Origin of the sequence: Pseudoduganella lutea (assembly GCF_004209755.1) — a bacterium.
GTDB lineage: Bacteria > Pseudomonadota > Gammaproteobacteria > Burkholderiales > Burkholderiaceae_D > Rugamonas > Rugamonas lutea.
In genome coordinates, this window is sequence record NZ_CP035913.1 from 1,320,307 (window position 1) to 1,377,977 (window position 57,671).

General features: G+C 59.9%; 42 protein-coding genes, 1 tRNA gene and 1 pseudogene (2 of these 44 only partly in view). 7 read left to right on the forward strand and 37 right to left on the reverse strand.

All coding sequences use genetic code 11. The annotated features are described in order from the left end of the window. From EWM63_RS05595 to EWM63_RS05625, 7 genes are all read right to left on the reverse strand, one after another. On the reverse strand, positions 1–172 hold the 5' portion of the coding sequence (locus EWM63_RS05595; protein ID WP_130185645.1) for a serine O-acetyltransferase. 254 nt of this gene lie to the left of the window's left edge; the window shows 172 of its 426 coding nt (coding positions 1–172); the start codon lies at positions 170–172; the stop codon falls past the left edge of the window. A gap of 150 nt (positions 173–322) precedes the next feature. Beyond that, positions 323–1,741, reverse strand: a complete 1,419-nt coding sequence (locus EWM63_RS05600; protein ID WP_130185646.1) for a mannose-1-phosphate guanylyltransferase/mannose-6-phosphate isomerase — start codon at positions 1,739–1,741, stop codon at positions 323–325. After that, on the reverse strand, positions 1,738–2,904 hold the full coding sequence (locus EWM63_RS05605) for a nucleotidyltransferase family protein (protein ID WP_130185647.1): 1,167 nt from the start codon (positions 2,902–2,904) through the stop codon (positions 1,738–1,740). Before EWM63_RS05605 ends, EWM63_RS05600 begins: the two co-directional genes overlap by 4 nt. Positions 2,905–2,922: 18 nt before the next feature. Beyond that, the gene (gene galE / locus EWM63_RS05610) at positions 2,923–3,921 is read right to left on the reverse strand and encodes a UDP-glucose 4-epimerase GalE (protein ID WP_130185648.1); all 999 of its coding nucleotides are present in this window, start codon (positions 3,919–3,921) and stop codon (positions 2,923–2,925) included. Further along, a complete protein-coding gene (locus EWM63_RS05615) occupies positions 3,918–5,174 on the reverse strand; it encodes a glycosyltransferase family 4 protein (protein WP_229487744.1) in 1,257 nt (418 codons plus the stop codon). The genes galE and EWM63_RS05615 overlap by 4 nt, the downstream gene beginning before the upstream one ends. After that, entirely contained in the window at positions 5,158–6,468 is a 1,311-nt protein-coding gene (locus EWM63_RS05620) for a nucleotide sugar dehydrogenase (protein WP_130185649.1), read from the reverse strand. The genes EWM63_RS05615 and EWM63_RS05620 overlap by 17 nt, the downstream gene beginning before the upstream one ends. Before the next feature lie 11 nt (positions 6,469–6,479). Next, positions 6,480–8,504, reverse strand: coding sequence for a heparinase II/III family protein (locus EWM63_RS05625; RefSeq protein WP_130185650.1), 2,025 nt, complete (start codon positions 8,502–8,504; stop codon positions 6,480–6,482). 178 nt (positions 8,505–8,682) lie between these two features. Between EWM63_RS05625 and EWM63_RS05630 the strand changes: the two genes are divergently transcribed. The 3 genes from EWM63_RS05630 to EWM63_RS05640 are packed head-to-tail and all read left to right on the forward strand — an operon-like array spanning position 8,683 to position 12,187. After that, a complete protein-coding gene (locus EWM63_RS05630; protein WP_130185651.1) occupies positions 8,683–10,044 on the forward strand; it encodes a phenylacetate--CoA ligase family protein in 1,362 nt (453 codons plus the stop codon). Further along, on the forward strand, positions 10,041–11,111 hold the full coding sequence (locus tag EWM63_RS05635) for a glycosyltransferase family 4 protein (RefSeq protein WP_165390755.1): 1,071 nt from the start codon (positions 10,041–10,043) through the stop codon (positions 11,109–11,111). The genes EWM63_RS05630 and EWM63_RS05635 overlap by 4 nt, the downstream gene beginning before the upstream one ends. Continuing rightward, positions 11,108–12,187 carry a CapA family protein gene (locus EWM63_RS05640; RefSeq protein WP_165390756.1) on the forward strand — a complete coding sequence of 360 codons (1,080 nt, stop codon included), beginning with the start codon at positions 11,108–11,110 and terminating at the stop codon, positions 12,185–12,187. The genes EWM63_RS05635 and EWM63_RS05640 overlap by 4 nt, the downstream gene beginning before the upstream one ends. Positions 12,188–12,192: 5 nt before the next feature. Here EWM63_RS05640 and EWM63_RS05645 read toward each other — a convergent pair whose 3' ends face one another. The 3 genes from EWM63_RS05645 to EWM63_RS05655 form a co-directional block, all read right to left on the reverse strand. After that, the gene (locus EWM63_RS05645; RefSeq protein ID WP_130185654.1) at positions 12,193–13,401 is read right to left on the reverse strand and encodes a glycosyltransferase; all 1,209 of its coding nucleotides are present in this window, start codon (positions 13,399–13,401) and stop codon (positions 12,193–12,195) included. 104 nt (positions 13,402–13,505) lie between these two features. Then, positions 13,506–14,930 (reverse strand): DUF1501 domain-containing protein, encoded by a 1,425-nt coding sequence (locus tag EWM63_RS05650; RefSeq protein WP_130185655.1) that lies wholly within the window; start codon positions 14,928–14,930, stop codon positions 13,506–13,508. 9 nt (positions 14,931–14,939) lie between these two features. Further along, positions 14,940–16,583, reverse strand: coding sequence for a DUF1800 domain-containing protein (locus EWM63_RS05655; protein ID WP_229487745.1), 1,644 nt, complete (start codon positions 16,581–16,583; stop codon positions 14,940–14,942). Between the two features lie 1,422 nt (positions 16,584–18,005). Here EWM63_RS05655 and EWM63_RS05660 point away from each other — a divergent pair. Then, positions 18,006–18,977, forward strand: a complete 972-nt coding sequence (locus EWM63_RS05660) for a beta-1,6-N-acetylglucosaminyltransferase (protein WP_130185657.1) — start codon at positions 18,006–18,008, stop codon at positions 18,975–18,977. A 443-nt stretch (positions 18,978–19,420) separates the two neighbouring features. Here the strand turns inward: EWM63_RS05660 and EWM63_RS05665 are convergent, their stop codons facing one another. From EWM63_RS05665 to EWM63_RS05735, 15 genes are all read right to left on the reverse strand, one after another. After that, complete coding sequence (locus tag EWM63_RS05665) at positions 19,421–21,655, reverse strand: heparinase II/III domain-containing protein (RefSeq protein WP_229487746.1); 2,235 nt, start codon at positions 21,653–21,655, stop codon at positions 19,421–19,423. Positions 21,656–22,722: 1,067 nt separating this feature from the next. After that, the gene (locus EWM63_RS33045) at positions 22,723–22,887 is read right to left on the reverse strand and encodes a helix-turn-helix domain-containing protein (protein WP_130185658.1); all 165 of its coding nucleotides are present in this window, start codon (positions 22,885–22,887) and stop codon (positions 22,723–22,725) included. 119 nt (positions 22,888–23,006) lie between these two features. Beyond that, positions 23,007–23,720: a glycosyltransferase family 32 protein gene (locus EWM63_RS05675; protein WP_130185659.1), complete on the reverse strand. Its 714-nt coding sequence runs from the start codon at positions 23,718–23,720 to the stop codon at positions 23,007–23,009. After that, positions 23,717–24,937: a lipopolysaccharide biosynthesis protein gene (locus EWM63_RS05680; protein WP_130185660.1), complete on the reverse strand. Its 1,221-nt coding sequence runs from the start codon at positions 24,935–24,937 to the stop codon at positions 23,717–23,719. Before EWM63_RS05680 ends, EWM63_RS05675 begins: the two co-directional genes overlap by 4 nt. A 44-nt stretch (positions 24,938–24,981) precedes the next feature. Beyond that, positions 24,982–26,556, reverse strand: a complete 1,575-nt coding sequence (locus tag EWM63_RS05685; RefSeq protein WP_130185661.1) for a hypothetical protein — start codon at positions 26,554–26,556, stop codon at positions 24,982–24,984. Positions 26,557–26,567: 11 nt separating this feature from the next. Further along, positions 26,568–27,254 (reverse strand): exosortase-associated protein EpsI, B-type, encoded by a 687-nt coding sequence (gene epsI / locus EWM63_RS05690; RefSeq protein WP_130185662.1) that lies wholly within the window; start codon positions 27,252–27,254, stop codon positions 26,568–26,570. Next, positions 27,251–28,141 (reverse strand): exosortase B, encoded by an 891-nt coding sequence (xrtB, locus tag EWM63_RS05695; RefSeq protein WP_130185663.1) that lies wholly within the window; start codon positions 28,139–28,141, stop codon positions 27,251–27,253. Before xrtB ends, epsI begins: the two co-directional genes overlap by 4 nt. After that, positions 28,141–29,016 carry a chain length determinant protein tyrosine kinase EpsG gene (gene epsG / locus EWM63_RS05700; protein ID WP_229487747.1) on the reverse strand — a complete coding sequence of 292 codons (876 nt, stop codon included), beginning with the start codon at positions 29,014–29,016 and terminating at the stop codon, positions 28,141–28,143. Before epsG ends, xrtB begins: the two co-directional genes overlap by 1 nt. A gap of 13 nt (positions 29,017–29,029) precedes the next feature. Beyond that, on the reverse strand, positions 29,030–30,436 hold the full coding sequence (gene epsF / locus EWM63_RS05705) for a chain length determinant protein EpsF (RefSeq protein WP_130185665.1): 1,407 nt from the start codon (positions 30,434–30,436) through the stop codon (positions 29,030–29,032). A 31-nt stretch (positions 30,437–30,467) separates the two neighbouring features. Continuing rightward, entirely contained in the window at positions 30,468–31,253 is a 786-nt protein-coding gene (gene epsE, locus EWM63_RS05710) for a polysaccharide export protein EpsE (protein WP_371861235.1), read from the reverse strand. A 27-nt stretch (positions 31,254–31,280) separates the two neighbouring features. After that, a complete protein-coding gene (locus EWM63_RS05715) occupies positions 31,281–32,225 on the reverse strand; it encodes an EpsD family peptidyl-prolyl cis-trans isomerase (protein WP_229487748.1) in 945 nt (314 codons plus the stop codon). 207 nt (positions 32,226–32,432) lie between these two features. Further along, positions 32,433–33,815: an undecaprenyl-phosphate glucose phosphotransferase gene (locus EWM63_RS05720; RefSeq protein WP_130185667.1), complete on the reverse strand. Its 1,383-nt coding sequence runs from the start codon at positions 33,813–33,815 to the stop codon at positions 32,433–32,435. A gap of 10 nt (positions 33,816–33,825) precedes the next feature. Then, on the reverse strand, positions 33,826–35,028 hold the full coding sequence (epsL, locus tag EWM63_RS05725) for an XrtB/PEP-CTERM-associated polysaccharide biosynthesis outer membrane protein EpsL (protein WP_130185668.1): 1,203 nt from the start codon (positions 35,026–35,028) through the stop codon (positions 33,826–33,828). Between the two features lie 33 nt (positions 35,029–35,061). After that, the gene (locus tag EWM63_RS05730) at positions 35,062–35,802 is read right to left on the reverse strand and encodes a CAAX prenyl protease-related protein (RefSeq protein ID WP_130185669.1); all 741 of its coding nucleotides are present in this window, start codon (positions 35,800–35,802) and stop codon (positions 35,062–35,064) included. A 130-nt stretch (positions 35,803–35,932) separates the two neighbouring features. Beyond that, complete coding sequence (locus tag EWM63_RS05735) at positions 35,933–37,828, reverse strand: ATP-binding cassette domain-containing protein (protein ID WP_130185670.1); 1,896 nt, start codon at positions 37,826–37,828, stop codon at positions 35,933–35,935. 98 nt (positions 37,829–37,926) lie between these two features. Between EWM63_RS05735 and EWM63_RS05740 the strand changes: the two genes are divergently transcribed. Further along, positions 37,927–38,001 (forward strand) — tRNA-Arg (locus EWM63_RS05740). A gap of 19 nt (positions 38,002–38,020) precedes the next feature. Here the strand turns inward: EWM63_RS05740 and EWM63_RS05745 are convergent. The 4 genes from EWM63_RS05745 to EWM63_RS05760 form a co-directional block, all read right to left on the reverse strand. Further along, positions 38,021–38,791 carry a PEP-CTERM sorting domain-containing protein gene (locus tag EWM63_RS05745; RefSeq protein ID WP_130185671.1) on the reverse strand — a complete coding sequence of 257 codons (771 nt, stop codon included), beginning with the start codon at positions 38,789–38,791 and terminating at the stop codon, positions 38,021–38,023. Between the two features lie 233 nt (positions 38,792–39,024). After that, entirely contained in the window at positions 39,025–39,996 is a 972-nt protein-coding gene (locus EWM63_RS05750; RefSeq protein WP_165390757.1) for an alginate O-acetyltransferase AlgX-related protein, read from the reverse strand. Between the two features lie 34 nt (positions 39,997–40,030). Beyond that, positions 40,031–41,503 (reverse strand): MBOAT family O-acyltransferase, encoded by a 1,473-nt coding sequence (locus tag EWM63_RS05755; protein WP_130185673.1) that lies wholly within the window; start codon positions 41,501–41,503, stop codon positions 40,031–40,033. A 240-nt stretch (positions 41,504–41,743) separates the two neighbouring features. Beyond that, positions 41,744–43,609, reverse strand: a complete 1,866-nt coding sequence (locus EWM63_RS05760; RefSeq protein WP_130185674.1) for a hypothetical protein — start codon at positions 43,607–43,609, stop codon at positions 41,744–41,746. 268 nt (positions 43,610–43,877) lie between these two features. Between EWM63_RS05760 and EWM63_RS05765 the strand changes: the two genes are divergently transcribed. Together EWM63_RS05765 and EWM63_RS05770 are read left to right on the forward strand one after the other, a co-directional pair. Further along, the gene (locus tag EWM63_RS05765) at positions 43,878–44,588 is read left to right on the forward strand and encodes a PEP_CTERM-anchored TLD domain-containing protein (RefSeq protein ID WP_130185675.1); all 711 of its coding nucleotides are present in this window, start codon (positions 43,878–43,880) and stop codon (positions 44,586–44,588) included. Continuing rightward, a complete protein-coding gene (locus EWM63_RS05770) occupies positions 44,552–45,754 on the forward strand; it encodes an acyltransferase family protein (RefSeq protein WP_130185676.1) in 1,203 nt (400 codons plus the stop codon). Before EWM63_RS05765 ends, EWM63_RS05770 begins: the two co-directional genes overlap by 37 nt. 1 nt (position 45,755) lies before the next feature. Here the strand turns inward: EWM63_RS05770 and EWM63_RS05775 are convergent, their stop codons facing one another. The 8 genes and pseudogenes from EWM63_RS05775 to EWM63_RS05810 all read right to left on the reverse strand — a co-directional run. Further along, positions 45,756–46,157, reverse strand: a complete 402-nt coding sequence (locus EWM63_RS05775) for a RidA family protein (RefSeq protein WP_130185677.1) — start codon at positions 46,155–46,157, stop codon at positions 45,756–45,758. 2 nt (positions 46,158–46,159) lie between these two features. Beyond that, positions 46,160–47,332, reverse strand: coding sequence for an acyl-CoA dehydrogenase family protein (locus EWM63_RS05780; RefSeq protein ID WP_130185678.1), 1,173 nt, complete (start codon positions 47,330–47,332; stop codon positions 46,160–46,162). A 1-nt stretch (position 47,333) separates the two neighbouring features. Continuing rightward, the gene (locus tag EWM63_RS05785; protein ID WP_130185679.1) at positions 47,334–48,188 is read right to left on the reverse strand and encodes an enoyl-CoA hydratase family protein; all 855 of its coding nucleotides are present in this window, start codon (positions 48,186–48,188) and stop codon (positions 47,334–47,336) included. Positions 48,189–48,243: 55 nt separating this feature from the next. Further along, complete coding sequence (locus EWM63_RS05790) at positions 48,244–50,589, reverse strand: bifunctional salicylyl-CoA 5-hydroxylase/oxidoreductase (protein ID WP_130185680.1); 2,346 nt, start codon at positions 50,587–50,589, stop codon at positions 48,244–48,246. Then, positions 50,586–52,247, reverse strand: coding sequence for an AMP-binding protein (locus tag EWM63_RS05795; protein ID WP_130185681.1), 1,662 nt, complete (start codon positions 52,245–52,247; stop codon positions 50,586–50,588). Before EWM63_RS05795 ends, EWM63_RS05790 begins: the two co-directional genes overlap by 4 nt. Positions 52,248–52,339: 92 nt before the next feature. Then, positions 52,340–53,017: a response regulator gene (locus tag EWM63_RS05800; RefSeq protein WP_130185682.1), complete on the reverse strand. Its 678-nt coding sequence runs from the start codon at positions 53,015–53,017 to the stop codon at positions 52,340–52,342. Between the two features lie 73 nt (positions 53,018–53,090). Continuing rightward, on the reverse strand, positions 53,091–57,305 hold the full coding sequence (locus EWM63_RS05805) for a two-component regulator propeller domain-containing protein (RefSeq protein ID WP_130185683.1): 4,215 nt from the start codon (positions 57,303–57,305) through the stop codon (positions 53,091–53,093). 8 nt (positions 57,306–57,313) lie between these two features. Continuing rightward, positions 57,314–57,671, reverse strand: a pseudogene (locus tag EWM63_RS05810) (patatin-like phospholipase family protein); it runs 811 nt beyond the window's last position.

The following is a 57,671-nucleotide window of genomic DNA, read 5'->3' on the forward strand; positions in this document are numbered from 1 at the left end:
CGTGGATCACCGTGCCAAGCCCGCTATAGGCGAACAGGACGTTTTTGCCAACGACGACGCTGGGTGGCAGGACCACGGCAAAGACGACCCGGTTGAGGCCATATAGCAGTCGCGGCAGCAGGGGGATACGGTGCCGGTGCAACCATGCAGCCAGACGAAAGATTTTTATCATTGCCAATCCAAACGGGAATATCGAGCTTGCCGGGACGATGCAATCCGCAGGTAGCGTCACGGATCACCGGAAGTCGACGCAAAAGTAACCGATCAATATGAGAATGCCACGCGGCGCGTACACGCTACGTGGCATTCGGGAAATGCGCGATCAGGTACGCTGGTAGACGTCTTCGAACCGCACGATGTCGTCTTCGCCCAGATAGCTACCAGACTGCACTTCGATCAGGTGCAGTGGCAGCTTGCCGGGGTTTTCCAGGCGATGGTTCATGCCGATCGGGATGTACGTGGACTCGTTTTCCGTCAGCAGTTCCACCTTGTCGCCGCACGTGACCTTGGCGGTGCCGGACACAACGATCCAGTGCTCGGCGCGGTGGTGGTGCATCTGCAGCGACAGCTTGCCACCCGGGTTGACGGTGATACGCTTGACCTGGAAGCGTTCGCCGATGTCGATGCCTTCGTAGCATCCCCAAGGACGGTAGACCTTCGTGTGGTGCAGGTGCTCGGTGCGGTCCTGGCATTTCAGGTGATCGACCACCTGCTTGACACGCTGGACCTGTGACTTGTGCGCGACCAGCACGGCATCGTTGGTTTCAACCACCACCACGTCATCCACGCCGATCACCGCCACGCAACGGCTTTCCGCGCGCACCAGCGAATTCTTCACGCCGTCCAGATACACGTCGCCACGGCAGACGTTGCCATTCTCGTCATGCTGCTGCACTTCCCATAACGCAGACCAGGAGCCAACGTCATTCCAGCCAATCGACGCCGGCACGACAACAGCATGGCGGGTGCGTTCCATCACTGCATAGTCGATCGAGTCGGACGGGCTGGCGGCGAACGCTTCCTCGTTCAGGCGGCAGAAGTCGAGGTCGCGATAACCCTTCGACACGGCATCGGCCGTGGCGTTGGCGATTTCGGGTTGGAACTGCTGCAACTCCTTCAGGTAACCGTCGGCGCGGAACAGGAACATGCCACTGTTCCAGAAGTAATTGCCGGCCTTGACGAACTCCTCGGCCGTGCCGCGGTCGGGCTTCTCGACGAAACGCTCGACCTTGAAGCAATTGTCACCGACCGGCAGGGGCTCGCCGCTCTTGATGTAGCCATATCCCGTCTCCGGTGCCGTGGGCACGATACCGAACGTGGCCAGCGCACCATGCTCGACTAGCGCAGCGGCACGCAGGATCGCTGCATAGAATGCCTCGGTGTCGCTGATCACATGATCCGCCGGCAGTACCAGCATGACTGCCTGGTCGTCGATTGCCTTCAGATAATGCGCAGCAGCAGCCACGGCCGGTGCCGTGTTGCGTCCTTCCGGCTCGAGCAGAATGCCGAGCGGCTTGACATTGATTTCACGCAACTGTTCAGCAACGAGGAACCGGTGCTCGTTGCCGCACACGATCAGCGGTTGCATCAGTTCAGCGCGACCGTTCAGGCGCAGCGCCGTGTCCTGCAGCATCGTCTTGTCGGCAACCACCGGCAGCAACTGTTTCGGCAGCGCCGCACGCGATAATGGCCACAGGCGGGTGCCGGCGCCGCCGGACAGGATGACGGGATAAATTTTCATGCTTTCTTCTGTTCTAAATGAGGAAGGTCTGGTTCGTTTTCCCGGCGGCGGGCTGCGCGGCGGTCGCGTGCGTTGGCCCACTCATCGGATTCATATTGCGAAACGTGCTTCATTTCGCCGGCACGGTCGACACTATAGTCTTTAAAGACAATCAGTTCGTTCAGCGTAACATCCGGTAACACGCGCGTATATTCAAACAGCACGCTGCGAACCACCTTTGCGCCGGAGCAGATATGGCTGCCGTGGCCGATCCAGGTCGGGCCGACAATGTGAGCACCGGCATCGACCTTCACGCCCGAGCCGATGTACACGGGTCCTTCGATCGTCGTACCCTCGCTCCAGTCGATGTTCGTGTTCAAGCCAACCCACAGGCCTTCATCGACCTGGATGCCGGGTACCGCCATATTGGCGACTTCGCCCAGCAACACGCCTTGCAGCACTTCCCAATAATCCTTCACGCTGCCGATATCGATCCAGTTGAATTTGCGCGTCTGGTTATAGAACGGCAAGCCCTTCTCGGCCAGCAGCGGGAACAGCTCGGAACCGATGTCGAAGGCGCGGTCCGTCGGGATCAGGTCGATTACTTCGGGTTCGAAGATGTAGATGCCGGTACTGGCACAATTCGATTTCGCATGCGCCGGATCCGGCTTTTCCTGGAATTCGCGGATGCGGCCGTCTTCATCGCTGACGACGACGCCGTAGCTGGACACCTTGTCCCACGGGACTTCCCGCGTGATGACGGTGGCCAATGCTCCTTTGCGGCGATGCTCGAACAAGGCCGATTTCAGGTCGAGGTCGATCAATGCATCGCCGCACAGCACGATCGTGGTTTCGTCGAAGAATCCGCCGAACTCCTGGATTTTCTTGATGCCGCCGGCCGAACCGAGCGGCTCGGGCACGACCTCGCCGTCATCATTGGTGTAGCCTTCGAACGAATAGCCGATCTGCACGCCAAACTGGTGGCCTTCGCCAAAATACTCTTCGATCTTTTCGTGCAGGTAGCTGACGTTGACCATGATCTCCGTGATGCCATACCGGGCCAGGTGTTCGACCAGGTATGCCATCACGGGCTTGCCGAGGATTGGAATCATCGGCTTCGGTAATTCGTACGTCAATGGCCGCACGCGCGTGCCTTTGCCGGCCGCGAGTATCATTGCTTTCATGTGAAGCCCCCTGGAAAATTATTTCGATGAAGATTGCCAGCGCCATGTGTCATCACACATGCGGGCAATGTCGAACTGTGCTTTCCAGCCGAGCTCTCGCTCGGCCTTTGCCGTATCCGCGTAGCAGGCGGCGATATCTCCGGGTCGTCGATCGACGATCTTGTACGGAACTTGCCGGCCGCTTGCAGCTTCAAACGCACGTACCATTTCAAGCACGCTGTTACCGCGACCGGTCCCTAGATTGTAGGTATATACACCCGGACCTGTCGCCAGCTTGTCCAGGGTCTTCACGTGCCCGATCGCGAGATCGACCACGTGGATGTAATCGCGCACGCCCGTGCCGTCCGGCGTTGGATAATCGCCACCGAAAACGGACAGCGATTCGCGCTTGCCGTGTGCCACCTGGGCCACATACGGCATCAGGTTGTTCGGGATGCCGCTCGGTTCTTCGCCGATCAGGCCACTTTCGTGCGCGCCCACCGGGTTGAAGTAGCGCAGCAGGGCGATGCGCCAGCTGTCATCGGATTTGTGCAGGTCGCGCATGATCTCTTCGATCATCAGCTTGCTGCGGCCGTACGGGTTCGTTGCCGACAGCGGGAAATCCTCGGTAATCGGCACCGTGGCCGGATCGCCATAAACGGTTGCCGACGAGCTGAAGACGATCGACTTGACATTGAACTTCGCCATCGTTTCCAGCAGCGCAACGCTGCCGGACACGTTGTTGTCGTAATAGCGCAGCGGCTGCGCGACCGATTCGCCGACGGCTTTCAGTCCGGCGAAGTGGATCACCGAATCGAACTGCCGGGTCGCGAATGCACGCTCCAGCGCGGCACGATCGCGGATGTCCGCTTCGACGAATTCAAAGGGCTTGCCTGTGATGCGCTGCACGCGCTCCTGCACCGCACGGTCAGCGTTGGCCAGGTTATCCACCACGACGACATCGTGGCCAGCGTTGATCAGCTCGACCACGGTGTGCGACCCGATGTAACCCATGCCGCCGGTAACGAGAATGTTCATTCAGCTTCCTTTGTATGATGGGGGAACCGCGCCAGGCAGTGGAGCATTGGCTGAATACAACCGCTCGTACGCCGCCAGCAGTTTCGGTGCTTCGTATTGCCATTCCAGTTCATTGACCACGCGGTGGCGGCCATATGCCCCATGCGCGCTCGGCGCTCGGGGTCATCCAGCAGTTCGGCGATCTTCCTCGCCATGTCCACCGGATCATTCTTGTTCGCGTACAGCGATGCTTCCTGCGCCGAGACCTTGCCTTCGACCAGGTCGAACTGGACGATCGGCTTGCCGAGCGCCATGTACTCCATGATCTTGTTCATCGTGGACTTGTCGTTCATGTCGTTCGCCACGTCAGGATTCACGCACACGTCCGCCGTGTTCAGCATTTCCAGCAGGTCCTGGTCGGGCACGCGGCCAGTGAACGTGACGTAGTCGGCGATGCCCATTTTCACGGCCAGCGCCTTCATCTGGTCGAGCGACGTGCCACCACCGACGAGGCCGAAATGCACATCCTTGCGGCCCATGTCGACGATCAGATGGCGGGCGGCCTCGAGCAGCAAGTCGATGCCCTCCTGCGCGCCCATCACGCCGACATAGCCGACCAGGTAACGCTTGCCCTTCTTCAGTGCTTCGACAGGCGGCAGCACGCGCAGCCGGTCCAGTTTCGGGCCACTGCGCACGACGTAGCAGCGGTCCGGATCCATGCCGCCGCGTTCGACCGCGATGCGCTTGTAGGATTCGTTGGTGGCGATCGATACGTCGGACGTCTTGAACGACCAACGCTCGAACAGCACCATGAGCTTGTAGAAGAAATCACGACGCCCGAACTTTGCTTCATACAGTTCCGGGTTGATGTCGTGGTGATCGAACAGGAACTTCTTGCCCATCGTGAGCTTGAAGAAACCACCGATCAGGAACAGCAGGTCAGGCGGATTGCATGCGTGGATCACATCGAAGCCACGCTTGAAAAGCACCTTCCACGCCAGGCGGAAGGTATGGAACAGCGCAGCCGAATACTCGATCGCGTAGCCCTTCGCACCTTCCGCTTCCAGCGGCAATTTGTAGCGGTAGATGTGAATGCCGTCGATCTCCTCGTACCGGCCTTCATACCCCTTGCCGGTTGGACAGATGATCGATACTTCATAGCCGTTCGCATGCAGCGTGGTCGCTTCCTGCCACACGCGCCGGTCGAACGGCGATGGCAGGTTCTCGACCAGGATCAGGACGCGACGCTGCTTGCCCTTACCAGCAAATGCCATCGTACTGGCCTCCGCTTTGCTCCTTGCTGATACGTACAAGGTCGACGATCGTCTGACCGTCCTTCAGCATGCCAGGCACCTGCTTGAACTCGGACGCGCCGTTACCGATCACCACCGTGTCGGCAAATGCCAGCACTTCCTCCATCGAATTCACCATCAGCTTCGAGATGTGTGGAATGTGGTTCAGGATGTAATCCTGGTTGGCCCCGGTCAGGGCGGCGAGATTCACGTTCTTGTCGTACAGTTTCAGCTCATAGCCCTTGCCCAGCAGCGTTTCGATCACGTCGACCAGCGGCGATTCGCGCAAGTCATCAGTGCCAGCCTTGAACGAGAAACCCAGGATGCCGATCTTGCGCGTACCCTTGTCGACGATCATCTTGACGCCCTTTTCCACCTGCTTGCGGTTCGACGGCAAGATCGAATCGAGCAGCGGCAGTTCCAGGTCCAGCGAACGGGCCTTGTAGGTCAGCGCGCGCACGTCTTTAGGCAGGCAGGAGCCGCCAAAGGCAAAGCCCGGCTTCATGTAATAAGGCGACAGGTTCAGCTTGGTATCCTGGCAGAAGATCTCCATTACCTTGTGGCCGTCGATACCAACCGCCTTGCAGATATTGCCGATTTCGTTGGCAAATGCCACCTTGACGGCATGCCATGTGTTGTCCGTGTACTTGACCATTTCAGCCGTCGCAACATCGGTACGCACCAGCGGCGCTTCCATGTTCTCGTACAGCTTGACAAGCATCTCGCCAGCACGTTCGTCGGATTCGCCGATGACCGTCTTGGGTGGATGATAATAATCGTAGACAGCGGTGCCTTCGCGCAGGAATTCCGGGTTGTTGCACACGCCGAAGTCGACGCCGGCCTTCTTGCCGGAAGCTTGTTCGAGCGAGGGGATCACGACGGATGTCATCGAGCCCGGCAGCATCGTGCTGCGCGCGACAACCACATGGAAGCCTTCTTTGTCCTTGATTGCGGCACCGATTTGCTCGCAGACCTTGCGCACGTGCGACAGGTCCAGGTTGCCGTTCAGCTGCGAAGGCGTACCCACGCAGATCAGCGACATGTCACTGTTCAGCACGGCATCGCGCACGTCGGTCGTGGCACGCAATTGCCCACCCTCGACAGTCTTGGCGATCATTTCGCCAATATCTTTCTCGATGATCGGCGTGGTGCCTTTGTTGATCAGGTCGACTTTCGTCTGGTTCGGATCGACGCCGATCACTTCGTGTCCGTCGGCTGCCAGACAGCCGGCAGATACCGCGCCCACGTAGCCAAGGCCAAAGATGCTGATTTTCAAGATACTGCTCCTTAAATGTTTAATTTACCGCTTGCGATAACGCCTGCGACTTCGAGGGTGATCCGGGTTTCCATGCTCGTCGTGCCCTGGATCCTGCCGCGCCAGACTGCGGTCGTGATCGCTGACTTCTCGTCGAAGCGGCGGGACACCCAGCCACCAATCGGCGTCTCGCTGCAACGCAACAATTCGGGTCCTTCGCGCCCGTCGTTCAATGTACAACTCATGCGCAACCCGCTACGCTGGCCGGCTGCCACGAGGTCTTTCCCGTCCACTTCCACCCGGCAGTTCTCCGCGAAGTGCCAATGCAGGGCGATATCATGATCGCCCCGGCATTCTAATATATCTTTTACAACAAGGGCGTTACAATTTGCATCAAAATGTACTGTGCGGCGGTGCAAAACGGGGTCTGTCAGCCTGCAGTATCCGTCGTGCTCTCCGGAAAATTGTTGCAAATTTGAAACAGCATCATGCACCAGCAGTTTGGCATTGGCTTTCGCCAGCCACATGAAATTGCCGCCGATCTCGGATTGGTCCAGGCCGTCGACCTGTACCGTATTGTGTGCTGCCGTACTGCGGAAATAGTCCCGCCATGCCTTCTGGGTGTGATAGGCGTACGTCCCTGGATCAATCAGCAGCTCCTCGCCGCCTGCCGACAGTGTGAATGACAGCGCATCCGCATGACCATGAGCGGCTATCGACAGATAGCCGAGCGGGGCACAATCGATCACGATGCGGACTTCGTCAACCGCACCGAAGTTTTTCCCCAGCAGGTAATAACCGCCTTCATGGAATGCAAGAACGGGCTGCTCCGGCGCCTCTGCCAGTTCGTTCCACTGTTCTATACCGGCAGCACCGAACAGCCAGCGATTCCTGTCATCGAGCACACCGGCCTTGCGCTTGAAATCACCGCGTTTGAACAGCAGCGCGCAACTGGCGAGCAGCGAGCGGTACGGACTCCAGTCCGCTTCGTATGACAACCGGACCATTTGGGCATCGTCCGCATCCCCTGTCATCGGCACGTTGCCGCCGACGTCCATCAGCGCGGAAACGAACTCGGCCAGCCGCTCGATACGCTCCAGGTAGGCGTCGGAAAAGCCTTTGCCGTTCGCGACACCGATGCGATGGCACAGCAGCATCATGTCCATGACTTCATGCTGGTAGTAGATGGCCTGTTCCTTGTTGACGCCATCCGCCGTGTTCTGCTTCAGCGCCTCGGTTTCGAGACCTTTGCGAGCCAGGGCTTCCCAACCCGCGCTCTCCGGCCAGCACGGCCACTGCAGGCTTGCGACGAACAAACCCATGTATTCACCGAACAGGTGATTGTTCGCCGACGAGTGACGCGAGAAGTAACCACGGATGAAATGGCAGTGCTGGTAGATATTGTCCAGCCAGCGACGCTGGAAGCGCATACCCTCTTCACCCGTGAACAGCGCACTTTCTGCGCCGCCCAGCAACTGCCAGGCAAACGACCAGTTCAACAGGCGTACCGCCAGCTCCAGTGAACTGGTCCAGTGCACGCCTGTCGGATAGGGACATTGGTCGAACCAGGATTCCAGCAAGAGGCGGGCACCTGCCGCGTAGCGCTGCTCGCCGGTTGCGCGCCATGCCAGCGCCAACGTCACCAGCTCCAGGTGCCGGCTCGGCTCCCAAAGATATTTGATGTCGCCGACGACGGATTCCCGGCGATAATCGATCGCCTTCCCCAGCTTCATTGGCGCGACGGTGCCGGTCTTCGGATCACGGTTCCACTGCGGCGGAAAACCAAGATTCAGGCCACGCATCGCAAACACATTCCAGCGACCGGCCAGCACGGCATCGGCTGCACTGCGCAAGGCGGGCACGTTCAGCCCTTCCGGGGCTGCCGATCGTGGCAGGAAAGGGGCACCGAAGCGAGCGAGACTCGGCGCAGCGGGACTGGCAACAAGCCCGACACCGATCTTGCTCGCCTTCTTCTGCGCCATCTGGCGCACCCGCCACAAGATCTCGGCAGGTCCCATCAATTTCAGTCGATTAAATTTCCATGCGAGCGTGGACATGCTGGCGCGCTCTCCTGTTATGGTTGATATCTAATCAACTATGGTAACATATCTGACACTCCATCATCCATCCCGGCACTGGAATTGACGCACTGCAGTATGTACCGCTATAGTGTGCAGCCGTTAGCATTTAACCAACCACTCCTCCGCTTTTTCGCCTGCGGATGCGAAGAACAACATGCCGCTCACCATTGTAAAAAGTCTTTCGCTGCTCACGCGGCACCTGGTACGCCGGAATCCATTCGCGCTGGCCCGCGCAAAGACGCTCATCGACCGGGAATCATTGCCAGAGGAAGCATTGCTCGCCCGCCAGCAATGGTTGCTACGCAAGACCCTGACCACCGCGCGCGCGCGCTTGCCCGCCTATTCCAGCCTGCCGGACTGCCCGCCCGACGCGAATCCGTATGACTGGCTACGCCAGCATTATCCAGTGATCAGCAAGCCTGATCTGGTGGCAAATCGCCAGCTCTACTATCCGAACGGTGGCAAGCGCAGGCCATGGTGGCCGCTCGGCAAGACCAGCGGCACGTCCGGTACGCCACTGGAAGTATTCCGGAGTATCGACTCGGTCATTTGGGAAGAAGCCTTCCACCTGCAATTCTGGGCATGGGCTGGCCATCGCAACGGTGCCCCGCAAGCCATCCTGCGTGGCGACCAGGTCGTTCCATCCGGACAGGCTACGCCGCCATTCTGGCTGTGGGACAAATATGGCAAGCAGTTATTCATGTCGACCCGCCACTTGAAGCTGCAAACGGCCGGGGCGATGCTGGACCGCATAGCGACGCAGGGCGCTGCGCAATTGCGCGCCTACCCCTCCTCTTCATATGAACTGGCGCGGGCCGCGGAGCAGTTGAACCATCCGCTGCGCCTGCGCGCGGTAGTGACTGGCTCCGAACCGGTGTACCCGGCACAGCGTGAGCAGATCGAGCGCGCCTTCAACTGCCGCGTGTTCGATTTTTACGGGATGGCCGAGCGTACGGCATTCGCCGCGCAGTGCGAGCATGGCTACTATCACCTGAATCCGGAATACTCGTATGTCGAAATCCTGGATGAGCGTAATGAGCCGACCACTGACTTTGGCTATGTCGTCGGTACCACGCTGCACAATCACGTAATGCCCCTGGTGCGTTACCGCATCTCGGACAAGGCGCGCTGGGTTTCCGGCCCTTGCCCTTGCGGCCGCCACTATCCGCGCATCGAACTGTCCTCGGGCAAGGTTGAAGACCAGCTGTACGACGCCGATAACAATCCGGTCAGCGCGTCGATCATCACATTCGCCCTGAAAGGCCTTGAGCGCATCAGCAAGACGCAGGTGGCGCAAGTCGGACCTGGCGAGTGGGAGGTGCGAATCGTGCCCGACCAGGGATTTTCCAAGGCTGATGAAGAAAAAATGCTGAACAATATCCGCGACCTCGTCACTGACAGGCTTCAGGTACGCATTCGCCTGCTGGATGACATTCCCCTGCAGGCCAGCGGCAAGTTCAAATGGGTGTCGCAGGAATGGCCTGGTGCCAAGAGCCTGCGATCGGGGCAACAATGAAGATTCTGTTTTGCGGCCCCATCCCGCTGGCCGGCGCCACACCTCACGGTGGCTATGAAGCCTGCAACCGGCGCACCATTGACGCCCTGCGCGCAAGCGGCGTGGATGTCAGCGAGCAATATTACCCGCAGCCGAAAGGTGGTGCGCTGGCCAAGTTGCGCGGCTACGTGAATGGTTTCGCCAGCCTGCTGCGCCAGATTCCAGCCAATGATGGCGACGTTTATCATCTGACCGGCCTGTACAAGCACTTCATCCTGGCCGAGTGGCTGCTGTTGCGCAAGGCGCGCCGCCAGCGGCTGAAAGTGATCTACGACGTGCGCGCGGGCTCGATGTACAAGCACTATAAGCGGCTCGGCCCCATGTATCGCTGGCTGTTCCGCCGCGCGCTGCGCGCCGCCGACCTCGTCATGGTGGAAGGAACCGATTATGACCCGTTCGTGCGTGAAGTCACCGGCCGGCCGTCCTTCTATCTGCCGAACCACATTCCCGTGTCAGCGATGCCGCAGCGCACCGCCGGTTCTGTTAGCACGCTTGAGCTCGTCTACATTGGCCGGGTCAACGTGGAAAAAGGCGTCGAGACGGCATTGCAGACCTATCTGGCGCTTAAAGCGTCGGGCATCGACTGCAGCCTGACGGTCGCCGGCCCTGGTAGCCCGGAACTCGTCGCGCGCCTGCAGCAGCAGTATCCTGGCGCCCACTGGCCTGGCCCCATACCGTCCGACCAGGTGCTCGCGCTGCTTGGCCGCTCGCACATCTTTCTCTTCCCGACGCGCCACCCGGGCGAGGGACACTCGAATGCATTGACGGAAGCAATGGCGATGGGTTGCGTGCCCGTCGCGACCGACAATGGTTTCAACAAATCGGTGATCGGAACAGCAGGCATCGTGCTGCCGTTCGATGCGCCAGCGCGTGACTACGCGGATGCGATCGCGTCACTATGGGCGAACGGACGCTGGGAGCAGCTGTCCGCTGCGGCCGCGGAACGTACCCGGCAACACTTCTCCACGGAAAAGGCGGTCGCCAGGCTGGCGTCTGCGTACACGAACCTTTTGGATGTCCGACCATGAATCTGCTTTTCGCCGGCGACCTTGCCTGGCCCGATACCGACATCATCGATCTCTCCGCTCTCGGCGACTTGACCGCCCATGGCCCCCTGCTCGTCAACCTGGAAGGTGGCATCATCGATGGCCCGGCCGAACAGAGCGCGGTTGCCAACGAATACAAGTTCAACCTGTTCTCGCATGCGTCGGTGGTCGACGTGCTGAAGCGCCTGAACGTGGTGGCGTGCGGATTGGCCAACAATCACGTGTCCGACTATGTCGGCGCTGTCGATATCAGCAAGACGCTGCTGGCGCAACAGGACATCGCAGTCTGCGGCACGCGCGATGTGCCCTGGTGCGAGTTCACGGTTGGCGACACGCAGTTCGTCGTGTTCGCCGCATGCTCGCGCTTGCCAGAGCCACGCGTGGACAGCACGGCCGATCATGCCTTGATCTTCGAGCCAGCCGCGGCACTGGCGACGCTGCGCAGCCTGCGCGCCCGCTTCCCGCAGGCGACACTGGTGGCCTTCATGCATTGGGGTTACGAATTGGCCCGCTACCCTCAGCCTGCCGACCGCGAATGGGCCCGCGAGGCGGTCGACGCCGGCGTCAACCTCGTCATTGGGCACCACCCGCACATCGTGCAGGGGGTGGAGCAATACAAGGCCGGCGTGATCGCCTACTCACTGGGCAATTTCCTGTTGCCGCAGGTTCCGTATCGCGGCCGCAAGCTGCACTACAAGACACCTGCCGTCTGCGAACAGCTGATCCTGGAAGCCGCGCCAAGTGGCTTGCGCGCGCACTGGCTGCAATACGATCCCGCGTCGCAAACGGTCACCTATGACCACAGCGGCCCGGTACTGGACGATGACCGCATACGCCAGCGCACGCCATTCGCCGGCATGACAGACAGCGAATATCGCAGCTGGTTTTCCAAGGAAGGCCGCTTTGGAACCGAGGGCAAGCTGCCCGGTACCGTGTTCTGGGGCTACCGGGGCTGGCGTGGCGCGGAGTCGACGCTCAAACTGGCTTACCTTTCGGCGCGCCGCTCGGTGCGCAAGCTGGCCATCAGCACGGGCGTGCACAAGCCCTACAACTGGTAGGCAGCCTAGCGCTCTTGCAACTGCTGGTAGCGGCCGGCTACTTTCTCGGCAAGGACCTGGTAACTGCGCTCCTGCTCGATGAACGCCGGTCCTACGGCAGCACGGGCACGCGCCGCCGACGGGTCGCCGAGAATCGCCAGCAATGCCTCGGCCATCGCTTCCGGCGTGCTTGCCGTGAGCCAGCCGGCCTGGCTGCGCTGGAGCACATAGTCCTGGTCCGGCGTGTCATTGCCAACCGCCGGTATGCCAAGCGCCAGGTATTCCAGTAATTTTGTCGGCGAGCTGACATCGTACAGCTGGCCGCGCGGTATATAGGAAACCGCGACATCGGATGCCGCCAACAGTTGCCAGGCCTCCGTCGATGGCAACCAGCCGGTAATCCGGATGGCCTCGCCATCCAGGCCCTTCCCGGCTGCGTACGCCAACAGCCTCGTCTCGTCGTCCGGCAGCGGCGAATTTCCGATCAGAAGCAGGCGCGCGGCCGGCAATGTCTTGCGCACGATGCACATGGCATCGACTACGCGTTCCAGATTGCGCGCTCCGTCCAGTGTCCCCAGATAGCCGACGACCGGCACGCCTTCCCAGCCCGGCAACCTGGAGGGACAGATGACACGGTTGCGCAGCGTCTCCATGTCGACCCCCATGGGAACCGACGTCATGCGATGCGCCGGAACGCCTTTCGCTTCCATGTAGCCCAGCATGGCATCGCTTTGTACGAATACGTGGTCGGCAGCGGGCAGCACGACCTTGTACAGCAGTACTCGCTCTACTTTGCCTTTCAACAAGACGAGGTGATTGCGCAGTGACTTCCGCCTTGCCAGACTGGCCCGGGCGTTTTCGATCCGGCCCTCGCACATCAGATAGGATACCCAGTAATAAAAAGGGATTTTCTTCCAGCGGGAAACTGCCAGCCCGAGCAGGCCGATCGTTACCATGTCGCGCACCTGGACCGCCGCATGCTCTTCACGACTGGCACTCAGCATGGCGCGCACGCACAGCAAAACATACTGCAATTCCCGCTGTGCGCGGCTGCCGCGCCACTGCGGCCGCCGCGCCCTTGCAAACCCCTGGACGGCTTCGGGTTCACGGGAAGGCTTGCCAACGATGTCGCAGACGACCCCATGGCGGGGCATGTACTTGCCAAAAAGCGTTGCCACGTCGGCACGGAAAGTCGGAAGGGACTCGGGAACGAACTGAAGAATCTTCAAAGTCATATGAATCAAACTGGCGGATTGGTCTGCCAAGGCAGACGGCCCGCGGAATATAACACGAAAATCAAGAGTTATTATGGTTCAGATAACATGACGCGCGGCCATGCTCATCGCATGAATCCCAGGTCGCGTTGGCTGAAGTTCACCAGACTGGGGAATACATCGATCAGTTCGCTATCCGACAAGCCGAGCCACCGACCCAGTGTGGCGCCATACTGGTCAACCGCCACAGACGGCAGCAAGGCACCCTGGCCGATGTCGTTTGCATGCCCCAGACCTATCGTTGGAAAATCTCCGTAGATATCGCTGCCGCGGACAGCCCCACCCGCGACGAAGTGGTGGGAGCCCCAACCATGATCGGTGCCATCGCCATTGCTGGTCAGTGTACGGCCGAAGTCTGAAGCAGTGAAAAGCGTCACCTGCTGCCGTACGTTTGCACCCATCAGATTCGCCATCGTGGTATCGAAGTACGACAATGCATGATCAAGCCGGGCCATCAGGGCGGCATGCCGCCTGCTCTGACCGTCATGGGTATCAAAACCTCCCATGCTGACAAAGAACACTTGCCGCTTCATCCCGAGCGCTTCGCGTGCAGCGATCATTCGCGCAACGATCTGCAACTGCGATGCAAGCGGATTGACCGCCGCAGTACCCGTCATCGGGTTGACGTAGCCCTTTGGATTAGGCACCCCGCCCGGACCTGCAGCCACCATTGCGCTGGCCAGTTGCGCCTGGAGATCGATGGATCGACTGACCACTGAAGCATGGGCGGCTTCCAATTTGTTTGTATGCGAACCCGCAATTAAAGAACGCAACTGGAAGTTCGCACCAAGGACGCGTCCGCTGATGCCTTCGATCGGTACCGCGCCTGCTGGTGCGATCTGGAATTGCTGCATTTGGCGTCCGCTCAGGAACACGGTATTGCCTGCGGCGGAAATGCAGGTGAACGAGGAATTGCCGTTGGCCGAATTGATCAGGTCGGCCATCCGGCCACCCCATCCGACCGTGCTGCCCTCGGCCCGGTCCGACAGCCACACAGCCTGCTGGTCATTGTGGGAAAAGAGCTTTGGTGGCAATGGGACGCTGTTCGCCAGGTACTGCTCCCTGGTTGTCGGCTGGACCAGCGTACCGACATTGGACACCACTGCGGCGCGACCTGAATTGTACAGCTGCCGTAGACCCGCCAATTGAGGATGGAATGCAAAGGTCCGGCCTGGCTGCACTGTAGCTGTCCCTACAGGCAGAACACCTCCAAATGAGCCGTCCTTGGGCAAGGCAATCGATTGTGCGTCATTCGTATCGCGCAGTCGTTCATATTCGGTCCATGATGTGCGATCGGTTGCGAGGAAAGTATTGTAATGATCATTTCCTCCCATCATATACAAACAGATAAGAGCCTTATAGTCGCTCGCCCCGGCAGCGGCTGCCGTGCCAGCGGCCGCCAGATTCAGTGCCAGCGGTGCGGCAGCCACACCAGTTGCGGATGCGATGCTTCTCAGGAAATCCCTGCGCGAAAAATGTTGATGTGTCATGGGTCGTCCTTATTTTTGCACCAGGTATTCCGGCGATGCCATCGTCAGGAATACCGCGACATAGAGCCGATGTTTGCGCTGAAAATCAGCCGCTACGGCGTTCGCTGTAGGAGGCAAAAGATTGATGGAATTGATTGCTTCCAGCAGTTGCTGCCGTAACGCTTCGGACATTTGTCCATGCAGCATCGTAATATTCAACCGTTCCACCAAAGCGTCCGGACGCCCAACCAACTCGAGCTCCCGGTCATAATGGGGCAAGATATCGCGGTTCTTTCCGGTACCGACTTGGACGATGCTCTGCATCACATTCAAGTAGCCGACGACCGAAGATTCCGTCGTGATCTGCATTTCCGGAGACACCATGCCAGCATCGGCCAGATCGGTTTGCGGTGGTACGTATTCAGGGCGATAGAAATTGAACACAGAAGCCGCGCGCATTGGCGTCTGCGCGAGACCTTCCAATGCGTCGTCCATATGCCACATGCGGTACTTCCCGGACGTTGATGAAGCATAGAAGGCGCGCATCCAGTGCGACAGGCGCAGCACCGGTTCGCGGAGCCTGCCAGCATACTGTGAAGTCGGCACCTGTCGTGCTTCACGATCCATGAGAATGGCGCGAATGACAGCTTTCATATCGCCGCGAACACCCGCCCCGTTGTTGTTGAAAGCGGCTGCCACGCGGCTGACATAGGCGGGGCTGGGGTTGCTGGTAACCAGGCGCTGGATGAGTTGCCGGCCAATGAACGGACCGACGTTCGGATGGTTGAAGAGGCGATCCAATGCAGCATCGAGCTCCTCTTCCGCCGACCCATTGGGCAGGCTGGTACCCAGTACTTGCTTTGTCGAGGTGGAATGGAAATTCGGGTAGTTTTGCAGAGGCTTCCAGTCGCGGTTTGGGTGGGCAACGGAACCGTAGAAACGTGCGTCGCTCTTGTCAGGCCCACTCCAGCTCCAGCCAGTGAATACCTTTGCAAGACCAGCCACATCTTCGTGCGTGTACGTTTCGACGGGTTTCCCGTTCACCTGCTTGATCGTGCCGTCCTGGTTCAGGTGATAGGGTCCGATCGTCATCAACTGCATAAGTTCCCTGGCGAAATTTTCGTCAGGTACGCGAGTCTCTGATTCCTTTTTGTTACGCAGGAACGTGAGATAGATCGCCATCGCGGGATGGGTGGACACGTCCTGAAGCAGGTCGCGGAAATTGCCAAAGGCATGCTTGCCAAGTACATCATAAAAACTGGCTACACTGCGGCCATTGCTTGGCAATGATTCATCTTGGAACGATACGACAAAAATCTGCGACAGACCGAAAGCAACGCGTTGACGTAGCTGGTCAGTCCCACGAGCGGTTTGTTTCCAGAAAGACTCAAAGAATTGGTCTTCACTACCCAGGCTACCCAACGGCATACTTGCCATAGCCGCAGTAACGTGCTCACGATGCAACACCTGTTTCATCGAAAATTGTTCATTCAGCCATTTTTCGTAGCCCTTGCTGGCCAACTGGTCGATATCGTACATGCTCGGCCCCATCGTGGCCTGCGACAAGAACCGTGATGCATCCGCAAGCGTCAGCCCGGTACTGTAGGACAAGCTCGCTTCAGAACCAATCGCAGCAGCAGTTGTGGCTGTAGGAATCCCGCGCACTGCCATCATTGGACTTGCCTGGAACGTTGTGCCTTGCGCTTCCACGAACGTAGTGCCTTGGGCTCCCACGTCGGAGGCCCTGGAAGACGCGGTATCAGCTTGTTCTCCTCCGCATCCAGTTACTGACAACACGAGCAAAAGACCGGCCCAACTTCGGCATCCACTTTTAAACATAAGTGCCTTTCAAAGGAAATGACCCGGATTCTAATGCTGAACAGGAGATTTTTGCCTAGAAACAACTGTATTATCTAGGGCAATATTTCATTAATGAAGGAAAATTAGACGAAGTTTGAGGAATTTTACGTGATCTTAAAAGAAGATTCTTTCTAGAAATAACTGTTACTTCTGTTATTTTTTTTAGGTTTTTCATTTAGTTGCAAAAAGACGACATTCTTGATTTTATCTTCGTATTACCCTTCCGATTTGAGTCTTTTTATGAATCACAGAACCATTGAAGTAGCGCTTATGCAGTGAGAGGCGATTGCGGAGGGAAAAGAGGATTATGAATTTTCCCTATGACAACACAGTTGCACAGGAAAACTTTATGTTACCCCTGCTGTTACGCGAACTACATGTTGACCGGTACTCATGCATAAACCACAGCAAGATCGATCACTTCACTTGAATGTGCAGCCCATCTCGTTCGTGCATTGATTCTGGTGTGTCTGTAAATCGAAATAACAGGCTGCCTGATATCATCGCGCGTATTTGTGCTACTGATACGTCATGGCTAGCGTGGGGCAATCATGCGTCTACACAACAGGCTCACCAGCCGCCGTATGTCGCATGCACGATAAGCTGGCATACAGACCCCTCTAAAAGTTTCTTTAAAGAAATTTATTTCGATTGAGGGAAAATGTCGGGCTACTACGTATTTTCTATTGCCGAGGATACGGGGGTGCGGAAGAGTTAATAAGCGATAGAAACGGTGAAATTGTAGATCAGGCAAGCACTACAATGTACGGCCACCGGCAAGTCAACTGCATGCTATGTTATCAATTCATCAAAACTTCGCCTGCTCCATTTCGGTCGTTGACGAAACTGCAATTTACACTATATCATTGCCTTAGTTTCAGTAGTAGGGTCGCGCTTTCTGTACAAGACCGAGCCGGCATCAGGTTCCGCACAGGACAACAGTCTGTGCCCATTCACACATCAATGGCTGTCGAGTTCGCGAGTCCCGAGGCTGGGAAATCTTGCTGATCAAGTAGACGTGATTACTCTTAGTACACATATCGTGCTCGACGCTACCGCGACAGACTCTACATGTCACCCAACCAATATGGCCGAGTAAGCGCCCTCCCAGGAGGGGTTCTCACCCTGTGCATGCTGTTGCCACGATCTCACCGCGTGGTATTGACCGCGCTTCCGAGCCGTGTTGGCATTTTCTTGTTTAACTTACTGATACCCTGATTAAATAGGGAAAAATGAATGCGTATTGCATATTTAGTATTGGCGCATGACCAGCCGGAACTGTTTGGGCGCCTGGTGGGTGCAGTGCATGCCGAAAGCACGGCGATCTACGCGCATATTGACGCCAAGGTCGACATTACACCATTTTCCAGCGCTTGCTCCGGCGTACCCGTCACTTTTGTATCCAATCCTGTTCAGGTGAGCTGGGGTGGATATTCTCAAGTCGTAGCGATGCTGAGATTGCTGGAAAAAGCAGTAGAGGCTGGCGAGCACGACTATTATATCTTCCTCAGCGGCCGTGATTACCCTCTGCATTCCCACAGCCATTTGCTTGAATTACTCGATCGTCATCCAGACCGGAGCTACATGAACTTCTATGCGCTGGCAGACGGTACCGATTTGGTCAATAATATTCGCCGGCACTGCTTCTTCGACGCCTATGCGAAATTGCCGACACGATTCCTGCAACGCGCGGCAGGCAGAGTTGTGAAGGAAATCAGCTCCCGGCTTCCAGACCGGAAGTTCATTGATGGGATGCAGCCCTACCGCGGTTCCACGTCCTGGTGCCTCTCGAGCGATATTGTCAAATATACTGTCAACTTCGTGCATGACCCGCGCAACAGGGACTTCATCAAGTTTTTCCACAGTGTCTCGTGTTGTGACGAGATTTTTTTCCAGACAATTGTCTTGAATTCCAGTTATGCTCCAACGCTGAACCTGTTTGACGTGGATGGACATCGCCCACCCGGAGAAATGAAAAACGAGAATAAGGCGTCGCTGCATTACATTGACTGGAATCCCGCACGCGATAACCCTGCGATTCTTTGCGACAGCGACTTCGATGTCATGTATGCATCAGGCAAGATGTTTGCCCGAAAATTCGACCAACGGCGTTCTGCAGGTGTTCTGGACAGGATCGACGCAGTAAGACAGACCCAGGAGAAGGAGAGCCGCTTACTTAAAGCACATGGCGGCGCACGAATAGCTTAGTCATTTCGCGCATCAACCCGGCAACTCATAAGCATAGTTTCTGCTTGCGCCCATATGCTAGCGCTACATCGCTGGGAAAGAGGATGGGTTGGCGGTTGTCCTGAAAAGGCGCACACCATGCAAGCAGGATTACACCAGGAAGTCGCTTATATCGAGGCCGAATGCCGCCGACATTACCATAGCCAGTCCAGTAGATAACTGGCTTGCGGCAAGGTCAGTCCGGCCTCGTTTGTGTGACGTCATTGTGGCAGGAGACAGGCTATGCAGCCTGTCTCCTCGACTCAGCGGGCAGGGGCGCTCATCTGCCCCTGCTCCCTCGCCACTGCCGCCCGACGAAGGTCAAGTATGACCGGATACAGCACAATGGACGCCTGCAATACCACGCAATGGTAGAGCGCCATCGGGATGGCCATGAGCGCGCGGAGAGCTCGGCAAAAGAAAAATTACTTCGGCAACGTGATGGAAGTAGTGCCGACTTTCAAAACACGGCCGCTGGACGTGTTGCTGATCGAAACAGGCGCTCGCTTGCAGTTCACATCCAACACGACCAGGAATTCCGCCGAGGTCGCTGCAGCAGGCTTGATGAACACGCCATGATCCTCGACCTTGCCTGGATTTGCCGGCCCCGTACGCCTTTCCCATCTCGTCCCATCGGTGGACAGCGATCGAATGCAAAGCGACCGGTCCACGTTTGTGACTTTCACACTTGAGGCAGTTTCCTGCGTATAAGGCGCGACTGCGTGCATATTCCATTCGAAGGTTTGTGCAGTCGATGAAGCCATTTTATCCAGAACGACAACAACATCCTGGTTGCGCAGATACCATACTTTCCGAATGGCGGACGTGATTGGTTGGCTATACGCCAACGTTGCATCGCCTTCTGCGTAATCTACTGCCGCAGTTGTACTGAACGCCGTGATCTTGCCCTTATATTTCAGGTTATTACTACCTTCAGTCGTCACCTGCCCGATACCGCCACCATACGTTATCGCGTTGTGAGACTTCGTCTGGCGATACCACGACACCCCCAGCGGCGAGTAGTAGTAATCCTGATAACCGGCTTCGGTCAGCAACCGACGGCCACCGCTGTCGATGACCAGGCTATTCTGGTCACCATGGCTGTGATTGTATGAACCATACGGGCTGGACTTGAAGAAAACGGACGTACGTGCGCGGTCAGCAAGATTACTGTGCATGGCAACCCAGCCGATACTCGGGAATACAGCAGCGTTAGGTGGCGGCGCCGCAATCGCTACCGTGTCGACAGGCAATGGAAACGGTGCTTGCAGCAGCGTAATCGGCGATTCGGAAGTTTTCACGTTTTGTACATACCATGCAGCAGCCGGTGTCGCGATACGCGACATGTAAGCCTTCAGCTGTGGCAAGTACAGATATTCCTCATGCGCGTCGCCAAATGTATTGCCAGGTGCGCCCGGTGGCAAGAACTGCGCGAAGTAGTTTGCAAAGCCGGTCGACCATGGCTTTTTATAGATATCAACCCCTGTCGCCGCGCCGATCGGCTGCCATAGCTGCATTGCATAATCGGCCGCAAACATGCCATAAGCCGTGCCATTGCCGAAGCCTCCTTCAGGGCCGCTCCACACCATTACCGAGTTGATATAACGGCGGATGGAGAAATCAAACCAGGTCTGAGCTTCTGGGATGTCCCCCAGCGTTAGCGAAGCAATCGCGGCCACATAGCCGACAGCTACCGTTGAGTGCGAGTCAAACGGACGCTCGTCCAGTCGGTAATTATTCGAAATCAGGTCGGTGTACATTGGGGTGACGCGCGCTTTAACCGAAGCCATCCAGTTCGCTTTGCGAGTCGCGTCGAGGTCCCCGTTCAGGATGTCAGCGCCCTTGGCCAGGGAAACCATGATGGAGCGGGTTGCAATGTCATGGTTGACGTAACTGGTCATTCCGGACGGATTCAACGCGGCCAACGCATCGCCGCGGCGCAGCGCTTCATTGAGATAGACCGCTTCGCCAGTCAGACGGAACAGCAATGCAGACGCTTCCAGCTGCCGGACATTTTGGCCGATAACCCGAGTGATATCGTTAATGTAGAGTTGCCGGGCCGCACTAGGCGTCGTCGACGTGACTGGCCACGACGCATCGTTTGCAAGCACAAACGTAGTAGCCTGCGCCAAGGTGTCTTTTTTGAGCAGGGCCAGCGCCGTACCCCGTGCGTTGACCAGCTCTGGACTCCACGATTTCACAGGCTTGAAATCGGCCGGCAGCATGCGAGGATGCGGCTTCGCGAGTACCGCAGCACGCAAAGCATCATTTTCGGGGACTTCAAACACCTTCGACGCTGCGCTGATGACGAAGCTGCGGGGTGTCGACCATTCGGTTCCCGTGTTCGGCAAGACACGCCAAGTGTAGGTTCCGGCTGGGAATTGCTTGCTCGGCAAGTAGACATTCCAGGGAGTCGTAATGGTCTGATACACCACCCCACCCTTTGTGATCTCCAGCTTATAGCTCGTTGGCGGCGTCCTGCTGATAAATTTCGCCCAAGAGAAGGCAGGCGGGTTCTGTGCCTGCACTTCGAGGTTCGCTGGCAATGGCCGGATGACCTCGGCATACTGGGAATCCGCCCAATCTGCCCAGCTCGGGCTGGCGATGACTGACATCGCCAACACTACTGCTGCGTGCAGAGATTGCTTCGCTAATTTCATTGTTGCTCCTGATGAAAGATAGTTTGCGTGGGCTAACGCGATACCATGCTAGTAACAGCAATTTGACGCGCCGGTGTTAGATGCTTGTATTGCCCAAAAACAATAATATACACTGCCACCGCCAAGAATGCGTTGCCATAAGGAAATGTAATGCGGTTTTTTTTTCGTGTTGTGGGAAATTTGCTGCACTCATATCGATGAAGGGCGAAAACCACAATGTTGCCGCAAGAGCATGATAGTCGAGATAGCATTCAGTACTGCCATTACGCCTTCATGAACAGGGCAGTTTGACAATCCGGGGACCGTTCGTGGAATCGTATCGGATATCCCGCATTGATGGTGCGAGTCATGAGCAGTGAGGGTTATGACTGATCCATTATGCAAGTCCTGCACAACGCCTCTTTCCAACGCAGCTGACATTAAATCTCGACCATCGCGGGGTTCTCAAGCGTTGGGTCCATGGCGATGAATTCACTCTAGTCCAGCAATCCATGCTGCGGCTACATAGCGAAGATCACCTGGTGTAACAGCAAGTAGAGCTGGATTGGATGAGCCAAACGAATCAGGGAACCAGTATCGGAAGTGCCAATGCATGGTTGGCTGTTGAATGTCTTCGGCATGCGACGGATGACTTACCTGAGCTTGTTGAACACTGGGACGATATTGCAATGCCAGGCGAATTCATCTCTTGTTGGCAACCCTACAATCCACTGGCGAATTTCGGCTGATTTTCGATGAACGAAATGCCCCATTCTCCCGTCGCATTCCAGAATCCCTGGCAACAAGGTATGCTGGGCTGTTTCAAGAACCCACTGCAATAGCGAGTCAATGAACAGTGATCACCGGGTTGTTTGGTTAACCGTGTGAGCAGTATAAATTTCCAGAGGGGCTGCGAAGCGAACGCGAGCAGGTGGTCGCTGGTTGAGTTCCGGCGCAATGACGTCGGGTGCTTCCCTGGAGTAGATCGACTGGTTAAACGGCTTTGAGCCTGCCAGTCATTTGCTGGGGCGACCAGCCTAAATTGAGGAAATGCCGCACCATCATGAACATCACGCTATGCACAGGCATCAAGGGCATCTTATGAGCCTTGACACGTTGTGCCAGGGCTTTCGTTTGTGACGGATTGGCATCCTACATACCGTGGCAGCAGCGCGCTTGAGTTCACGGCTGATCGTACTGGCAGCACGGCCAAGGCGTTCAGCAATGGACCGGATGCTGCATGGTCGCCTCACATGAGCATGACGACCGCACGGTCCAGTGGGCTCAGATGACTATACTTTCTCGGCATGGCAACACCTTACAGCAAGAAAGATGTTGCACCTGATTCTTGAGAATGCCCCGGATGCCGGCATCAAGCCCGATCGAACGGTTTGAAAGAGATATCCCATCGCCGCGGCAGACGGGCCTTTCTCCTCACTTTCAACCAGAGGCTGCGCAACCCGAAGTCGCCCCACGAAACGATCGGATTGTAATGGTGGATGCCGATCGTTCGAGGAGTGATATCACTGAACATCAGTTGCTTGGCATTGTCCGCACGATGGTTGTCCCATGGATTGAACGGATAAAATGTCTCGGATTCAAGCACCGTTGAAGGCTTATCTGAAGATAATGCCAACGCTTGCATGACGATAATTGGCGATGTGGCGAAAACACAGCGCGATGTCAGATCTTCAAGCATGAGCCGGCAGGCGTTTTGCATAACTGGATCGCCTGCTTCGCAGGCGATAAATCCGGTCGCCACACTTTCCTTTGATTCACGGGCGAGAACACAGCCGCTCATGGCAGCAATTTCGTCCAGCGAGCGCAATAACTCGACGTCCGTATCCAGATAGATTCCGCCATGACGTGCGAGCACGTCGAACCGTACCCAGTCGGCGACGAATGCCCATTTGCGCTGCTTGATCGCTTCCCGGCAGTAATCGTTATCAATATTGGAGTTCGATTCATTCCACAAAACAAACTCATAATCAGGGCAATAGCGTTTCCAGGTGGCGATGCACCGCTTGTGCAGAACGCTCATTTCGCCATTGCCGAACCAGCAGTAATGAATGGTTTTGGGAATCATATATTAGTTTTTTTAACTCGTTTCAACAAAATAATTTTCAGGCCAGCCACCAGGAGCACATGCACCAGAAAGGCCAATACGGATCCCGTGAGTCCCCCCAGCCACGTAAAGGCTGCCAAGACGAGCAGGTAGCAGGCGTTGGAACCAACAGCGATAATGGTCGTCTGGCGCAGGTGACCCAAGGCCCAGTACAGCGAATGCGTCGTGATAAAGGTGCCGGCGGCGACAGCAGTCACGAGAACAATGATGAATTCAATGTTATACGGCTGAAGGACGGGGAACACGAGGGGCATCCAGATACCCTTGGATACGATACACGCCAAAGCTACGACGGCCGTGACCGAGAATAACATCTTCATCGTTCGCCGCCAAAGTTCGAAGGCCCCCTTGATATCGCCTGCGTTTGCCTTGGCGGCGAACTCGGGAATCGACGTCGAATAGAACGGCGATGTTGCCATATTTACCAGCGAGTAAATTCTCTTCAGAATCGCGAACACCCCGAGACTGGCACCCGGAAGGGTGAAGCCGATGATGATGCGATCGACCTGGTTGACCGGCAAATCCGCAATCGCCTGGAGCGTGCTCCAGCGGCCGGCGCGGCGGACTTTTACGCGATCAATCGTGCCGCCGTCGAGAGTACCTTCGATGCCATCGTTCCAGCGATAGATGAGGTAAAAAAGAAGTGCGCAGCGTACGAACTCAGGTATGGAAAATGCCAATACCATATTCGTCACCGTGGGAGCGTAATGCGAAACGCCAACCAGACAAAGCAGCTTTAGCAAGTTGGCCGTAAATCCAGCCAGCATCAGGACATTGTAACGATTTACCAGCCGAAAGTAGGCGGTGTGGGTTCCAATGACCGGGAATACGGCTGACAGTGCCAGCAGCAGCAGTTGCAAGGTGTCGAATTCGGCGGTTTGAGGCAGTCCTATTGCGCCCAATACAATCGCCCCCAGTACCACGATGCTGATTCCCAACAGTTCGTAGCGCAGGCTTGTCCAAACCGACCGCTTCAACACTGCCGCTTCAATCTTGTGGCCAGGCAACGCGACCAGCATTCCCTGCCAGTATTGAAAGCTGCAAATAGTGAATGCCGTCAGTGCAAGGGACTGGACAAGAATGAGATGCCCGTAAGCTTGCACGCCTGCAATCGCCAGCATGATGGGAATGGTGATGACACTGACCCCGGCACCTGCCAGGTTCAATCCGAACATCATGGAGCTGTTCTTGACGAGGTTTGCGAAACCAGAACTCGAACGCGTCATGTGGCAACTTGCATGGAAGTGGCAGGAACAGGGGTTGGACCGTACAGCGGCTTTGCTTTCCACTTGGGCATGTCAAAGCGCCAATAGTGCCCGATGCAACCGAGGCAGAAGAAGCATAGCAACTGCGATGTTGGCTCATCCAGGACGGTGCGGTTATAGACCAGCGTACTGCAGAGCAAGATCAAAACAGCTGTGCTGGTATCCACGATTGCGCTAGCCTCCTGGTGTTGCGACACTTTCGTGTAACGCAAACCCGCCACGATGCCGGAGCCAAGCATGAGGATGAATGCTGACATGCCAAGCAACCCGACGTCCCACAGCAGTGTCGACACTGCCGTGGATCCGACTGCCAGACCGCGATACCGTGCAGCAATCTTACCCATGCCTGTTGTGGCGCTGATCGACGTGGAACCTGGTCCATAGCCGATGAAACGCTCAACGCCGCCTGTCAAAGGATCGCGCGCCCACAAGGCGAGAGAGGCCACGCGGCTGATCTCGCCGGTCTGGTCATTCACGCCGTCGGGATCGAACGCATAACCGACAACGGAGTCGAGCTTCTCGCTAAGCGTTCCACCGGTTTTTTCCACTTCGCCCCAATACATGACTTTGTATGCGGCGTACGTGCCGACAAAGAACACGCTGGCCAAGCAAATAAACGCCACCAGGTTCAAGACATTGCGTAACAATTTGCGTCGCAGGACGAATGCCACGCCAACCGGAAGCCAGACCAGTACGATCTTCACTTCACCCAAGAGGATGATTGCCATGCCGACAATGAATGCTGCGGCAACCTGCCAACCGGGGATCAGATTTCGCGTCCACCTGGAAAGGGTGTACAGCATTGCAGCCAGCACGAATACGATCAGTACGGGACTCAATCCATGGCCAAACGAGCCGACCACGCCATCCCATCCGTGCGTCGCCATCATGAAGAAATGCTGGTAGGTTACCAGCGGAAGTTGCACGATAGCGATTGCGATGAGCAGCAACCACAAGCGTTGCAATTGCTTGTCTTCCCAGCGAAAACAATAGAAGGCAAGCAGTACGCCAAAAATCGGGATCGAGAAGCGAAGCGTGGAAATGCGCTGCGTGGTCGACGCGTCCCCCAGCGCAAGGCTGAACAGGTAGACGAGCAGATACAGCCCTGCGAACAGGACAATGCCATACGGAGGCGGCCCGGCTATAGCGGCCTTTGACTTGGGGCCTGACATGAAAATTTCCACCACCGACCGAACCAGCAACATCGCGATCAAGCCGCTGGCCAGCCATGTTGCTGCGCGCAGGCCGAAGAAGAACTGCAGGGACCCCTGGACCAGAAAAACGATAACGAACAACGTTGGCAACAGTTTGCGCGTATCGATCAATAACAACATTGGCGGCGCCAGCAGCATTCCCGCCACGATCACCGTCAGTGTCATCGACCCCAGAGCCGTGACCATGCCCATGAAAACCGCTGCCATTGCCGCGACCAGCGCCCCGGCCAGCCAGCCGATACCAGGGCCGGTCCAGCGCCGCCGCACACGGACGGCCCCGGTCGCGCTGGCCAGGGCTTTACGACCAAAATACTTCATGCGCACTCCGATCAGCCGCCCACGCCAGCGAAGTGGTTACGCAGCGCCACAGGCATCGCTGCCAGCATTTCGTTGATAAATTGCTGCTGCAATTGGTAGCCGCCATCCCGATCAGCCGTGATGTTGGAGACCCGCATCAGTGTGGCATCCGGAATCAAGCCCTTGAACGCATATTGCAGCTTGATTTTCTTGACTTCCCAGGAGTTGGGAACCGAGCGCTCGCCTACGACGACCCAGTATGTGATGGGCTCGATCCGGCTATTGAGCTTGGCCTCGGTCCGGGACACATTGATTTTTCCGGCCACCGTGGGAAGCTCGCCTGCCACCGTCTGGGCGACCGCAAAACCCTGGCCGCCATAGCAGCCCTCCGGGAAGTGGACTGCCAGGTCGTCGCGTTGATTGGAGCCGTAGGCAATTGACAGCATGATGCGTTCACCGCGCTGATTGACATACGTGCGGGACAGCGTTTCCGCATAAATCTTGTCGAGCTCGGCCTGCGTGGTCGGATTGATCACTGCAGCAACCTGTGACCGGTCTTCTTCCCATTCGCCAAATTTCGCGGGGATGGATTCGGCAAGCCTGATTTGCGGCCGGGTGTCCGCAATGCGGACAGTCGGCGTAATGGCATGGGTAGCCCATGCAGCGCCCAGCATACCAACGCAAATGGCAAGGCTCACAGCGTTCAACCGCTTGATCATGACTGGCCCCTCTTTCTTTTTACAATCATTTGAAGCATCGTATCGACACTCAAAATAAGCACAAGCGCGGAGACGAACAGCACCATGCCGGCGAATCCGTGCAGGAAGCCCTGCCCGGCGGCATCGCCAAGGTGATAAGTAACCAGCGTCAGCACAATGACGCGGATGACGTTTGCCGTGAACGAAATGGGAATGATCATCAGTGCCAGGCAAATATTACGGAACCCGGATGTATGCCGCACCACGTTCAGGTAGAACAGGCCAAGCGCTTCCAGCGTGAGCAGTGTCTGGAGCCCGGCGCATGCATCGGCCACGAGCAGCTGGTATTGTCCGATCTGAAGGATGACACCACTGCGGGCGATCGGGTAGCCGGCCCAATACAAGATATGTTCGCTGACATAGGAGACAGCCATCTTCATCGGCAACGTCAGCGCGCTGACGACAGCACTCGGCAACGGCACCATGAACAGCATGAAGAAGAACGGGAACCATACGGTGCGCAGTGACTTCGCACCCAGCTTGACCCAAATAATGCCCGCGGTGACGAAAATCATCGAGCTGATCTCGAATGCCAGGATCTGTTGCGAACGGCCGAATGTGTAGAGCAACAGTCCCACCACAAGCGTCAGCCATCCACCTGCTCGGCTGCCGGAAGAGGACGCGGCCGCAAGCATCTCGTCGCGCTGGCGCCAGATCAGCCAGACCGACAGGGCGAGAATGATCGGGCCATGCGCCTGTTCTTCGGAAGCCCACACTCCCGTGAACAGGGAGTAAAGACTCGGTACGTACAGCACCAGCATGCCGAGAAGGATCGGCATCCATTGCATCAGCGATTCACGACCGGACTGCGCGATCGAGTAACCGTCTTGGCGGGCGATGGGCATCATCAGAAATCTACCAGGACGGAGCCAACGATTTGGGTACCACATTGGGCCAGTTGTTCAGCCATTGCGCCCACATCAGCGATACTCGTTTGGTTCTTGCGCGTGACAAGCAGTACGCCGCCCACGCGCGCTGCCAGCGCCAACGCATCTGCGCCCAGCGAAAAAGCGGAGGCATCGTAGAGCACGATATCGTGGTGCGCTTCCAGGTCCTTGCCCAGTGCGCCGAAACTGGACCGGCTGAGCAGTTCCTGTGGATTTGGCGGCAGCGTGCCCGCAACCAGTACCGAAAGGTCGACAAACGATTCGACGCGCTGGACCGCATCCCGGCTGGCGCGGCCCGCGATCGCATCGGACAGCCCCTGGCGTCCGGGCAGGTTGAATATCTCGTGCTGCTTGGGGCTCCGCAGGTTCGCGTCTACCAGCAGGGTCTGCTCGCCAAGTTGCGAGAATACGATAGCCAGGTTCGCCGCCAGGAAGGAGACCCCTTCTCCTGGCGCGACGCTCGCCACCATCAGCGACTTGTGGCCACGCGCGAACCAGCGCAGCATCAGCTGGCTGCGCAGCGCCCTCAGCCGCTCGACCTGGGGACTGAACGGCTGGTAGGCAGCGACGAGTTTGTCGGAAAACTTGCCCGTACCCGGCTGCAGGTAGGGATAGTCGAATTGGCGCGCCAATACCTGCTGGATATCGTTTTCGGTAACCAGACCCAGTCGCTGCGCGGCTTCACCGAAGCGAATGCCCAGCTCTTTCTGCATGCGCAGGACGCGCTCGGCATTCTCCGGGGTGATCTTGCCCGATTCCAGCAAAAGGCCGCCTATGCTGGAGTCGGTGGCGCGAGCGGTCGAGTTGGTATTAATCGATTGCAATGCGGGGTTCATGATCTTGTCCATATCAGTTGAGGCGCAGCTTCCGCTGGGTAAAGAACTTTGCCGGGCCCAGTCGGCGCTGTGATGCGCCCTTCCATTCGATGCTTCCAAGCACGGGAATCTGCAGCATGTCGGTCAGGTCGGCTTCACTGCGCACACGGCGGTCGAGCATTTCGGCAAGCAGGGTCAGGCCAGTACCGAGCAACGTTCCGAGGAACAATGCCAGTACCGTATTGAGCAAGACCTTCGGGCCCGACGGCTTGATCGGTGCGACTGCCGGATTGAGCAGCGCCACGTCCGACTGTTCGGACTGACCTTCGATGCGGGTTTGTGCCAGGCGCTGCGACGTCACGTCATAAGCGCGCTGCGCGCTTTCCACGTCTTTCTGCAGCACGTTCATTTCATCGCGAGTGCGATTAATCTGCAGCAACTTGGTTTTCTGCTCATCGAGCGCCTGTTTCAGCGCAGCCTCGCGCTGTGCCAGGATACCGGCGTTGTTGCCAACCGACTTCGACGTGGACCGGGTCTGCGCAGCCAGCTCAGCACGCAGGCGCTCTGCTTCGGCGCGCGCACTCAGGTATTGTGGATGGTTGGTACCGAGACGCTGCCGCAATTCCGCCAGCTTGCTTTCGGCAGTCGCCAGGCTCATACGCAGGTTCTGGACAATGGGGGAATTTGCGACATCCGGTGCGTCGCCCGCAGCGCCTTGCGCCATCGTCCGGCGCGAGACAGCTTCCATGGTCTGCGCTTGCGCCGCAACCAGCTGGACGGACAAATCATTCAAACGCTGGGTTTCCACATCCAGGCGGTTGTCGACGCTGACGATGCCGTGCTCCTGCTGGTACTTCGACAGGCGGCTCTGCGCCACTTCGAGGCGGTCGCGCAATTGCCGGGTCTGCTCATCGAAATAACCGGTTGCTTTCTTCATCGGGTCCACTTTCAGCTGGACCGTTGCGTTCTGATACTCTTCGGCGAAAGCATTGGCGATCGCTGCGACGAACTGCGGGTCGCTCCCCGAGAAACTGATATTGACCACACTGCTTTCGCGCGATGGCACGACTTCCAGCTTTGCCAGCAGCAAGTCGCTGAGCCAGTCACGCACGTTGCCCTGGCCCTTGGCAGCTTCATTGAACTGTGCGATCACGGCAGGGCTTTCCGCCAGTTTCAGCTTCTCCACGACGCGCAAAGCCACATTCTTGCTGCCGATGATATCGATTTGCGTTGCCATGTAACCTGGCAGCAATTGGCTCGGCAGGGACAAGCCGGTGACGGGATCGACGCCCTTGTAGTTCATCAGTACCGATGCCGTACCCTGGTAGGTTTTCGGCAGCAGCAGGCTGACAACAAACGTGGCACCCGCCGTGAGGACCAGCGTGGTGATGAGAATCCATCGGCGCGCGAGCAGGATAAGGAAAAACTGGTGGAAATTCATAAAGCACTCTCTAAATGTTTAAGCTAGGCAATCAGAACCAGCTTTCCTTCACATACACGACATCGTCGGGCAAGACCAGGTCATCATGCTTGGCATCGACCAGCTGGAGCTTGCCTCCAGCATCGCGGCGTTTAATCATGATGCCACGTTCGGTACCGCGCGGGGTCAGGCCGCCCCCCACCGACAGTGCCTGCAATACCGTCATCGAACGTTCGATGCGGAACGCACCCGGACGCTGCACTTCGCCATAAATATAGAAGCGCGGGGCACGCTCCACGTAGAGGATATCGTTGGGGTTGAGTTCCATATCCTTCGACAGCTGACCGCTGCTGATCATGCCGATGATATCGATCGTTTCCTTGGTCGTATCGGTCCCGTTCTTGCGGATCAGGCTGACCGAGTCGCCCCCATCCGGACCAATGCCGCCGGCTACGGCCAGCAGGTCCATCAGCGTACGCTTGCCTTCCAGCGGATAACGGCCTGGTCGGTTGACGTTCCCCAATACCGAAACCAGACCGCTCTGCGCACCGGTGACGATGATGTTGACCTGCGCCTTGCGAACGAATCCACCGCTCTCGAGCAGCGCGCCCAGCTTCTTCTCCGCTTCGGGAACGGCCAGGCCGCCCACCTTCACTTGTCCAACAAGGGGGAACGTGATGTCGCCACTGTTCGTGACCCGGGTTTCCAGGCCCAGGTCCGGGCTGCCATAGACGGAGATCCGGATGACGTCGCCAGCACCCAGGATTGTCTGCGCAGTAGCCACCCCTGCCGCCCCGGCAAGCATCACTGCCGCCATCCAGAAAAAGAATCGTTTGATCATCTGGTTTCCTTTCTGTTTATTGAATTACTTTAAACCTGCGACACCGCGCTCGTTGACATCCTGCGCTGGTGCGGCAGCATTCCCGGTCACTGCTGCGGCGGGGTCGGACGGCTTGTTGCCAGCCGGTGCATCGGCCTTGTTCAGATACTCGATTTTCGCGGTGGCACGCAGGCGCTTGACCTCGGCTTCCGCGGCTTCCTTGTTTTTCTTGTTAACCAGGAATTGTTCGATCTGTGGCGTTGCCTGCTCGATCGATACCGGCGCGTCCTTGATATCATTGACCGTCATCAGCAGACTGCGTTCCCCTTCACGAATGATGAACAGCTGGCCTTTCGGCATGGTCGACAGCTTGCTGGTCAACTCAGGCGGCAATTCCTGGCTGGAGCGTGCCAGCTGCCCACGGCCATATTTCACCTTGTGCTCGTCCAGCCATGCCGCCACGACATCCATCGACTTCGACGAATCGATCACACCCTTGAGTTCGTCGGTCAGCGCACTCGTCGGCAATACCAACTGTCGCATGTCAAACAATTTGCGGTTCGCGAAGAATTGCGGGTTCTGGTTGAAATATTGCTCCACCTCGGTCTTGCTCGGCCGCGTTGGCGTTCCGATGCGCTTTTGCAGGTAAGCCTGCGCCACGATCGTCGACTTGGCACGTTCGATCGTCTGCATCACCTTGGGGTCGCGGTCGAGCTTTTCCTTCAGGGCTTCCGCTTCCAGCAGTTGCCGATCGATCAGCGCCTCCAGCACCCGCTTGCGCGCTGTTTCCTGCTGGGCAGCAGGGACGTTGGCACGAGACAGTTCCTCGTTCAGCTGCAGCACGGTAATTTCCTGACCGTTGACATTCACCATCGCCTGGCCTGGCTTCTTCTCGGCTTTATCACCGCACGCGGCAAGCGATGCCGCAGCCAGCACCATAGCCGCGCACAGCAGCTTACGTTGAAAAAGGGGCTTCGTATGAACTATCAAAATACTCCTCCAGTAGCTTTAAGGGTTCGTTCAAGGCCGCGACGGTGACAGCCAAAAATTTCAAAAATTATCATCAATGAAGCATTTTAGCAACTTTTTGACCATGACTGCTGAAGCATGGAAGTAGCAAAATTACAACGAGAACGACATTCTATCCGGCAAGCCACGTCTTAACCCTGAATATTCGCTTAAGAGCGAAAAAAAACATCAATGCGCGTTTTCGCGCTGCAGAACTACCTTGACAGTCTTCACGACAATCCACAGATCCAGCCAGAGTGACCAGTTTCGCAGGTAGTCGAGGTCGTATCGGATGCGGGCTTCCATCTTGTCGAGGGTTTCTGTTTCGCCACGGAAGCCGTTCACCTGCGCCCAGCCGGTAATGCCGGGTTTTGCCTTGTGACGCAGCATGTAACCCTTGATCAGCTTGCGATACTGCTCATTGTGGGCAACGGCATGTGGCCGCGGGCCGACAATGCTCATGCGACCTTGCAGTACGTTGATAAATTGCGGCAATTCGTCGAGCGATGTCTTGCGCAGGAATGCGCCGACCTTCGTGATGCGCTGGTCGTTCTTCCTTGCCTGCACCACGTTGGTCCCGTCTTCGGTCACCGTCATTGAACGGAATTTGTAGACGTAGATCTGCTCGCCGTACAGGCCATAGCGGCGCTGCCGGAAGATGATGGGTCCTGGCGAACTCAACTTGACCGCGATAGCGATCGCCAGCATGACCGGCAACAGCAGCAGCTGGATGACAAGTGCCAGCACGATATCGCTCGCCCTCTTGACGAACGTATTAAAGCCCGTGAAAGGCGTTTCGCAGATCGCAATAACCGGCATGCCGCCCACGTTGTCGAAACGCGCCTGCATGAGGTCGAACACATAGATATCGGGCAGGAAGTAGACAGATGCTGTTGTGTCCTGCAGGTCGTCAAGCAGCTTGCGGATCCGCGGTTGCGCGGAAATCGGCTGGCTGATGAAGATCATCTTGATGTTGTTTTCACGCACAAATGCTGCGACGTCGCACATCTTGCCCAGGATTGGATGATGCAGGTCGGCGGGATGGCGATCGGCAGTGCGGTCATCGAAAAACCCTCGCACCTGCATGAAGAGGTTCGGGTAGCGCTCCGTGGTGCGGGCAAACTTGATGCCGACATCGTTGGCGCCCACGATCAGGACCGAGCGCACTTCCCTCGCATTGGAAGGATCCGACCCCATGGTTCGCACGGCCAGATGGCTGATGAGCAGCAGGAACGGGGTTGCTACAAACCAGGCCAGCACCACTTTTTCTTCGTAGTGGTAAGCCAGGCCGCTGACCGAACCCAGGGCAACCAGGATCAGGGCCGTGACACCCCACCCTGCGATGACGTCGCGCGAGTATGCCAATATGCGGCCGCTACGCCAGGTGCGGTACGGATCGATATGCTGGTAGACAGCCGATGAAATGAAAAAAGCGAGAATCATCAGGATCAGCGAGTAACCGGTGAACGGTTCACCGAACAGCGCCGAGGCCACATACAGCGTGCCCATGATTATCAGCGGGTCGAGCACACGCTGAAAGAATGAAATCAGTGGAATATCGTTAATGGTCATTGCTACTTCTTTAGAATTGCGCGCTGGCGTTGATGGAAACGCCATTTGCTTTGTAGTCACTGCTGCCGATGAGTGGGCTGCCGGCGCGCTTGTCACGGAATACGGTGGCACTCACCTGCATGGACTGCCGGGGCGTCCAGGTCACGCCTGCGGTTGCGCCGTTGATACGGTCACCGCCATCGCCATTGAACACGACGCCGGGCACCTGTTCGAATTCGCGGGTGTCATGCCGCACATTCGCCGTGGCCTGGAGCTTTGCCGAGATAGTCCAGATCGCACCAAGGCTGCCGCCCTTGTTCAGGCTGTTAGTCACCAGGCTGCTTTCCACCGCCGCGAACTCGCGCCATGCGTCGGCGGTGAAGGTTACCTTGCCGAGCGGCGACCAGCGGACGCCAACGCGGCCATTGGCACCGCTGGAATCGCGCATGGCAAGGCTTTCATGCTTGCGCTTTGCGTAACCCGCCAGGACCGTTACCTGGGTAACTCCGCTGTACAGCCAGCTGACATTGAGCTTCAATTCGTCCTGGGTGTAGCCGTCGTCGATCAACGTGCTGCTCAGGATCCGCGGCGACTTGTATTTGCCTCGAAGATGACGGGCCACCAGACCGATGCGGCTGCCACTGGCGGCCAGATGATCGACACCGATCTCAGCCAGATCGTCCGTACGATTATTGATCCGCTGAGTGAGCAATTCATAGTCGAACTCGTTACGCACGAATGAGCCGCGGAGTTGCCAGCTCGGATGAAAGCGCCATGCTCCGGTGGCAGTCTGGTTGCGTTGTGTACGCAGATTCCGCTCGTCCGACTGGCTATCCGTGAAAGGGGTCAGCGACTGCACATAGCTCGCACCCAGGTTGCCGCTGAGACGATTGCCAAGCTGCCAGGAAAGGTCTGCACCGATATCCTTGGCGTTGTAATCGAGCTGGCTGTAATGATCGAACGTGACGCGCGATACTTTGGCCCGTCCAGTCAGCTTTTGCCGTCCGAATGGCCGGTCGATCAGGATGCCCCCTTGTGCCTGCCGCGCGCGATCGGAGCGCTGCTCGGAAGGCGCATTGTCCGGCGAGCGCAGCAAGTTGTCATCGTATGTATAGCCCAGGGCGACAAACGGGTGGATCGTGTCGCTGATCTCGGCTGAAGCATTGCCACAGCACAGCAGCGCGGCAAGCGCGGCCGGCGCAAGGGGCAACAATCGTGGCTTTTTACTCAGCATTATCAATACTCAAATATTAATTAATCTACAATCTTACCAGTAAGTCCAGTTTGAAGTCACCACGACCCATGCCCCGAGGAGGCCGTTCGTGACCGCGTGCGCCAGCACGGGCGCCCACAGATTTCCGCTCCGGATATACAGCCAACTGTAGGAAATACCGGCAACGATGCCGGCCAGCCAGAGGTTGTGTTCGAAACCGAACAGCACTACCGTGATCGCAATCGACTGCATCCCCACGGCAGCCGGATATACGCGCAGAAAGTCGCGCTGCTCCAGCCAGCGCATCAGGAAGGACCGCCAGAATAGCTCTTCCATCAGGGGCACGACCACCGCGGCGCCGGCAATTCGCACGGCAACGAGCAGCCAGTCGATCCTGCCTCCCTCAGCAGTTGGATCGAAACCGGCAGATTTGCCAACCTGCATCCAATCCGCATCCAGATTCACCCACAGCACCAGCACGACCAGTCCCGTAACCACCGATGCGAGCAAGCAGCGCCAACTCATGGATCGCCATGCAAGTTCGACATACATTTTGCGATAGGCCACCATTGCGGCGACGACGAGGGTGATCTTGACCGCATAAAGCCATCGCAGCTCATCCACCGACCAGCCAAGGCCCGCAAGCCCATCCGCTATGGCGATGAAAGCGATGTAAATCGCAAAGGGAAGTATGCGGGCGGTAGACTGCCGCCGGAAAAAGCCTGGCTCCTTGCTACTGTCGAGCGCGCCGGTATCGGCAGCCTTGGTGGGACGAATACGCTGCTGGGCTGTCATTACAATCTACCTGAGGACTATCGAAGAAAGCAGTTCCCACGTTCTGCCAGAATAATTTGCCAATGTTACAACAATCAATTGATGCTGTCTCGCGGAATCGTGCATACCAGCAATTTAAACGAAAAATACGTCAACTGCGTGACTCGATCTGCTCCCATCGCTCAAGTGCAGCCATCAATTGCTCATCGATCTCTTCCGACCTTTGCTGCAACCGGCCTGCCTCGGCAGCGGAATTCTTGTAGAACCCCGGATCGGACAGCGTTGCGCTCAGCTGCTTCTGCTCTTCCTCCAACGCGGCTATACGGCCGGGCAGCTCGTCGAGTTCACGCTGCTCCTTGTAGCTGAGCTTCTTCGGCTTCGGCGCGGGTGCCGCAACGGGCTCTTCCGCCTTGGCTTTCAGCTCTTGCTTTCGTCCCGGGGATGCCGCGATCGGGGTGCGAACCCGTTCCCAGTCGCTGTACCCGCCGATGTATTCGCGCCACAGTCCGCCGCCCTCGGCCACGATCACCTGGGTCACCACATTATCGAGGAAAGTTCGGTCATGGCTGACGAGGAACACGGTGCCTGAATAATCTTCCAGCAGCTCTTCCAGCAACTCCAGCGTGTCGATGTCCAGATCGTTCGTAGGCTCGTCCAGGACCAGTACATTGGCGGGCTTTGCGAAAAGACGGGCCAGCAGCAGCCGGTTGCGTTCGCCACCCGACAATGTGCGGACAGGGGAACGGGCACGCTCCGGCGCGAACAGGAAATCGCCCAGGTAACTCATCACGTGCTTCTTCTGGCCATGGATCTCGACCCAGTCGGAGCCGGGAGAGATCGTGTCGGCCAGCGTGGCCTCTTCGTCGAGCTGGGCACGCATCTGGTCGAAGTAGGCAACCTGCAGGCGAGCCCCCTGCTTGACGGTGCCGCTGTCGGGCTGGTCGACGCCGAGGATCAGCTTGAGCAGCGTCGTCTTGCCGGCACCGTTCGGCCCGATCAGCCCGACCTTGTCGCCGCGCATGATGGTGGCGGAGAAATCGTTCACGATCACCGCCGCGCCGAAACGCTTGTCAACTCCCTCGAGCTCGGCAACGATCTTGCCGGAGCGTTCGCCGGCTGCCACCTCGAGCCGCACCTGGCCCTGCTGGTCACGGCGGGCAGTGCGCTGGTCACGCAGGCGCTCCAGGCGCCGGACACGTCCTTCATTGCGGGTCCTGCGGGCTTCCACGCCTTTGCGGATCCAGACCTCTTCCTGTGCAAGGAACTTGTCGAACTTGGCGTTCTCGACCTCTTCAATCGCCAACTGCTCGGCCTTGCGTGCCTGGTAGGCACTGAAATTGCCGGGATAGGACAGCAACCGGCCACGATCGAGTTCGATAATGCGTGTTGCCACATTGTCGAGGAACGAGCGATCGTGCGTAATGAACAGCACACTACCCTTGTATTCCCGCAACAGGCCCTCGAGCCACTGGATGGAAGTAAAGTCGAGATGGTTGGTCGGCTCATCCAGCAGCAGCACATCCGGCCCGGCCACCAGCGCACGCGCCAGGGCCACGCGTTTCTGCATGCCGCCCGAAAGCGTTTTCACCATGACATCGCTGGCAAGGCCCAGCCGGTCCAGTGTCTGCTCCACCTTGTTGTTGATGCTCCATGCGTCCGCCGCATCAAGCTTGGCCGAAATCTCGTGCATGCGATCAGCCAGGGCCTCGTCATCGCCCTGCCCGAACTGGCCGGTCAGCTTTTCGTATTCCTTGACCAATTTCGGCAGCTCGCCCAAACCGGCGGCAACGACGTCGAACACTTCCATGGCCGGGTCGAATTGCGGCTCCTGTTCGACGTAAGCGATCCGTAACCCCTGCTGCATGACGAGCAAGCCGTCATCCAGCTTCTGCTGGCCGAAGAGGATCTTGAGAAGCGAGGATTTGCCCGTGCCATTGCGGCCAATTAGACCGACGCGCTCGCCGGCGTCCAGCGAAAATTCGGCATGGTCGAGCAGCGCGTGGTGGCCGAACGCGAGTTGCGCAGAGGTAAGAGAGATGACTGCCATAGCAATAAACGAGAGGTGAACCCGACATTGTACCGACAGAACAGCAAGGACAGTAACATTTACGCTCATGTCGGCTATAATTGCGCTCGCCTTGCGTCCTCCCCGTAGCACAATGGATAGTGCACATGCCTCCTAAGCGTGGGATACTGGTTCGATTCCAGTCGGGGGGACCAGCCCAGCATTGCACCTTGCTTATGAACGGCGGCGCGACGCGCCAATGAGGAGCAGGCCGGCGACCATCATTGCCCACGTGCCCGGCTCGGGTACAGGCAGCGTAGCCGTGTACACGGTCAGCGTCGGATTTACGTAATACATTTCCGTTTGGCCATAAGACTTGTACTCGACATCCGGAATGCCGGCCGCTTGCCAGTAAGTTCTGCCTGCGCCCACACTCCCCCACATCTCCAGCGACAGGTCAAAGTTGCCTAGGCCAGCCGTGTTGAACACGCTCGCACTCACGCCAACCGGCGTCCAGAAATTCGTCACCTGATACATCTCGGGCACGACTACCGTACTTCCAGGCGCGGAAATAGCCGCGCCACCCCATGCAACGTCATGATGCCCGCCATACTCAACATTGGTTGCAAAGCTGGGCACCTCGGGCGGAGTAAAGACGCCATAGACCGATGCGGAAAACATCACGCCAGTGATGAGATAACCAGCGTTTGACTGCAAGTTCATTGTTGACTTCAGATACCCCGGATGCATGGACGACGTGCCGTGGACTTCGAACTGAAGCGTTTCCTCAAAACTGTCCAGGCTGATAACGGTCGAAGTCTGGCTGCTGGACCTTACGCTGATCGAAGGGGGCACATCGGCAGGTGGCGGGGAATAATAGAAAAAGCTCTCATAGGAAGAAATGCCAAGCGAGAACGCTGGCACCGAAAGCGATGTGTCAGCCTGAGCAGCAGAGTATGGCAACAGGGCCGGGACGGCTAGCAAGAGACCAGCAAGCGAACGCATACTTCCTCCGATAGTTATAAATAAAATATCTATCCTACCGTATTCTGCAGCGCTGGTGGCATTGTGCTGGGGGGTAGCCACAACCCTACGCGAGGCATTCACGCCCCCTTGCGGTCCGACTTATAACGTGGAAAGTAAAAAGCATTTCGCACCATGGCTGGGCGCGAAATGCTTGGTCGATCCGGGATCAGGGCAGGCACGAGGGCGGCATCACGTACGCGCAGCCGTTCCGATCAGCGCAGTTGTTCGAGCAGGGCGTCCGCGGCCAGCTTATGCCCCACCTTGTTCCAGTGTCCGTCGGTTGGCAGGAAGTCCATTCGCTCGTGATAGTTGCGCCAATGTTGCTCAAATACGGGTTGCATGTCAGTAACAGCAAAATCGTGTGCCTTCAGTGCGCGGAGAAGGATGGCGCGATCGTCATGCTGCCAGTTGCGGCGCGTCTTCGGGGAATAGAGTGCGCCGCGATCACCATCGACGAGGAAAACAAAGCGCGTTCCGTGCGCACGCTGCAACGCTTGCAATTGCGCCAGATAATAGCCGAGCGCGGCATCGCGCCGCTTCACACGCAATGGATCAACCTGCTGGGCTGCTCCCGCCTTTGGCGCTCCAATCCGGAATTCCTGCAGTTTCAAGTTGTAATAGGTATAGAGCAGGAGTGAGGAGCGCAGCACGATGCGCTTACTGCCGGGCTCGACATAGGACATCTGCTCGAGCGACACGCCATCGGGTTCGAATACGAAATGACTATGGCCGCGCCCCGTTTTTTGATCAATCAAGCTCAGATCGAACGGCTCCACGAACATCACAACTGTTTTAGGATGAATTCGCGGAACATAGTATTGGGCAATTGCCAGTGAATCTGCCAGGCCATTGCCGGACATGCCCACCGAGTAGACCTTGCCCAGCGCCGCATCCAGGCGCCCCTGCACCGTTTCCGGATAATGCACCATGAAGGCTTCGATATAGCTGTCGCCGATGACCAGCGCATTGGCCCCATCCGCCGGGTCACGGGAATTTACGATCCCCACGGCGTTCGTGACACCAGACCTGGCATTGTCCATCGCCCAGCCAAACGAGTATTGGAAAGGCTGGCGCGGCACATACCGGGCAAAAGGCAGCTCTGGCGTCGTGTTGGCCATTCTGATGCCAGAGTTCACTGGCAGGCAGCGCAGCACACCTTCCATTCCGAGCAGTGCCAGCAGCATTCCCACCAATGCCGAGAAAATGAATCGCATATGGTCAGAAATTAAAGTAAAGGAATTCGGAAACACCGCGTGTTTCACTGATTGCCAGCAGCAGCAACGACACTGCCAACAGCACGCCTATCAGCAAACCTCCACGCGGCCCCTGGAGGCGTTGCTCCATCGCAGGCAACTCGCCACGCCCGAGCAACTGGTATGCGTTGGGCAGCAACAGCACGATGGCGGTGCAGCCGGCCAGCCACCACAGGCATTCGGTCATCGGCATGATGCGGTCGACCCCGAGCCAGGCAGCATCCACCGAGGAGGCCGCAGTCCCGTGCAGCATTGCCTGCAGAATCAGCAAGGCACTTTCCAGCGTATTTGCACGGAATACAACCCATGCCACGATGACCGCCAGTGATGTTGCCACCCATCCCGCCAGCTTGCGCGGAAGCCCGCCGTGCTCTCCGAACACCGTCCGAAGCGCGTGATTGATGATCAAATAGAAACCATGCAATGCACCCCAGACGATGAATGTCCAGTTCGCACCATGCCAAAGCCCGCCAAGCAACATCGTGATCAACAAGTTGACATAGCGAAGGACCGGCCCCTTGCGGTTGCCGCCCAAGGGTATGTACAGGTAATCACGCAGGAACGTCGACAGCGTGATATGCCAGCGGCGCCAGAACTCGATGATGGAGGTCGAGCGATAAGGGGACAGGAAGTTGACAGGCAAGATAATGCCGAACATATAGGACAAACCGTATGCCATGTCCGAATAAGCGGAGAAATCGAAATACAGCTGGAAGGTATAGGCCAATGCGCCCGCCCACGCCTCGAGTTGCGTCAATTCCGCGTAATGCTGGTCAAATACGGGCGCAACGAAGCGTGCCACGCCGTCCGCAAGAATGACTTTCTTGAACAGCCCTATCGTGAAGAATGCCATGCCAACCGTCAGCCTGCCTGTCCCGAACACATGGGTTCGCGGCGCATCGAACTGCGGAATCATTTCCTTGTGGTGCAAGATCGGGCCAGCGATCAGGTGCGGGAAATACGTCACGAACAGGCCGTAGCTTTCCGGCCGTGTTTCACGCACCTTGCCCTGATGGCAATCGACCAGGTATGCAATCTGGGTGAACGTAAAGAACGAGATGCCGATCGGCAGCGCAATTTGCGGTGACGGAATATCCAAACCGGATGCCGCCGCAAAATTCACGACGATGAAATTCGCGTATTTGAAGAAAATCAGCAGGGACAGATTGAAAATCAGCCCGGCAATAAGCCATCGTCGTGCCTGGGCGAGCTCTTCGCTTTCACGCCTTGCCACGATGCGGTTGCCAACAATGAAATTACAGATAATGGACAATGCCAGCAATGGCAAGTATTCCACTTCCGAATAACTATAGAAAGCAACCGAGGCAATCAGCAGGAAAACGATCGACGCGCGCAGGTTTTTGCGCGAGATCAGGAAATATGCTGCCAGGGAGACTGGGAGAAAAACAAGAAAGAACGCAAATGTATTGAATAACAACGCTCAAGCCCTCCGTTCGCTGACAGCCAGCGCGGAGGCGACAGGCTCGAGAGCATGAAGCACAACGACTTTCATAGTTTTCCAGGGCAGAGATGCGGACCGACAATATGTTATCAGAAATAATGTTCCAGGCGAAATAAAATTATCAATTTTCCATCAGCGTTCGTGGCCTCACGACACGTGTCCTGCATGGGCCTACATCCCCTCAAGGGACACCCTTGCGGGCATCCTGCATGTTCGTCACGAGCCGTCAGCGAACTCCGCTGGACCAATGCTCGGGGGTTTCATGAGCGCCTTGCCCCTGTGGCCATGGAAGTTGCCCAGCCATTTTCCCGCCTGCCGGCACGGCGACCCACGCCGTAGCCGAGGCTTGCGCGGGTTGCTGAGATCGAGCAGCGGGTCGGCCAGCAAGTTGTCCTGGCAATCGCGGAAGCTGTTGAGGTCTATCAGGGCCGACTGATTCATTCGGATTCGACGGACCTTGGCGACGCCCTGTCCGCCACGGTGGATGGCATTGTTCTCGATGACCTGCTGCCCTATGACGCTCGCTCGGTCGACGTAGCGGATCGTCTCGGCCAGGCCAGACCTGGTATCGAGGATCGCATTGTTGACGATCGTGATCGCACCATCGCGCAAGGTGGGTTCGGGAACACCGTAATTGTGTGGATTGAAGGTTTCGAACTGCACCGGGATGCCGCGTGGATTCTCGACAGCGTTATGGGCGATGACCGCGCCATCGGGCACCACGTACACATACCGAAGGTTCCCCCATGCCGCAAGCCCACTTCGATTGACGATCTCCGCCGCGCCAGAAATCCAGCCTGCCGTATCGCGTTTCTGGGCAGAAGCGCGCATGTTGACCCACGTATTGCCATACACCCGGACAGCGCCCCCCACTTGGCATCTGACGTTCTGGCCATCGAAGACTGTATTCCGGATAAAGCAGCTGGCCAGGCAGCCAAACGTGGTAAAGCCCCGCGTGTAGGTCGTCCAAGGCGCTGCCCTCATGGTGCAGTCCTCGAATCCGCAGTTGTCGGTAAGCAGCGCCTTATGGTTGAGGGAGTATTGCCCCATGCAAAACGCTACGTGCGTGCTGTTGATTGAGGTGCACCGGCGGAAGGTCACGTTTTTGGCGCCATCGAATACCGTGAACATATCCATTGCGCCGGACAGGTTTCTGTAGTCGAGATTTGGCTCCTGTTCCTCGGCACTTGTACCGGCATCGCCAACGCAATCCTCGACAAGCACTGTGTCGATGACCGGGAAGTTTTTGACGACCGCGTTGGGGATCGATGGTGCGACCCTGACTGCCCCCTGGTAGGCATAGCGGCTGTTGCAATGGAGAATGGAAATATTTTCACATGGGACGGAACCAACCGTATTCGTCACCACGAAGCCTTGCGTCGGACTGGCGTGGGAATCGATTCCCATGATGAGTACATTATTACAGGCGATGAGCTGGACGGCATAGAAAGCGCCGGTTGCAAACCCGGCAGTTTCGTCCTGGTGCACCATGCCCAGGCCACTATAGAACCGCGCCGGATTGCCCTGTGGTCTGTCATCGCCGGTGTAGACGAACAGTCTGTAGCCCAACTTGGCGCCGCCCCAGATCCAGGGGTCCAACGCGTTGAGATAACGCTTGACGACTGCCACCGATTCGTAGTCGATCGCCATGCCGTTCAATGATTGCCTAGCCCGGCGCATGGCCGTGCCCTGGAAGCGCTGGCCAATCATATTGCCCCGGTTATATGCTCCTCTGAAAAGCCGCTTGACACCGCCATTGGCGGCTGTCTTGGAAGCCAGCTGCTTGGACCAGACGCCGTCGCCTTCGGAAAGCCAGCCCGTTGCATCCGGTGGCTCATACACCATGCTGTCGAAGACGGGATTCGGACCCTCGCCGTACGTGCCGATCGTAAAATTGCTCTTCCCGACGATGGCCATGAAGTAGCCGCTTATCGAGTCATAGTAGTAGCCCCTGCGGAAAAGGACTACATCGCCAGAACGAATCAGGGAACTCATGCTGGCGGGGTACTTCTTGGCGGTCGCAGGGGAATGCCCTCGCCCGTTGTTATCGTGTTTCGTGGGATCGCAATACCATTCGGTCATTCATATTCCTTCAGATCGGATGTCGTGCCAACCACGCAAGTGCATTGCATGGTTGTGCTGGCAGGACGCCACGGTAATACATCCAGCCAATCAGCGTCACTCGCTCAACAAAAATGGCGAAATATCATCACCTTGGACCAAAAGTCAAATTTTTTTCCTAAAATGTGTCATTTTTTTATCGGACATGCTTGATAGATATTTTTTTGCTACCAGCAGGATACAATCGCTTAGATGAACGGAATAAGCAGGAATTGAAGGGGAGCTGGGAATGAACTTGATTAAATGCGTGGCGGTATCGATGATTGCCATGGCGACTTTGTGCACTGGCGCCGCTGCCAGGGCGGATACCACCCTGGTCAACGACACTGACCGGCAGCAACTTGCGGGCTGGCTCGGTAAAGACACGATTCAACTGACGAATATCTTCACCAAGACGACAGGCAGCACCGCTGCCGATTTCCATGCGGCGGCAGATGGCAAGGGCGCCACGATCGTGGTAATGGAAGCTGTCACGAAGTCCGGTCAGTCGTTCCTGCTTGGCGGCTACAATCCAAGCGCATGGGCCTCCTCCGGCGGCTATGCCGTCACCAATGAAGACAGCCTGCGTACGGCCTTCCTGTTCAACCTGACCTCGGACACGATCTTCCGCCAGATGCTCAGCGCCCAGCATCTTGAAACACTCGGTTCCTACCAGACCCTGAACGAAGCCGGCATGGGTCCCACCTTCGGCTGGGGCCACGACCTGCAGATGGCAGGAGACCTGACCCGCGGTTCATCGCTGCTGTATTCGTATGCTGATGCGAGCCTGTCGAACATGAACTTGAGTATCGCCGATGGCCAGGCATATCGCGGCATCGATGACCTGGCGTTCGGCCGTGTCGAAGTCTATACGATCAGCGCAGTACCGGAGCCGGCTTCATTGGCCATGCTCGCGCTTGGCTTATGCGTTATGGCAGCAAGGGCGGGCCGCAAGCGATGATCAAGTCTTTCGAGGGCGCGCGCGGCTTCGCCGCGCTGCTGGTCGCCCTGTTCCACCTCCGCATTGCCACGTTCATCCCCTTCATTGCATTTGGCTACCTGTTCGTTGACCTGTTCTTCGTCCTGAGTGGCTTCCTGATCTGCTCCCTGTACGTTGAGCGGCTTGAGCACAAGGAGCAATTCGCACCGTTCGTCATTCGCCGTTTCGGCCGGCTATTCCCGCTGCTGATCGTTTCCACGATTGCGTTTGTACTGGTCGCGAACCTTGTAGCCTTCGGCAAGAACGAAGCAGTCGCACGCGGCTTGACCAAATTCTCGAGCGGCATCGATGCGGTGCCCTACATGATCCCGACGCTTGCCGAGCTGACGTCGACACTGACCATGACGCACGGCATGGGGTTCTTCGACAAACTGATCCTCAATTCCGTCAGCTGGAGCATCAGTGTCGAGTTCTACACTTATCTGCTGTTCGCTGGCCTCTGCCTGCTTGTCCCGCGCCGCCTGCGCCTTCCACTGTTCGGCATCCTTGCAATTGGGGGTTACGTCGTTACCGCCTGGGCCACTCTGGACCGGCACAACTGTCTTGCAGCGGGCTTTTGCTTCGATATTACCTATGACTTCGGGTTTGCTCGTTGCGTGTCAGCATTTTTCCTGGGTGCCGTTACCTGGGCACTCAGCCGCCGGTTCGGGTCGTTGACCGAAAGCCGTCGCACAGCCATGCAGTGGGTGGCAATGGTGGCAATCATGGGCATCTTCGTGTTCGCGGACCGGTTGCCCGTGCTCACATTCACTTGCCCGCCGGTGTTCGCGCTGCTGGTCTTCAGCCTTGAAAAGGACAGCGGGCCTTTGGCCAGGTTATTGAAGCGACCCATTTTCCAGCTGCTCGGCGAGCGATCCTATTCGGTGTATATGGTGCACCCGATCATCCTTCTCGTACTGGCGCCAGCCCAGAAAAAGCTTGCTGGGGGAATGCTCCTCGCCACCGTCACGCTGGTGTTGTATGTGGTAGTCGTGGTTTGGGCAGCCGGCTACAGCTATCGCTGGATCGAAGCACCGTTCCGCGACTTCTTCAACCGGGTTGCCGACCGGCTGAAACCGCGCATGGCGAAGGCGGGAAGCGTCGCCCGTGAGCATGTGAAAAAAGCGCCGATGCAAGCGTCTGAATAGGTCAGCTGTCCTGCGGCGGCACCACTGCCGTCGCCTCGATCTCCACTCTTGCCCGGGCTTCGACCAGCCCGGCCACCACTACCGCCGTCATGGCGGGGTAGTGCGCACCGATCTGCTCGCGGTAGGCAGCGCCGAGCGCGCGCTGTGCGGCCAGGTACTCGGCGCGGTCGACCACATACCACGTCATCCGCACAATGTGCTCTGGCCGTGCCCCCGCCTCGGCCAGCACCTGCACGATATTGGCCAGCGCCTGGCGGGCCTGCGCCACGAAATCGTCGCTCTCGAACTCGCCGGAAGCATTCCACCCGACCATGCCGCTGACGAACACCATCCGTCCGCTGGCGGCGACACCGTTCGAGTACCCTTTCGGCCGCGGCCAGCCGGGCGGTTGCAGGATTTCCATGCTCACTCTTTCGATGGCGCCGCGCGCAGCAGTTCGCGCGCGATGATCAGTTGCTGCACCTCCGTGGCGCCCTCGTAGATGCGCAACGCGCGGATCTCCCGGTACAGCCGCTCCACGACTGCACCACTGACCACGCCCTGGCCGCCGAACATCTGCACGGCCGCATCGATGACCTGCTGCGCCGTTTCGGTCGCCGTCATCTTGGCCATCGCCGCCTCCTTGGTGACCTTGCTGCCCGCATCGCGCAGCCAGGCGGCGCGGTACGTCAACAATGCCGCGGCATCGATGCCGGTCGCCATCTGCGCCAGCTTCGCCTGCGTCAGCTGGAAGTCGGCGAGCACTTGCCCGAACATCGCGCGTGACGTGGCGCGCGCCAGCGCCTCGTCGAGCGCACGCCGTGCGAAGCCCAGCGCGGCGGCGGCAACCGACGTGCGAAACACGTCCAGCGTGGCCATCGCCACCTTGAAGCCCTGCCCCGCCGTGCCGACCAGGCAGCCGGCCGGAATGCGACAACCGTCGAAACGCAGCCGGGCCAGCGGGTGCGGCGCGATCACGTCGATGCGTTCGGCGATCGACAGCCCGGGCGCCCCGGCATCGACGATGAACGCGCTGATGCCGCGCGCGCCGGGCGCCTCGCCGGTGCGGGCGAACACGGTATGAAAATCGGCGATGCCGCCATTCGAGATCCACGTCTTTTCGCCATCGAGCACGTAATGGTCGCCCTCGCGCACCGCCGTGCAGGCCATCGCCGCCACGTCGGAACCGGCATGCGGTTCGGACAGCGCGAACGCCGCGATCGCCTCGCCCCGTGCCACCCGCGGCAGCCAGGCTGCCTTCTGCGCGGCGCTGCCGAACAGGCTGATCGCACCGGCGCCGAGCCCCTGCATCGCGAACGCGAAATCGGCCAGGCCATCGTGGCGCGCCAGCGTCTCGCGGATCAGGCACAGCGCGCGGGTGTCGAGCGCATCGGCGGTGCCGCCATACTGCGCACCGCCCACCGCGTGCCGCAGCCAGCCCGCCTCGCCCAGTTGCCGCACCAGCGTGCGGCAGGCGGCATCCACATCAGCACCGTGCGTTGCGCCCAGGTGGGCAGCCGCCCATGCATCCAGTTCGCCTTCCAGTGCGCGGTGCCGCGCTTCCAGGAACGGCCAGTCGAGATATGCCTTGTCCGCCATGTCAATCCCCTTCGAACGCCGGTTTCTGTTTCGCCACGAACGCGTGGTAGGCGCGGTGGAAGTCGTTGGTGGCCATGCAGATGGCCTGCGCCTGCGCTTCCGCCTCGATCGCCTCGTCGACACCCATGTTCCACTCCTGCTGCAGCATTTTCTTTGTCATGCCATGGGCAAAGGTAGGCCCTTGCGCCAGGTTGCGCGCCATCGCCTGCGCGGCCTGGGCCAGCGATGCCGGTTCGTGCAGCGCATTGAAGAATCCCCACCGTTCGCCTTCCGCGCCAGACATCGACCGCCCCGTGAACAGCAGCTCGGCGGCGCGCCCCTGGCCGATCACGCGTGGCAGCAGCGCGCAGGCCCCCATGTCGCAGCCCGCCAGGCCGACGCGGGTGAACAGGAATGCCGTCTTGCTGCGCTGCGTGCCGTAGCGGATGTCGGACGCGAGAGCCAGCATCGCACCGGCGCCGGCGCAGATGCCGTCGACCGCCGCAATGACCGGCTGCGGGCATGCGCGCATGGCCTTCACCACGTCGCCCGTCATGCGCGTAAAGGCCAGCAGGCCCGGCATGTCGAGTTGCGTCAGCGGGCCGATAATGTCGTGCACGTCGCCGCCCGAGCAGAAGTCATCGCCGGCGCCGGCAATCACCACGGCCTTCACGTCGTCGGCATGGGCCAGCGCGCGGAACAGGTCGCGCAGTTCGGCATACGAGTCGAACGTGAGCGGATTCTTGCGTTCCGGTCGGTTCAGCGTGACCGTGGCCACGCCCTCTTCCACCGCGAACAGGAAGTGCCGCGCCGCGTAGCCGGCCAGTGTGGTGCGGTGACCGGGCAGCGCATGCGGCTGCCCCTGCAGGTATTTCATGGTTTCTCCCCGCGGGCCAATGGCCTGCGCTTTCCAATGCGTTTCAATGTCTTGTTCAGGTTCCCGCCTGCGCCAGGTGGCGTTCGAGTTGCGCCTTGCCGGCCAGGTACTGCTTCGGCCATGGCTGCGCGCGGTAGCCGATGCGCGCCGCCTCCGCCAGCGTCCACGCCGGGTTGGCCAGGTGCGGCCGGCCCACGGCGCACAGGTCGGCACGGCCGGCGGCGATGATGCCGTTGGCATGGTCGGCCTCGGAGATCGCGCCCACGGCGATCGTGGCGATACCGGCCTCGTTGCGCACGCGGTCGGCAAACGGCGCCTGGTACATGCGGCCAAAGACCGGTTGCTCCGCCTTGCTGACCTGGCCGGACGAGCAGTCGATCAGATCGGCGCCCGCCGCCTTGAACAGCTTCCCGATCCGCACCGCGTCATCCGGCGTGATGCCGCCCGTCACCCAGTCGTGCGCGGAAATGCGCACGCTCATCGGCTTGTGCGCCGGCCACGCGGCGCGCATGGCCGTGAACACGCGCAGCGGAAAACGGCAGCGGTTCTCCAGGCTGCCGCCATGCGCATCGGTGCGCCGGTTCGTCAACGGCGAGATGAACGACGACAGCAGGTAGCCGTGCGCGCAATGCAGTTCGAGCCAGTCGAAACCGGCCTCGTCGGCCGCTTGCGTGGCGCGCACGAAGTCGGCTTCGATGCGGTCCATGTCGGCTGCGCCGGCCTCGCGCGCCATCTGCGAAACGCCTTCCAGGTATTGCTGCGGCGAGGCCGACACCAGCGGCCAGTTGCCCTCCTCCAGCGGCTGGTCGATGCCGTCCCACATCGCGCGCGTGGAACCCTTGGCGCCCGCGTGGCCGAGCTGGATGCCGATCTTCGCATCGCTTGCCGCATGCACGGCATCGACGACGCGGCGCCACGCCACCGTATGCTGCGGCGCATACAGGCCGGGGCACCCCGGCGTGATCCGCGCATCGGCGGACACGCACGTCATTTCCGCCATCACCAACGCCGCGCCGCCCACCGCGCGCGCGCCCAGGTGCAGCAGGTGCCAGTCGCCGACCGTGCCGTCGACAGCGCTGTACTGCGCCATCGGTGACACCACGATGCGGTTCTTCAGCACCAGCGCACGCACCCGGAAGGGCGTGAACATCGGCGGGATCGCGCAATCGTCGGGCGGCGCCAGGCCGGCCTGGCCGAACGCGCGGTGCGCAAACCAGCGCTCGTAGTCCGCCACGTAGTCACGGTCGCGCAGCCGCAGGTTCTCATGCGACAGCCGCTGGCTGCGCGCCAGCATCGCATAGGCGAATTGCGGCGCGTCCAGCGCGGCGTAGCGCGCCACGTTTTCAAACCATTCCATCGAATTGCGCGCCGCGCTCTGCAGCCTCAAAACCTCGACCGAACGCTCCGCTTCATAACCATCGAGCGCCGTGCGCAAGTCGCCATGCGTGGCAATGTGGCGTGCCAGCGCGATCGCATCCTCCAGCGCCAGCCGCGTGCCGGAACCGATGGAAAAGTGGGCCGAGTGCGCCGCATCGCCTACCAGCACGACCGGCACGGACGTTGATCCAGTTTCCCAGCGCACCCACCGTTCGCACGCGATGCGGGGGAACCGGCTCCACATGGCCGACCCGCGCAGGTGCGCCGCGTTCGACATCAGCCGATGCCCGTCGAGGCGATCCGCGAACAGCCGCTCGCAGAACGCGATCGATTCCTGCTGCGTCATGGTTTCCAGGCCGGCGGCGCGCCATACGGTTTCCGGCGCCTCCACGATGAATGTCGACGTGCCGGCATCGAACTGGTAGATGTGCGCCTGGAACCAGCCATGCGCCGTCTCGCGGAAGTCGAACGTGAACGCATCGAACCGCTTCGTCGTGCCCAGCCACACGAAGCGGCACCGCCGGGATTCAGCTTGCACCGCGGCCTGCGCCTCGGCCTGCGGCGCGAAGGTGTCCGCATACCGCGCGCGCACGCGGCTGTTCAGGCCATCGGCGGCGATCACCAGGCCGGCACCGTGGCGGGCCGCAAGCGCCTGCTCGTCCGTGACTTCCGTCTCGTAGACGAGTTCCACGCCCAGCGCCGCGCAGCGCCGCTGCAGGATGTCCAGCAGCCGCTTGCGGCCAATACCGGCAAACCCATGGCCGCCGGAACGCACCCGCGCGCCCTTGAAGAACACGTCGATGTCCTGCCAATGGTTGAACGAGTCGATGACCTCGCGTGCGCTCGGCGCGTCCGCCGCGAGCAGCCTGTCCAGCGCCTGGTCGGAAAACACGACACCCCAGCCAAACGTGTCCTGCGGCCGGTTGCGCTCGACGACGACCACGCGGCGCGCCGGGTCGGCCTTCTTCAGCAGCAGCGCGCAATACAGGCCGGCCGGGCCGCCGCCGATGCACAGCACGTTCATGGCTGGCGCAGTCGGAAGCGCTGCAGCTTGCCGGTCTCGGTGCGCGGCAGCGACGTGGCGAACACCACGCGGCGCGGATACTTGTAAGGTGCGATCTCGCCCTTGGCGAATGCCTGCAGCTCGGCCGCCAGCGCCGGTGTGGCATCGTATCCCGGCCGCAGCACCACGTGTGCCTCGACGAGCTGCCCGCGCGCCACATCCGCGTGACCGACGACGCCGCACTCGGCCACGGCGGGGTGGCGCAGCAGTGCGTCTTCCACTTCCGGGCCGGCGATGTTGTAACCGCTCGAGACGATCATGTCGTCGGTGCGCGAGCGGTAGTAGAAATAGCCGTCGGCATCCATCTCGTAGGCGTCGCCGGTGAGGTTCCAGCCGTTGACCACGTAGTCCTTCTGCCGCGCATCGTCCAGGTAGCGGCAGCCGGTCGGGCCCTTGACGGCCAGCCGGCCAACCACGCCCGGCCCCACCGGCCGGCCCAGCGCATCGAGCACGCAGGCCTGGTAGCCGGGCACCGGCTTGCCCGTGGCGCCCGGCCGCACGTCCGCCCCCGCGGCGGCGATGAAGATGTGCAGCATCTCCGTCGAGCCGATGCCATCGATCATCGCGAGCCCCGTCGCCCGTTGCCAGGCCTCGCGGGTGGCGACCGGCAGCACTTCGCCCGCCGACACGGTTTCGCGCAGGCTCGACAGATCGTGGCTTGCCGCCTGCGCGGCCATTTGCCGGTACGCGGTGGGCGCCGTGAAGCAGACGGTGGCGCGGTGCCGGGCAATCGCCTCGAGTAGTGTTTCGGGGGTGAGTTTTTCCAGCAGTACCGCGCTGGCGCCCACGCGCAGCGGAAACAGCAGCAGCCCGCCCAGGCCGAACGTGAATGCCAGTGGCGGCGTGCCGATGAACACGTCCGATGGCTGCGTGCGCAGCGTGTGGCGCGGGAAGCAGTCGCAGATCGCCAGCACGTCGCGGTGGAAGTGCATCGTTCCTTTCGGTACGCCGGTGGTGCCGGACGTGAAGCTGATCAGGCATACGTCATCGGCCGCCGTATCGCACGCGGCGAACGTCGCCGGCGCCTGCGCCATCAACGCTTCGAGGCAGCCCGCTTCACTGGTGCCGTCTTCATCGGTACCGAAAGCATCGGTACCAAAATCATCGGTACCAAAATACAGCGTGGGCAGCAGGCCGGGCACCGCATCGAGATCGGCGCGCAGCGCGGCGGCGCACAGCACCGCGTCCACCTGCGCCTTCGCCACGATCGCCGCCAGCTCGCGCGTGCGCAGCAATGGCATCGTCGGCACGGCGATCAGGCCGGCCTTCAGCACGGCGAGGATGGCGGCCGCCATCAGTGGCGTATTGCCGCCCCGCAGCAGCACGCGGTTGCCCGGCACCAGCCCGAGCCGGCCGCGCAGCACGTGGGCGATACGGTCGACGCGTTCCTGCAGCTGGGCGTAGGTCCAGCGCTCATCCGCGCCGCACAGCGCCGTGCGCTCTCCCGCGCCGGCCGCGACGTGGCGGTCCAGCAGCTCGGCAACGCAGTTGATCCGCGCAGGGTAGTGCAATTCGGGCAGGTCGAACAGCAGATCCGGCCACAGCTCGGCGGGCGGCAGGTGGGCCCGCGCGAACGGATCGGCGTGCGCGCTGGCGATGCGTGGCGTGGCGTGGTCCATGAGCGCCTCGTGGTGAATGGTCGGCCTGGCCACTGACTGCAAGCCTGAACGGTCCGGGGACCAGGCACGCGGCACGCAGGCCCGCGCCGCCCTCAAGCGCCCAGCCGCCGCGCCTGACGGCGCACGGCGTCGCGCACCGTGGCAAGCATCGGTGCCAGTCCGGCCGTGGTGGCGGGCAGCACGGCCAGCTTGCCGGCGGCGCCAGCCAGGCCCAGCGTGGCGCAACCGCCGCGCAGGCGTTCCAGCCGCACCATGGCCTCGTCACGTTCGCCACGCAGCAGCAGCGCTTCCAGCTCGGCCTCGGCGGCCAGCAATTGCGTCTCGAACCCGGCCAGGTAGGCGGCCAGGCGTGCGGCATCGATCCCCAGCCGCGCCAGCGTGTCAGCCGGCTCCTCGGCCTGCAGCGGCATCGCCAGCGCATCGAGCTGGGCGCGCACCTGTGTCGGCTCGAACGGCTTGACGATGTAGCCGCTGGCGCCGGCCCGGGTGGCCAGTTCCACCGTCTCGCGGTCGTTCGCGGAAGATACCAGCACGAATGGCAGCGAAGCCAGCGCGGCATCGCCGCGCACCTTCTGCAGCAGCTCCATGCCCGACAGGCGCGGCATGCGCAGGTCGCAGAAGCAGGCAGCCGGCCGCAGGCCCGCAACGAGCTGCTGCCATGCGTCGGCACCATCTTCGGCTTCGACGATTTCGTAGTGGCCGCTGCTGTCGATCAGGTGCATCAGCATCATCCGCGACACGACGTCGTCGTCGACTACCAGAACTTTCATGGATTCCCCTTCGCCAACCCCGCGCCGGCGCGTTGCGATTATAACCAGTGGCGCCGTGCACGGGAATCGGCGTTCAGCCGGGGCGCCCGCTGTCGGCCGGCGTCAGCATCCGCCCCAGCAAGGCATGCAGCCGTGGCAGCTTGAGCCGGATCGCCGGCCACAATGCGCGGTCGGCGGCGCGCTCGAGTTCGGCGCACAGCGCCTGCAGCTCCACTTCCTGCAGGTAGGCGGCACTGCCCTTCAGGCCGTGGAACAGCCGGCCTGCCGCATCGGCGTCGGCGGCGGCCAGCGCGGCGTCCAGCTCGTCCAGCTTGCCCGGCAGGTCGGCCAGGAAGGCGTCGCGCAGCCGCAAGCGCAGCACGCCGGCCGCATCGCCCGACGGCGGACCGGCCGGCGGCTGGCCGGCATCGATGCCGAACATCGCATCGAGCTCCGCCACGCTGGGCCGGCTGGCGCCCGTGCGCGGCGGTACCAGATCCGGCAGCGGGTCGAGCACCACGCCGCGCGCCAGCTGGCGCTCGATGGCGCGCGTGAGCTGCAGGTGCAGCGCGCCCTCGTCGATCGGCTTGGTAAGGAAGTCATCCATGCCGGCCGCCAGGTAGCGGCTGCGGTCTTCCTCGCTGGCATTGGCCGTCAGCGCCACGATCATCAGGTCGCGGTCGCACACCGGCGCGCCGTACGGCCCGCCGGCGCGGATCGCCCGCGTGGCCGTCGGCCCGTCCAGCTCGGGCATGCGGCCATCCATCAGGATCAGGTCGTAACGCGTCTGCGCGCAGGCGGCCACGGCCAGCGCCCCGTTGCCGACGATGTCCACGCCGTGCCCCATGTCTTCCAGCATCATGCGGATGATGATCTGGTTCGTTGGAAAATCTTCCGCGCACAGCACCTTCAGCCGGTGCGTGTGCGGCGCGCGCGCCACCTGCGGCACCAGGGGCGGCGCCACGCCGTCGCACAGCGGCAGCGTGACGGCAAACACGCTGCCGGCGCCGGGCATGCTGTGTGCGCCGATCTCGCCGCCCATCAGGTCCACCAGCTGGCGGCTGATCGCCAGCCCGAGGCCGGTGCCGCCGTAGCGCCGGGTCGTGGTGGCGTCGGCCTGTTCGAACTTCTCGAACAGACGCGGCAGCTCGGCGGGCGGAATGCCGATGCCGGTATCCTCGACCGTGAACCTGATCAGCGTGCAGCCGCGCTCGTTGGTGCCGGCGCGCGCCACGCGCAAGGTGACATGGCCACGCTGTGTGAACTTGAACGCATTGCCGACGAGGTTCACGAGCACCTGCCGCAAGCGGGTCGGATCGCCCACGACGAAGTGCGGCAGGTCGCGCCCGTAGTCGATGCGGAATTCCACGCCCTGCGCGGCCGACTGCTCCTCGAACAGGCTGGCCACGTTTTCCACCGTGGACGCCAGCGCGAAGTCGATCTGCTCGAGCGTCAGCTTGCCGGCTTCGATCTTGGAAAAGTCCAGCAGGTCGTTGATGATCGACAGCAGCGATTGCGCATTGGTCTGGCCCCGTTCGATCTGTTCGCGGGTGACCGGCTGCAGCGAGCGGTCGCGCAATGCAAAGCCCAGCATGCCGATCACGCCGGCCAGCGGCGTGCGCATTTCATGGCTCATATTGGCCAGGAATTCCGATTTCTGCCGCGTCGCGTCCTCCGCGCGCTGCACCGCATGGCTGAGCCGTTCGTCGCGCTGTTCGAGTTCATGCTTCTGTTCGATCAGCAGCCGGTTCTTCATTTCCACCTCGGCCGTGCGCAGGCTCACCTGCTGTTCCAGCCGCAGGCGCTGGCCCCGCAATACGCGCATCCGCGCGTGGTACAGCCCGAAGCCGCCGCCCAGCAGCATCAGCAGCGCCAGCGTGCGGAACCACCATGTCTTCCATACCGGCGGCAGGATCGTGATCGCCAGTTCCGTGGGCTCGCCCCATACGCCGTCCTTGTTGGCCGCCTTCACGCGGAACACGTAGCTGCCCGGATCGAGGTTCGTGTAGGTGGCGAAGCGCTTGCCGGCACCGGTGCTGACCCAGTCGCGGTCGAATCCTTCGAGCTGGTAGGCGAAGCGGTTGTTCTGCGGCCAGGCATAGTGCAGCGCCGCGAATTCAAGCGAGAACACGGAGTCCTGGTGGCCCAGCGTCAGCGCGCGGGTGGCCTCGATCGCACGCTGCAGGATCACGTTGCCGTCCGGCCGCGCAGCGCCTGGGCGCACCGTGCGGTTGAAGATCTGGAAGTCGGTGATCGCCACCCGTGGCGCCATGCCGTTCGGGCGCACCGCCGCCGGATCGAAGGCGGTAATGCCGTTGAAGCCGCCGAAATACAGCGTGCCGTCCGGCGCGGCAAACGCGGAGCCGTCGAAGTAGGCGCCTTCGATCGTGCCGTCGGCGCCGGAATAGTTGCGCACCCGGCCGGTGGCCGGATCGAGGCTGGACAGGCCGCTATTGGTCGACAGCCATAACTTTCCCTGGCGGTCCGGCAGGATCGCCGCGATGGCATCGTCGGCCAGGCCGTCCTGGCGCGTGTAGCGGCGGAACGAAACGCCCCGGGCATCGCGCTGCATCCGGTTCAGGCCCGACGCGGTACCGACCCACAGCGTGCCCTGCGCATCCTCGAGCAGGTAATGCACCTCGTTGTGCGACAGGCTGCCGGGGTCGCGCGGGTCGTGCTGGAAGTGGCGGAACCGCCCGGTGCGGCGGTCCAGCAGGCCCAGGCCGTTGAAGGTGCCCACCCACAGGTTGCCGCGGCGGTCTTCCAGCACGGGGCGGACAGTGTCGTCGGCCAGGCTGGCCGGATCGGCGGGATCGTGGCGGAACGCGCGCATGGTGCCGCCGGCCGGGTCGATCCGGTACAGGCCCGCCTTGCTGGAGACCCAGATCATGCCGGAGCGGTCGCCGAAGAGGTAGCGCACCGTGTCCAGTTCGGGATTGCCGCGCGAGAGCAGGAGCGGGCCGAAGCGGCCTTCCCGCGGATCGAACGTGCGCACGCCGGCCCGGCTGCCGACCCAAAGCGTACCGCCGGGGGTCCGCCACAGGCCTGTCACGTTGGCGTCGCTGCTGCCATTGCCCGCCTGCGGCAGGGGGTAAAGCCGGGCCGTGCCGCTGGCCGGGTCGTACAGGCTGAGGCCGTGGTCATTGCCCACCCACAGCTTGCCGCCGTCGCCATCGACGATGGCACGAATCCGGTTGTCGCTCAATGTCCCGACCTGGTCGGGGTTCTTGACCAGTCGGGCGAAGCCGCCGCTGGACAGGTCGACCCGGCTGACGCCGTTGAACCACGTGCCCACCCAGAACGTGCCCACGCGGTCGCGGAACAGCGCCGACACGTAGTCGTCCGCCAGGCTGTGCGGGTCGCCCAGTTCATGCCGGTAGCCGGTGAAACGCTTGGCCTCCGGCTGCCACCGGTACAACCCGTCGTTGCGCATGCCCACCCACACGGTGCCGTCGGGGTCCTGGTAGAGGTTCATCACGGTACCGGCCGGCAGCCCCGCGCTGTCGGGCAGCCGTTCACGCCGCAACACGGGCGACTGCGCCGTCAGCCGCCAGTGATCCAGGCCGCCATGCGTACCGACCCACAGGGTGCCGTCGCGGTCGGCCAGCAATGACTGTACGGCCACCGCCCCGCCCCCGCCTTGCCCGGTCACGGTGAAATGCACCATCCCGGCGCCGCCGGGCACCAGCAGGTCGACGCCGGCCGGCGTGCCGATCCACAGGCGGCCGGCGGCATCGCGCGCCAGGGCATTGATCTGGTCGTGCGCCAGGCTGCCCGGTTCGTCCGGCACATGATGGCGGATCGTGAAGCGCCCGGTCGCCGGATCGAGGTGCTGCAAGCCGTCGGAGGTACCGATCCACAGGCCACCCGCGCCGTCGTCGACGATGGCCCGCACGTGCCGGTTGCCGTTGCCGCGCTGCTCCGGTTCCACCGGGCGGAAATGCGTGAAGCGCTGCGTCAGCGGATCGAACAGGTCCAGGCCATTGTCGGTACCGACCCACAGCCGGCCGGCCTGGTCGACATGCAGCACGCGCACCCAGTTCTGCGACAGGCTGTGCGGATCGGACAGGTTATGCTGGTAGATCACGGTGCGGTAACCGTCATACCGTGCCAGGCCGCCCTGCGTGCCGAACCAGATGAAGCCCTGGCGGTCCTGGGTAATCGCCAGCACTGATTCCTGCGGCAGGCCGTCCTGCACGCTCAACTGCTCGAAGCGCAGCGTGCGGGGCGGCGCGGCGGCTGCCAGCTCGCACAGGAACAGGAGGCATGGCAGGAGGCACAACGACAGGTGGCGCAAGCTTCGTTTCATCGCCTGCCTCAGGTGCCGAAGAACGCCAGCACGTCGGCCCGGCGGGCATGGGTGTCGCGCTGGCCGAGGCGGATCAGCTCATTGGTATAGCTGGACTCGAACAGCAGGTAGGAGGCCAGCGCCGCGCCGCGCGCCTCGGTCGCGCCGATCCCGGACAGCATGGCGCGGATCGGTGCCGGCAGGCTGCCCACGTGGCGTGCCGCGATGTCGTCGAGCCGCTCGGACGGTGCGATCACAAGCAGTTCCACGGGCCGCAGCGGCGTCTTTTCCAGCAAGTCGGCGGGCAGCATCGACAAGGTGTTGTTGATGCGGTTCAGCCGTTCGATATCCATCGCCAGGCCGTCGAGGAAGATCGACGACAGCGCG

Excerpts from the sequence above, each read along its gene's own strand:
- EWM63_RS05600 (WP_130185646.1), bottom strand. The coding sequence starts at position 1,741 with ATGAAAATTTATCCCGTCATCCTGTCCGGCGGCGCCGGCACCCGCCTG.
- EWM63_RS05605 (WP_130185647.1), bottom strand. The coding sequence starts at position 2,904 with ATGAAAGCAATGATACTCGCGGCCGGCAAAGGCACGCGCGTGCGGCCA.
- galE (WP_130185648.1), bottom strand. The coding sequence starts at position 3,921 with ATGAACATTCTCGTTACCGGCGGCATGGGTTACATCGGGTCGCACACC.
- EWM63_RS05615 (WP_229487744.1), bottom strand. The coding sequence starts at position 5,174 with ATGGCATTTGCTGGTAAGGGCAAGCAGCGTCGCGTCCTGATCCTGGTC.
- EWM63_RS05625 (WP_130185650.1), bottom strand. The coding sequence starts at position 8,504 with ATGTCCACGCTCGCATGGAAATTTAATCGACTGAAATTGATGGGACCT.
- EWM63_RS05630 (WP_130185651.1), top strand. The coding sequence starts at position 8,683 with ATGCCGCTCACCATTGTAAAAAGTCTTTCGCTGCTCACGCGGCACCTG.
- EWM63_RS05635 (WP_165390755.1), top strand. The coding sequence starts at position 10,041 with ATGAAGATTCTGTTTTGCGGCCCCATCCCGCTGGCCGGCGCCACACCT.
- EWM63_RS05640 (WP_165390756.1), top strand. The coding sequence starts at position 11,108 with ATGAATCTGCTTTTCGCCGGCGACCTTGCCTGGCCCGATACCGACATC.
- EWM63_RS05645 (WP_130185654.1), bottom strand. The coding sequence starts at position 13,401 with ATGACTTTGAAGATTCTTCAGTTCGTTCCCGAGTCCCTTCCGACTTTC.
- EWM63_RS05650 (WP_130185655.1), bottom strand. The coding sequence starts at position 14,930 with ATGACACATCAACATTTTTCGCGCAGGGATTTCCTGAGAAGCATCGCA.
- EWM63_RS05655 (WP_229487745.1), bottom strand. The coding sequence starts at position 16,583 with ATGATGGCAGTGCGCGGGATTCCTACAGCCACAACTGCTGCTGCGATT.
- EWM63_RS05660 (WP_130185657.1), top strand. The coding sequence starts at position 18,006 with ATGCGTATTGCATATTTAGTATTGGCGCATGACCAGCCGGAACTGTTT.
- EWM63_RS05665 (WP_229487746.1), bottom strand. The coding sequence starts at position 21,655 with ATGAAATTAGCGAAGCAATCTCTGCACGCAGCAGTAGTGTTGGCGATG.
- EWM63_RS05675 (WP_130185659.1), bottom strand. The coding sequence starts at position 23,720 with ATGATTCCCAAAACCATTCATTACTGCTGGTTCGGCAATGGCGAAATG.
- EWM63_RS05680 (WP_130185660.1), bottom strand. The coding sequence starts at position 24,937 with ATGATGTTCGGATTGAACCTGGCAGGTGCCGGGGTCAGTGTCATCACC.
- EWM63_RS05685 (WP_130185661.1), bottom strand. The coding sequence starts at position 26,556 with ATGAAGTATTTTGGTCGTAAAGCCCTGGCCAGCGCGACCGGGGCCGTC.
- epsI (WP_130185662.1), bottom strand. The coding sequence starts at position 27,254 with ATGATCAAGCGGTTGAACGCTGTGAGCCTTGCCATTTGCGTTGGTATG.
- xrtB (WP_130185663.1), bottom strand. The coding sequence starts at position 28,141 with ATGATGCCCATCGCCCGCCAAGACGGTTACTCGATCGCGCAGTCCGGT.
- epsG (WP_229487747.1), bottom strand. The coding sequence starts at position 29,016 with ATGAACCCCGCATTGCAATCGATTAATACCAACTCGACCGCTCGCGCC.
- epsF (WP_130185665.1), bottom strand. The coding sequence starts at position 30,436 with ATGAATTTCCACCAGTTTTTCCTTATCCTGCTCGCGCGCCGATGGATT.
- EWM63_RS05720 (WP_130185667.1), bottom strand. The coding sequence starts at position 33,815 with ATGACCATTAACGATATTCCACTGATTTCATTCTTTCAGCGTGTGCTC.
- epsL (WP_130185668.1), bottom strand. The coding sequence starts at position 35,028 with ATGCTGAGTAAAAAGCCACGATTGTTGCCCCTTGCGCCGGCCGCGCTT.
- EWM63_RS05730 (WP_130185669.1), bottom strand. The coding sequence starts at position 35,802 with ATGACAGCCCAGCAGCGTATTCGTCCCACCAAGGCTGCCGATACCGGC.
- EWM63_RS05735 (WP_130185670.1), bottom strand. The coding sequence starts at position 37,828 with ATGGCAGTCATCTCTCTTACCTCTGCGCAACTCGCGTTCGGCCACCAC.
- EWM63_RS05745 (WP_130185671.1), bottom strand. The coding sequence starts at position 38,791 with ATGCGTTCGCTTGCTGGTCTCTTGCTAGCCGTCCCGGCCCTGTTGCCA.
- EWM63_RS05750 (WP_165390757.1), bottom strand. The coding sequence starts at position 39,996 with ATGCTGCTGGCACTGCTCGGAATGGAAGGTGTGCTGCGCTGCCTGCCA.
- EWM63_RS05760 (WP_130185674.1), bottom strand. The coding sequence starts at position 43,609 with ATGACCGAATGGTATTGCGATCCCACGAAACACGATAACAACGGGCGA.
- EWM63_RS05765 (WP_130185675.1), top strand. The coding sequence starts at position 43,878 with ATGAACTTGATTAAATGCGTGGCGGTATCGATGATTGCCATGGCGACT.
- EWM63_RS05770 (WP_130185676.1), top strand. The coding sequence starts at position 44,552 with ATGCGTTATGGCAGCAAGGGCGGGCCGCAAGCGATGATCAAGTCTTTC.
- EWM63_RS05775 (WP_130185677.1), bottom strand. The coding sequence starts at position 46,157 with ATGGAAATCCTGCAACCGCCCGGCTGGCCGCGGCCGAAAGGGTACTCG.
- EWM63_RS05780 (WP_130185678.1), bottom strand. The coding sequence starts at position 47,332 with ATGGCGGACAAGGCATATCTCGACTGGCCGTTCCTGGAAGCGCGGCAC.
- EWM63_RS05785 (WP_130185679.1), bottom strand. The coding sequence starts at position 48,188 with ATGAAATACCTGCAGGGGCAGCCGCATGCGCTGCCCGGTCACCGCACC.
- EWM63_RS05790 (WP_130185680.1), bottom strand. The coding sequence starts at position 50,589 with ATGAACGTGCTGTGCATCGGCGGCGGCCCGGCCGGCCTGTATTGCGCG.
- EWM63_RS05795 (WP_130185681.1), bottom strand. The coding sequence starts at position 52,247 with ATGGACCACGCCACGCCACGCATCGCCAGCGCGCACGCCGATCCGTTC.
- EWM63_RS05800 (WP_130185682.1), bottom strand. The coding sequence starts at position 53,017 with ATGAAAGTTCTGGTAGTCGACGACGACGTCGTGTCGCGGATGATGCTG.
- EWM63_RS05805 (WP_130185683.1), bottom strand. The coding sequence starts at position 57,305 with ATGAAACGAAGCTTGCGCCACCTGTCGTTGTGCCTCCTGCCATGCCTC.